The following is a 57,671-nucleotide window of genomic DNA, read 5'->3' as shown; positions in this document are numbered from 1 at the left end:
ACTCGGACTCACCCCGGCGTGCGCGGGGAAGACAGGATTCCCTGGAGGGTGGTTCGCGTCCACAGCGACTCACCCCCGCGTGCGCGGGAAAGACACGTTGATCAGCGACGACTTGCCCGATCGGGACGACTCACCCCCACGTGCGCGGGGAAGACGGACAGGGGAGATCCGGAACGCCCTACCCCCCGACTCACCCCCGCATTCGCGGGGAAGACCCATCCAGACCTACCCGCACGGCGCCACCGGTGGACTCACCTCCGCGTGCGCGGGGAAGACCCATCCAGACCTACCCGCACGGCGCCACCGGTGGACTCACCCCCGCGTGTGCGGGGAAGACACGTGGGCGCGGTGGTCATACCCGTGCCACTCGGACTCACCCCGGCGTGTGTGGCGAAGACGGCGTGGCCTTGGTCTCGTTCTCGGACTCACCCCCGCGTGCGCGGGGAAGACGCTACGTCCTCGTCGAGAACGTCCCCGGTCTGCGACTCACCCCCCGCGTGCACGGGGAAGACCGGCCTCGTCTGTGGTGATCAGGGCTTTCCCTCGACTCACCCGCGTGTGCGGGGAAGACTGCCGCCGGGCGTGCCCCGAGATCGCGCTCGGGGACTCACCCCCGCGTGCACGGGGAAGACGCGCTCAGCGGGGGCGTGTTCGACGAGTACGACGACTCACCCCGCGTGCGCAGGGAAGACATGCTGGCGCTAGGCATACGGTTGTTCCGCCTCGACTCACCCCGCTGTGTGCGGGGAAGACAGGCCCCCGCCGGCCCGGGGTGCCCGCACACGAGGGACTCATCCCCGCGTGTGCGGAGAAGTGACCAGCCCATGCGGCACAACCCTTGCCCACGGCGACTCACCCCGGCGTGCGCGGGGGGAGACGACGCCCGGGTTCGACCCGTACGGGATCGCGACGACTCACCCCCGCGTGCGCGGGGAAGACGGACAGGGGAGAGCCGGAACGCCCTACCCCCCGACTCACCCCCGCATCCGCGGGGAAGACCCACGCTGACGCACCCACGTGGTCCACTCACCCCGCGTGCGCGGGGAAGACACGTGGGCGCGGTGGTCATACCCGTGCCACTCGGACTCACCCCGGCGTGCGCGGGGAAGACTCCCGGAGCGCGTCGTCACCATAGAAGATCGACGACTCACCCCCGCGTGCGCGGGGAAGACCTCGACCCCGCCAAGGGCGAACAGTCCGTGGGGGACTCACCCCCGCGTGCACGGGGAAGGCCGATGGGGGCGTTCAGCGGCGGGGTCACGGGCGGACTCACCCCCGCGTGCGCGGGGAAGGCCCTTCGTGAGCTGGGGTAACAGGGCGGCGTTATCAACTCTTGATCTGCGAGAAGGAGGCGCGGGGTGACCTCCTCAGGCTCACGGGGTGGTGGGCCAATGGCTCCTGAGTAGATCACGAGCGCCAGGACCGCAGGGCAAGGCCGAGCGGAGGTTGGGGTGCGGCGGCCGGGAGGTGCGCGGGGCGGCGTGATGCGAGAGGGGCGGTGGGCGCAAGGGCCGCCAGGCCCTCTGCGCCGTGAAGCACCGGAGCGAACAGGAGCAGAGGGGCCGCCAGGCCCCGAATGCGACCCCGAGAAAACCGTGCTGGTGAAGTGCCAGAGGGACCAGCTCCGCCAGGGCGAGGAGCTCGCACCGTGGGGGGGTGTGGGGGGCTCGGCCCCCCACAGCGATCGAGGAGAGAGGGAAGGCGTGCCCGCCGACATGGAGCGCCGCGGCGGGGCCTGGGGGTCACCCCGCCGCGGCGCGGTCCGCCGGACCGAGGGGGGAGGTGTCCAGCGGTCCTTCGGGTGCCCGTCACCCGAGGTCGGCGTCGGTGGGCGCGGGGCGCGCGCTCCGGGTGGGGCGGTCGCGCTCAGCACCACCGATGGCAACAGAGCGTAGCCCCGTGGCGGGGGTCACGCCAGCGCGCCGGCGGGCGATCAGACCATTGAGGACAGTGAGGCCGCCGCAGGGCGACGGGCGGCGGCCGCCGGTCGACCCTGGGTCGCCAGAGTCCACCCTGCCGCCGGTCTCAAGGCCTCCACCTGGGGGTGAGCACGCCGAGGGCACCCAACGCGACCGCGGCCGCCGTGGACGCGCGGAGGACGGTGGGGCCGAGCCGGACGGGTTGGGCTCCGGCCTCGGCGAGGGTCGCCAGTTCGTCGTCGGTGATGCCGCCCTCCGGCCCGACGACGATGACGAGGTCACCCTCCGTGGCCAGGGTGGCCTCGGCGATGGGGACGGTGGCGGACTCGTGGAGCACGAGCGCGGCGGCGGCGGAGCGCACCACGTCGGCGAGCTGCCGGGTGGAGACCGGCTCGGTGACCTCGGGCAGGCGGGCGCGGCGGGCCTGCTTGCCGGCCTCCCTGGCGGTGCTGCGCCAGCGGGCGAGGGCCTTGGCCCCGCGCGGCCCCTCGTCCCACCGGGCGACGCAGCGGGCGGCGCGCCACGGCCGTACGACGTCGACGCCGGCCTCGGTGGCCAGTTCGACGGCCAGTTCGCCGCGGTCGCCCTTCACCAGGGCCTGCGCCAGGACCACCCGGGGGCTGGGCGCGGGCTCGGTCCAGCTCTCCCGCACGTCCAGCCGCAGGGAGTCGCGTTCGGCCGCGCTCACCACGCAGCGGGTGAGCCCGCCGCGACCGTCGGAGAGCAGCAGCTCCTCCCCCGGCCGCAGGCGGCGCACGGTGGCGGCGTGCCGGCCCTCCGGGCCGTCCAGCACGGCGTGCTCACCGGCCGGCAACGCGTCGACCAGGAAGACCGGCAGCGTCGACATCGCGTCCCGCTCCGCCTACCGGCCCCGCAGCCGGGAGAACAGCCCGCCGCCCCTGGCCTTGCCGTTGGCGGCGACCTCGGGCTGCTCCTCGCCGCGCAGCGCGGCCAGCTCGCGCAGCAGCTCGGTCTGCCGGGCGTCCAGCTTGGTGGGCACCACGACCTCCACGTGCACGTGCAGGTCGCCCCGGCCGTCGACGCGGCCGGAGGAGCGCAGCCTCGGCATGCCCTTGCCGGTCAGGAGCAGCTCGGTGCCGGGCTGCGTGCCCGGGTCGAGCTGGAGCTCCTCGGTGCCGTCGAGGGTCTCCAGCGGCAGCACCGCGCCGAGGGCGGCCGAGGTCATGGGCACCCTGAGCCGGCAGTGCAGGTCCGCGCCGTCGCGGGTGAAGGTCTCGTGCGGCAGCTCGTCGACCTCGACGTACAGGTCGCCGGCCGGTCCGCCGCCGGGGCCGACCTCGCCCTGGCTGGCCAGGCGCACCCGCATGCCGTCGCCGACACCGGCCGGGATCTTGACGGTGACGGTGCGCCGGGCCCGCACCCTGCCGTCGCCCTGGCACTGGCGGCAGGGGTCGGGGATGACCTCACCGTAGCCGCGGCAGACCGGGCAGGGGCGGGAGGTGACGACCTGGCCGAGGAAGGACCGCTGCACGGACTGCACCTCGCCGCGGCCGCCGCAGGTGTCGCAGGAGACCGGGCTGGTGCCGGCGGCGCAGCCGGAGCCGGAGCAGGTGTCGCACAGCACGGCCGTGTCGACGGTGATCTCCCTGCTGACCCCGAAGGCGCACTCCTCCAGCGTCAGCTCCAGCCGGATCAACGCGTCGGCGCCGGGCTGCACCCGGCTGCGCGGGCCGCGCCCGGTGGTGCCGCCGAAGAAGGCGTCCATGATGTCGCCGAGGCCGAAGCCGGCGAACGGGTCGCGCATGCCGGCGCCGCCGCCCATGCCGCCGCCCGGCTCCAGCGGGTCGCCACCGAGGTCGACGATCTGCCGCTTCTTCGGGTCCGACAGGACCTCGTAGGCCGCCGAGACCTCCTTGAACCGGTCCTGCGCGTCCGGGGACGGGTTCACGTCGGGGTGCAGCTCGCGCGCCAGCTTCCGGTAGGCGCGCTTGATCTCCTCGGGCGTGGCGTCGCGCCCCACCCCGAGCGTGCCGTAGTAGTCCCTCGCCACCGTTTCCAGTCCTCCTGCCGCACCCGACCGCGTGGCGCGGCGCGTCCGAACATCTCAGCTCGCCGGGCCTACCGCCCGGCGAGGATCTCCCCCACGTAGGCGGCGACCGCGTGCACGGCCGCCATGGTTCCCGGGTAGTCCATCCGGGTCGGTCCGACGACCCCCATGCCGCCGAGGACGTCGCCCGAGCGGCCGTAGCCGATGGAGACGACCGAGGTGCTGCGCAGGTCCTCGGCCTCGTTCTCGCCGCCGATGCGGACCACCACGTGGGCGGCGTCCCTGGCGGCGGCGAGCAGCTTGAGCACCACGACCTGCTCCTCCAGCGCCTCCAGCACCTGGCGCAGGGAGTTCGGGAAGTCCGCGGCGTTGCGGGTCAGGTTGGCCGTCCCGCCCAGCACCAGGCGTTCCTCGGGGTGCTCGACGAGCGACTCGATGAGCACGGTGCACACCCTGGTCATGGTGTCGCGCAGCTCGGGCGGCGCCTCGTCCGGCAGCTCGGAGACCCGCGCGGAGGCGTCGGGCAGCCGCTGGCCGACCATCGCCGCGTTGAGCGAGGTCCGCAGCCGCGCCACGTCGTCCTCGCTCACCACGTCGCCGAGGTCGACGATCTTCTGGTCCACCCGTCCGGTGTCGGTGATGAGCACCAGCATCAACCGGGCCGGGGTGATCGTCACCACCTCGAGGTGGCGGACCGTCGAGCGGGTCAGCGTCGGGTACTGCACGACCGCGACCTGGCGGGTGAGCTGGGCCAGCAGCCGGACGCTGCGGCGCAGCACGTCGTCGAGGTCGAGCGCGCCGTCGAGGAAGGTCTGGATGGCGCGGCGTTCCGCCGACGACAGCGGCTTGAGCTGGCTGAGCCGGTCGACGAAGACCCGGTAGCCCTTGTCGGTGGGGACCCGGCCGGCGCTGGTGTGCGGCTGGGTGATGTAGCCCTCCTCCTCCAGCGCCGCCATGTCGTTGCGGACAGTGGCGCTGGACACACCCAGGTTGTGCCGCTCCACGATGGCCTTCGACCCCACGGGCTCGTGTGAGGAGACGTAGTCGGCGACGATGGCTCGCAGCACCTCGAAGCGCCGCTCCTCGGCGTTCACCCGCGTCACCTCCCAACGCACCGTACTGTTCCGACCTACCGGCCAGTCTAGTGAGCCGTCGCGGGCGCGGACCGCGTTCGCGTGGCCGCCGCCACCTGAGCCGGCCGGGGGAACGTCGGCGGCGGTCGTGTCCGGTGGCGCGCGGAGGCCGACACGGCCCGGCGTCGTCTGCCTCTACGCTCACCCGCGACGGGGTCGCACGCGGCCCACCGGACGGGGAGGTGTCGCCAGCCAGTGATCTTCAAGGACGTGCGGGACGGCCGCCCCTACCCCGACCACGGGCTGTCCGCGCGGGACTGGACGAGGATCCCGCCCCGGCAGGTCCGGCTGGACCAGCTCGTCACCACCAAGAAGGTGCTGGAGCTGGACCGCCTGCTCAGCTCGGACTCCACGTTCTTCGGCGACCTGTTCCCGCACGCCGTGGGGTGGCGCGGTGAGCTGTTCCTGGAGGACGGGCTGCACCGGGCGGTGCGCGCCGCGCTGCAACAGCGCCTGGTGATCCACGTCCGCGTGCTGGAACTGGACGCCCTCCAACCGGGTGGGGCGCCGGACCGGATGGGCGTGTAGGCGTTCGGCTGTTCGGGTGGAGCGCCGTCGGCCGTCCTGTCGTCATCGGATGACTCCCCCCTGACCCACCGGGTCACGCTCGGGCGTTGCCGGATTCCGTTGCCCGCCAAGGGTTTCGCCGTCCTGGGGCCGCTCCGAGGAGCGGTCCCGGAGCCGTGCCGCCCGGCCGGGGCCGGCGGGGCGGCACGGCGCGGGGATCAGGCCTCCTCGTCGTCGCCGAAGAAGGCGTCGCCCACCTCGTCGATCACCTCGCCCGCGATCATGCCGCCGACGAAGCCGGCGGCGGCGCCGGCGACGACCGCGCCCGCGCCCATCCCCCGCCGGTGGTGGTGCTCCTGCGGGTGCCCGTAGTGCCCGTGGTGGTCGTAGTGCCCGCCGTGCGGGTACCCGTGGTGCTCCGGGACGCCGTAGCCGTGGTGGGCGGCGCTGTGCCGGGACGCGACCTGCTCCAGCCAGGAGTGGAGGTGGCCGGCCCAGTCGACCGTCAGCGCCTCCTCGTGCGAGACGTGGAACCGGCCGACGACGTCGCCGCCGGACCGGAACATCCCGCCGCGCTTGTCGGCCTCCAGCACGACGTCGACGCCGACGGGGCTGGTGACGAAGGTCAGCTCGACCTCGTTGATCCGCCCCGCGTACTGGCCCGGCGGGAAGAACTCGATCTCCTGGTAGAAGGGGAGCTGCTGGGCCACCCCGTGGATGTGCCCCAGCTCCAGGTCGGCGCGGCGGAACTGGAAGCCGAGCTGGCCGAAGGCGTCCAGCACCCGGTCCTGGGAGGGCAGCGGGTGCACGAACACGGGGTCCATGTCGCCCTTGTCGACCGCCTTGGCCACCGCCACCTCGGTGCGCAGGCCCAGCGCCATGCCGTACAGCGGCTGGCCCGAGACGGTGGTGAGCGGGGTCTCCCACGGCAGCGGGATCTGGAACGGGATCACCCTCGGCTCGCGCGCGCCCAGCCGGAGCGGGCCGGAGACGACCGCCCGGTGGAACTCGACCGCACCCTCGCGCTCGCTGTCGCCGTGCTCCCGCTCGACCCGGGTGACCAGGGCGAGCGCGATGTGCTCGATGTCGACCTCGTGGTCCCCTCCCTGGACGCGCACCTCCCCGACCAGCGTCTCGCCCGGCCGGACGTTCGGGTTGGGCAGCACGGTGTCGACCGTCGGCCCGCCAACGCCGAACGCGCGCAACATCCGTTTGAACACCACCGATGTACTCCTCACTCGACTCCGAGGGGTGCGCCGCACCTGGCGGAGGTCGCCTCTGGTCGCGCTCCGACGTGGCGGCGCCCGGGGGAGGCCACGACCGCCCGAGGCGTCCCGCCAGATCAACTGTCCCGCCAGATCAACTGGGGAGGGGCGTGAGGAGTTCCCGACATCCCGTCAACATCGCGACAATTCCGCCGCCCGGTCGCGCGACGACCGGACGCGGGCAGGCGTGGCCCACGGGCGACGTGCGCGTGTCAGGGGCGAGCGCGACGCGGAGCGCCCGCCGCCGGACGTCAGGGGACGCCGGGGGACGCCGCCGGACGTCAGGGGACGTCAGGGCAGGAGGCGGCGGACGAGGGCGTCGGCGAGCAGGCGGCCCGGCCGGGTCAGGACGCACCGGCCGGCGGCGAGGGCGCCGGGGTCGAGCAGGCCGTCCCCGGCCGCGCGCCGCGCCTCGGCGGCGCCGTCGGCGTCCAGCGCGGCGAGCGGCAGGCCCTCGGCCAACCGCAGCTCCAGCAGGACCCGCTCCTCGTGCCGCTCGGCCTCAGTGAGGACCTCGCGCCCGGCGGCGGGCGACAGCCCCTCGGCCAGCAGGCCGGCGTAGCGCGCGGGGTGCTTGACGTTCCACCACCGGACGCCGCCGACGTGGCTGTGGGCTCCCGGGCCGGCGCCCCACCAGTCGCCGCCGAGCCAGTAGCCGAGGTTGTGCCGGCACCGGGCGGCGGTGGAGGACGCCCAGTTGGACACCTCGTACCAGCCGAGCCCCGCGGCGGTCAGCGTGTCGTCGACCAGCTCGTACCGGTCGGCGAGCACGTCGTCGTCGGGGGCGGGCAGCTCGCCGCGGTGGACCCGTCGGGCCAGCGCGGTGCCCTCCTCCACGATCAGTGAGTACGCGGAGACGTGGTCGACGCCGGCGGCCAGCACCGCGTCGAGGGAGGCCCGCAGGTCGTCCTCGGTCTCCCCGGGGGTCCCGTAGATCAGGTCCAGGTTGACGTGCGCGAAGCCGGCGGCCGCCGCCTCACGCGCCGCGGTGACGGCCCGCCCCGGCGTGTGCCGGCGGTCGAGCACGGCCAGCACGTGCGGCGCGGCGGACTGCATGCCGAGCGAGACGCGGGTGTAGCCGGCCTCACGGATGGCGGAGAAGAAGGCGGGCGAGGTCGACTCGGGGTTGGCCTCGGTGGTCACCTCGGCGTCCGACGCGAGGCCGAACGCCGAGCGCACCGCGTCCAGCACGTCGCCGAGGCCGTCCGCGCCGAGCAGCGAGGGGGTGCCGCCGCCCACGAACACGGTGTCGGCGGGCGGCGCGGAGCCGAGGACGCGCGCGGCGAGGTCCAGCTCGCGGCGCAGGCCCTCCAGCCAGGACTGGGGCGAGGCCGACGAGCCCAGCTCACCCGGCGTGTAGGTGTTGAAGTCGCAGTAGCCGCATCGGGTGGCGCAGAAGGGCACATGCACGTACACCCCGAACGGTCGGTTGCCGAGACCGTCGAGGGCGGCGGCCGGCAGTACGCCGTCCGGCGGAGCCGGGTCGCCCGGCGGGAGTGTAGAGGGCACACGACCAGTGTCCCAGCATCCGAACGGTGCTAGACGACCCCCGGACCTGGTGGCACTCTGACCGCCGTGACCGCGCTCGACATCCGCCTCGTGGCCCGCCGCCACATCGACTACCGGCGGGTCTCCAGCGCACTGTGCCGACGGCTGGGTTAGTCCCGCCGCCGCGCGTTCAGATCATCACCAGCCGGCGCCGGGAGCGTCGGCTGTCACCACCCCAGGCACCCGTGTGACCAGGGGAACCATGCCGCCGCCCCGGTGCGAGGACACCCCGGAGGTCGCCAGATGGTTCCCCCTACGACGGCAGCGCCGGCCCGCGTGAGGCGCCGTCGCGGCGAGGGCCAGTGGGCGCTCGGCTACCGCGAACCGCTCAACCCCAACGAGCGCACGAAGAGGGACGACGACGGGCTCAACGTCCGCGCCAGGATCGAGACGATCTACGCGAGGCACGGGTTCGACTCGATCGACCCGGCCGACCTGCGGGGCCGTTTCCGCTGGTGGGGGCTGTACACCCAGCGGCGGCCCGGGATCGACGGCGGGCGCACCGCGGTGCTGGCCCCCGAGGAGCTGGACGACCGGTACTTCATGCTGCGGGTGCGGGTGGACGGCGGTCAGCTCACCACCGAGCAGTTGCGCGTCGTCGGGGAGCTGTCGCAGACCTACGCGCGGGACACCGCCGACATCACCGACCGGCAGAACGTGCAGTACCACTGGATCCGGATCGAGGACGTGCCGGCGGTCTGGGAGCGGCTGGAGGCGGTGGGCCTGTCCACCACCGAGGCCTGCGGCGACACCCCGCGCGTGGTGCTGGGCTCGCCGGTGGCCGGGATCGCCGAGGACGAGGTCGTCGACGGCACCCCCGCCATCCGGGAGATCACCCGGCGGTACGTCGGCGACCCGGCGTTCTCCAACCTGCCACGCAAGTTCAAGACCGCGATCTCGGGCCTCCAGGACGTCGCGCACGAGGTGAACGACGTCTCGTTCGTCGGGGTGCGGCACCCCGAGCACGGGCCGGGCTTCGACGTGTGGGTGGGCGGCGGCCTGTCGACCAACCCGATGATCGCCCAGCGGCTGGGCGCGTGGGTGCCGGTGGACGAGGTGCCCGAGGTGTGGGCGGGGATCGTCGGGATCTTCCGGGACTACGGCTACCGCCGGCTGCGGCACCGGGCGCGGATCAAGTTCCTGGTCGCCGACTGGGGTGTGGAGCGGTTCCGCGAGGTGCTGGAGAAGGAGTACCTGGGGCGGCCGCTGGTGGACGGGCCCGCCCCCGAGGCGCCGGCGACGCCGCAGGACCACGTGGGGGTGCACCGGCAGAAGGACGGCCGGTTCTTCGTGGGCGTGGCCCCGGTGGCCGGGCGGGTGTCGGGTTCGACGCTGGTCGCGGTGGCCAAGGCGGCGGAGCGGGTGGGCTCGCGCCGGGTTCGCCTGACGGCGCAACAGAAACTGGTCGTGCTCGACGTGAACGAGTCCGATGTGGACAGTCTGACCGGCGAGCTGGCCGCGCTGGGCCTGACCGCCGAGCCCTCGCCGTGGCGGCGGGCCACGATGGCCTGCACCGGCATCGAGTTCTGCAAGCTGGCGATCGTCGAGACCAAGGCGCGGGCGGCGACGCTGGTCGAGGCGCTGGAGCGCCGGCTGGCCGACGTCAACGCCACGCTCGACCCGCCGGTCTCGGTGCACCTCAACGGCTGCCCGAACTCCTGCGCCCGCATCCAGGTCGCCGACATCGGCCTGAAGGGACAGATCGTCACCGACGCCGACGGGAACCAGGTGGAGGGCTTCCAGGTGCACCTGGGCGGCGGGCTCGGCCTCGACGCCGGGTTCGGCCGCAAGCTGCGCGGTCTGAAGGTCACCGCCGAGGAGCTGCCGGACTACGTGGAGCGGGTCGTGCGCCGGTTCGCCGACCAGCGGGCCGAGGGCGAGCGGTTCGCCCAGTGGGTCGCCAGGGCCGAGGAGGACGACCTGCGATGAGCGAACGCGCCACCCCCTTCTACTGCCCCTACTGCGGCGACGAGGACCTGCGGCCGGAACCGGAACCGCACGGCGCGTGGCGGTGCGCCGCCTGCCGCCGCGTGTTCGCCGTGAAGCTGGTCGGCCTGGTCACGACGGAGGTCTCCCGATGATCACTCCCCCGGACAGCGACCTGCGCCGGCTGGCGGAACGGGCCGGGCGCGAGCTGGCCGACGCCCCCGCCGAGGAGGTGCTGGCCTGGACGGCGGCGACCTTCGGCGACCGCTGGATCGTGGCCTCGAACTTCCAGGACGCGGTGCTGGTCGACCTCGCGGTCAGGGCCCGGCCCGGCGTCCCGGTGCTGTTCCTGGAGACCGGCTACCACTTCGCCGAGACCATCGGCACCCGCGACGCGGTGGCCAGCGTGTACGACGTGCCGATCGTCAACGCCCTCCCCGACCGCACGGTGGCCGAGCAGGACGAGGCCGAGGGCCCCCGGCTGTACGAGCGCGACCCGGACCGGTGTTGCTTCCTGCGCAAGGTGATCCCGCTGCGCCGCACGTTGGCCAACTACGACGCCTGGGTCACCGGCGTCCGCAGGGTCGACGCGCCGACCAGGGCGAACACCCCCGTCGTCGGCTGGGACGAGCGCAACGGGCTGGTCAAGGTGAACCCGTTGGCCGCGTGGACCGACGAGGACATGGACGCCTACGTCGACCGGCACGGCGTGCTGGTCAACCCACTGGTGCCGGCCGGCTACCCGTCGATCGGCTGCGCGCCGTGCACCGCCAGGCCCGCGCCCGGCTCCGACCCGCGCAGCGGCCGCTGGGCGGGCCGGGCCAAGACCGAGTGCGGCCTGCACGGCTGAGAAGGGGACCATCATGAGCACGGACACGGTGGACACGCCGCCGGACCTGGCCGGGGCCGCCCTGGACGCGTTGGAGTCCGAGGCGATCCACATCTTCCGCGAGGTGGCCGGCGAGTTCGACCGGCCGGTGATCCTCTTCTCCGGCGGTAAGGACTCGACGGTGCTGGTGCACCTGGCCCGCAAGGCGTTCTGGCCGGCGCCCATCCCGTTCCCGTTGCTGCACGTCGACACCGGGCACAACTTCCCTGAGGTGCTGGAGTTCCGCGACGCCCTCGTCGAGGAGCTGGGCGCCCGGCTGGTGGTCGCGCGCGTGCAGGACTGGATCGACGACGGCCGGCTGACCGAGCGGCCCGACGGCACCCGCAACCCGTTGCAGACCACGCCGTTGCTGGACACCATCGCCGAGCAGCGGTTCGACGCGGTGTTCGGCGGCGGCCGCAGGGACGAGGAGCGGGCGCGGGCCAAGGAGCGGGTCTTCAGCCTGCGCAACGCCTTCGGCCAGTGGGATCCGCGCCGGCAGCGGCCGGAGCTGTGGAACCTCTACAACGGCCGGCACCGGCCGGGCGAGCACGTGCGGGTCTTCCCGCTGTCGAACTGGACCGAGCTGGACGTGTGGCGCTACATCGCCCGCGAGGGCATCCAGCTCCCGTCGATCTACTACGCCCACCGCCGCCACGTGTACCGGCGCGACGGGATGTTGTTGACCTCCGGACCGTGGGGCGGGCCCCGCGAGGGCGAGGTCGTCGAGGAACGGACCGTCCGCTACCGCACCGTGGGCGACGGCTCCTGCACCGGAGCCGTGGAGTCCGAGGCGAGGACCGTCGCCGACGTCATCGCCGAGGTGCAGGCCAGCCGGCTCACCGAGCGCGGGGCCACCCGCGCCGACGACCGGCTGTCCGAGGCCGCCATGGAGGACCGGAAGCGGGAGGGCTACTTCTGATGGACCGTCAACGATCACACGGCTCGGCCGACCTGCTGCGCCTGGCCACGGCGGGCAGCGTGGACGACGGCAAGTCCACCCTGGTCGGCCGGCTGCTGTACGACACCAAGTCGGTGCTGGCCGACCAGCTCGACGCGGTGCGCAGGGCCAGTGTGGACCGTGGTCTGTCCACTCCGGACCTGTCGCTGCTCGTGGACGGCCTGCGCTCGGAGCGCGAGCAGGGCATCACCATCGACGTGGCCTACCGCTACTTCGCCACGCCCCGCCGCTCCTTCGTGCTCGCCGACACCCCGGGACACGTCCAGTACACCCGCAACACGGTCACCGGCGCGTCGACCGCGCAGCTCGCGATCCTGCTCGTGGACGCGCGCAAGGGCGTGGTGGAGCAGACCCGCCGGCACGCCGCCGTGCTCGCGCTGCTGGGCGTGCCCCGGCTGGTGCTCGCGGTCAACAAGATCGACCTGGTCGACCACGACGAGACCACGTTCGCGTTGATCGCCAAGGACTTCACCGCCCACGTCACCGCGCTCGGCTACGAGGAGAGCGCGGTGCAGGCGGTGCCGGTGTCCGCGCTGCTCGGCGACAACGTCGTCGACCGCTCGGAACACACCCCGTGGTACGTCGGGCCGACCCTGCTGGAGCACCTGGAGACCGTGCCGGTGCGGGAGGACCCGCACGACGCGCCGTTCCGGTTCCCGGTGCAGTACGTGATCCGGCCGCGCACCGCCGAGTACCCGGACTACCGGGGCTACGCGGGCCAGGTCGCCTCCGGCGTCGTGCGGACCGGCGACGAGGTCACGGTGTTCCCGTCCGGCCTGCGCAGCCGGGTGGAGCACATCGACACCCCGGACGGCCCGCTCGCCGAGGCCAGCGCGGGCCAGTCGGTGACCCTGCTGCTCGCCGACGACCTGGACATCGGGCGCGGCGACCTGATCGCCGGCGGCGCGCCCCCCGAGGTGACCGACGAACTCGACGCGACCCTGTGTTGGCTCAGTGAGAAGCCGCTGCGCGCCGGCGCGCGGGTGCTCGTCAAGCACGGCACCCGCACCGTGCCGGCGATCGTCACCGAGCTGACCGCGTTGTTCGACGAGCAGACCCTGTCCGTCTCGGACGCGCCGCGGTCCCTGGCGCTCAACGAGATCGGGCGGGTGGCGCTGCGCACCGCCGAGCCGCTGCCCGTCGACCCCTACACCGACCTGCCCCGCACCGGCGCGTTCCTGGTGATCGACCAGACCGACGGCGGCACGGTCGCCGCGGGCCTGGTCGGCGCGCCGCTCCCCGTCATGGACACCCGTCGCGACCTCGTCTCCCCCGGCCCGTAAAGGAGATCCCGTGCGTCTGGCCGCCGCCCCGCGTCCCCCTCGCCGCACCCGCGCCGTCCTGGCCGTGTTGGCCCTCGTCCCCCTGCTCACGACGCTCGGCGCGTGCTCCCGTGCGGACCGCGGCCCCAGCGCGGACGCCGCGTCGGACCGGGGGCCCGCCGCCGAACTGCGGCTGGGCTACTTCCCGAACGTCACCCACGCGTCCGCGCTCATCGGGGTGGACAAGGAGTTCTTCGCCAGGGAGCTGGGGTCGACCAAGCTAACGACGCAGACCTTCAACGCCGGCCCCGAGGAGGTCAGCGCGCTGCTGGGCGGATCGCTGGACGCCGGGTTCATCGGCTCGGGCCCGGCGATCAACGCCTTCGCCAAGTCCGAGGGGGAGGCCGTGCGGTTGGTGGCCGGGGCGACCTCCGGCGGCGCGCAGCTCGTGGTGAAGCCGGGCATCACCGCGCCCGAGCAGCTCCGGGGCCGGGTGGTGGCCACGCCGCAGCTCGGCAACACCCAGGACGTCGCGTTGAAGAAGTGGTTGGCGGACAAGGGGTTGGCCATCGGCGACGGGCCGGACAAGGTGCGCGTCACCAACGCCGACAACCCCCGCACGCTGGAGGCGTTCCGCGGCGGCGAGGTCGACGCCGCGTGGCTGCCCGAGCCGTGGTCCTCGCGGCTGGTGCTGGAGGCCGGCGCCCAGGTACTGGTCGACGAGCGCGACCTGTGGGAGGGCGGGCAGTTCCCCACCACGGTGCTGATCGTGCGGACCCAGTTCCTGCGCGAGCACCCGAAGACGGTGGAGGCGCTGCTGCGGGGCCAGCTCGCCGCCACCGAGTGGGCGGCGGGCAACCAGGCCGAGGCGCGGGCCGTGGTGAACAAGCAGTTGGAGAAGCTGACCGGCAAGGCGTTGAGCCAGCCCGTGCTCGACCGCGCGTTCACCAACATCCAGCTCACCACGGACCCGCTGGCCCGCACCTTCCCCAGGCTGGCCAAGGACGGGGTGACCGCCGGCGTCACCAGGACCGCGCCGGAGCTGGCCGGGTTCGCCGACCTCCGCCCCCTCAACACGGTGTTGGCCGCCGCCGGGAAGCCGGGGGCCGACGCCGCAGGACTTCAGAAGTAGCCGCAGGGACCAGCATCCACTCTCAGGAAGGCAGGCCGGGATGACCGCCACACTGGAGATCGCACCACCGCAGTCCCCCGCGAGCGTGGCCGTGCGGCTGACCGACGTCCACAAGTCCTACGGGCACGGCCCGCGGGCCGTCACCGCGTTGGAGGGGGTCGACCTGCGGGTCGGCCTCGGGGAGTTCGTGTGCCTGCTCGGGGCCTCGGGCTGCGGCAAGACCACCCTGCTGAACCTGGTCGCCGGGCTCGACAGCCCCAGCTCCGGCCAGGTCGTGACGCACACCGCCCGCCCGGCGGTGATGTTCCAGGAGGCCGCGCTGCTGCCGTGGCTGACGGCGGCCCGCAACGTGGAGCTGCCGCTGCGACTGGCCCGGGTCCCCAGGGACCGGCGCAGGGCCAAGGCGAGCGAGCTGCTGGAGCTGGTGCGGCTGGCCGAGGTCGGCGACAAGCGCCCGCACGAGCTGTCCGGCGGCATGCGCCAGCGGGTGGCGCTGGCCCGCGCGCTGGCCTCCACCCTCGGCGCGACCGACGACGGGGAGCCCGGCCTGCTGCTGATGGACGAGCCGTTCGCCGCGCTGGACGCGATCACCAGGGACGTGCTCCAGGCGGAGCTGCTGCGGATCTGGCGCGCCACCGGCACGGCCGTGCTGTTCGTGACGCACGACGTGCGCGAGGCCGTGCGGCTGGGGCAGCGGGTGGTCCTGCTGTCCTCGCGGCCGGGCCGGGTGGTGCGCGAGTGGTCCGTCGACGGGCTGCGCGGCGCCGACGAGCTGGCCGCGGTGGAGGAGATCAACGCCCGCCTGCGGGAGGTGATCAGCACTCATGCCTCGGCCTGACGTGGTGGACGAGCCGGCCCTGCCCGGTCAGCGGGACCCGGGGCTGGCCACGGTCGAGGCCGGGCTGGACGCGCTCGACGCGCCGGCACCGGCCGTCCAGGGGCGGCGGGGGTGGCGCCGGGTGCTCGCGGCGGCGCTGCCCCCGCTGCTCGCCCTCGTCGCGTTCGTCGCGGTGTGGCAGGCGCTGTGGGCCTCGGCCCTGTGGCCGGAGTACAAGCTGCCGGCGCCGGTCGCGGTGTGGGACGTCGTGTGGGAGGCGGTCCGCGACGGCCAGGCGGTGGGCATCCTGTGGACCTCGGTGCACAGGGCGGTGATCGGCTTCCTCGTCGCCGTGGTCGTGGCGACGCCGTTCGGGATGCTGCTGGCCAGGGTGCGTCCGGTGCGGGCGGCGATCGGGCCGCTGGTCACCGGGTTGCAGAGCCTGCCGTCGGTGGCCTGGGTGCCGGCGGCCGTGCTGTGGTTCGGCATCAACGACGCCGCGATCTACTTCGTGGTGCTGCTGGGCGCGGTGCCCTCGATCACCAACGGCCTGGTCGCCGGGATCGAGCAGATCCCGCCGATCCTGCCGAGGGTGGGGGCCGCGCTGGGCGCCGGCCGCTGGGACTCCGCCCGGCACATCCTGCTGCCGGCGGCGTTGCCCGGCTACCTGGCCGGGCTCAAGCAGGGGTGGGCGTTCTCGTGGCGGTCGCTGATGGCCGCCGAGCTGATCGCCGTGTCCCCCCAGCTCGGCCTGGGCCTCGGCGCGTTCCTCCAGAACGGGCAGGCGCTCAGCGACATGCCGCAGGTGATCGCGGCGATCCTGCTGATCCTGCTGGTGGGCGTGGGCGTGGAGCTGCTGGCCTTCCGGCCGGTGGAGCGCAGGGTCCTGCGGGCCCGCGGCCTCGGGGGGCTGGTGTGAGGACGGCAGTTCCCCTGGTGGCGGTCGCGCACGGCAGCCGCGACTCGCGCTCGGCGGCCAACGTGGCCGCGCTGGTCGAGGTGGTCAGGGCGCTGCGGCCGGGTCTGGACGTCCGGCTGGCGTTCCTCGACCTGTCCGCTCCCCGGCTCGGCGACGTGCTCGCCGCCGTCGCCGGGGAGGGGTGTCGGCGGGCGGTCGTCGTGCCGCTGCTGCTGGGCAGTGCCTACCACGCGCGGGTCGACGTGCCCGCCGTGGTGGCCGAGGCGCGCTCCCGCCACCCCCGGCTGGAGGTGCTGGTCTCCGACGTGCTCGGGCCGGACCCCCGGCTGGAGTCGGCGGCGCTGCGGCGGCTGGCGGCGGCGGGCGCGCGCCCCGGCGACCCCGACCTCGGTGTCGTGCTCGCCGCGGCGGGCTCGTCGCACCCGCCGGCCAACGCCGTCGTGGCCGAGGTGGCCCGGCGGTGGGCCGACGGCGCGGGATGGGCGGGCGCGGAGCCGGCCTTCGCCGCGGCGGCCGCGCCGGACGTCGCCACCGCGGTCGAGCGGCTGCGGGCGCGCGGCGCGCGGCGGATCGCGCTCGGCTCGTGGTTCCTGGCGCCGGGGCTGCTCCCGGACCGGGTGCGCGAGCAGGTGCTGGCGGCGGACCCGCGCGCGGTGGTGGCGGACCCGCTCGGACCCGACCCGGAGGTGGCGGAACTGGTGGTGCAGCGCTACGCGACGGCGGAGCCGTCCATGACGGCCCGCTACGCCTGATCCGAGTCCCGCCGCGCGCGGGCGCGGGGCCTCACCCCAGCCCGAGCCCCGCGTCCGCGCGCGGCATCCCCGGCGCGCGGTCCGCCCCGCCACCGCCGGTCGCCCCCGTGACCACCCCGAGGCCCCTCGGATGATCACCGGGTGTCGCGGCCGGCGGCCAGGTTGGGCCGACCGCGCGCCGCCGCGTGCCCGCTTTGCTCACAACGGGTGATTGGCGCGGGGTTACCTGCGAGTAACACTCGGGTCTGCCGCCGCCGTACCTCGGGGAGCACTACGGAGCGGGACATCATGAGACGAACCACCACGGCCGCCGTGCGCGGCCTCCTCACCACCGCACTCGCCCTCGTCCCGGTCGCCGCGCTGGCCGTCCCGGCCGCCGCCACCACGACCGTGACCTACCAGTGCCGGGGCAGCGCCGCCGGCAGGACCGCCGAGTTCACCCTCACCCAGCCGCTCGACGCCAGCGCGCCGGCCACCGTCGCCCCCGGCGGCGCCCTGACCGTCGTGCTGGACCCGGCGCCCAACAAGATCCCGGGGACCGTCGGGAGCTACACGGTCAAGGAGGTCAGGAACGTCCAGCTCAGGGTGGCCGTGCCGGCCAACGCGAGCTACGCCTCGGCCAGCCTCTCCGGCGGGGCCGGGCTGAACAGCACCCCGTCGGTGGCCCACCAGGGCTCCGACATCGTGGTCACCATCCCCGGGCCGATCAAGGGTGGCGCGGACATCGAGCTGCCCACCCTGCACCTCGGCCTCACCGCCGGCGCCCAGGGGACCATCGAGTCCCGGCTCGCCGGCTCCGGCTACGACGCCCCCGGCCTGACCTTCACCGCCACCATCCAGGTCGCGGTCTTCCCGGTCAACGCGCCCGTGTCCTGTTTCCCCAACCCCAACCCCGCGCTCACGTCGACGACCATCGGCTGAGCCGCGCCGGCGCGGGCCGCCTCCCCTGCGCGGCCCGCGCCCACCGGCGCCCGCGTCCGCACGGGCTCGTCCGTCCGGCGGCTATGTCCGTCCTCACAGCACCGTTTCACCCGAACACCCCGCGTCACTGATCACCATGTGCGAGAGTGCCGCACCGAACGGAGAACGACCAGCGGCACGCGCGCGACGCGACGTGGTATCCACTGTGGACTGTCCTTGAGGGACTGTCCGTCCGGTGGGCGCGCCGCTGGTCGTCGCCCGGTCCGGACGCCGTGGGGGCGACGTGGACCGGGCGGACGCGACGGAACGTCCGGTGCGGACGCGGGGGAGACAGGTGGCTGAGGGGTTCGACGTCCTCGGTGGGGAACTGGCCACGCACACCGAACGACATGGCGCACAGGCCTGAAGACCTCCTCACGCGAAAGATCCCCGTCAGGCTGGACGATCTCGACGACTTCATGAAGAAGTTCGAGAAGGGCAGCACCTACACGGACCACGGATTCATGAGCACCAGCCTCGGAGACATCGAACGCCGGGGAAACGTCACGCTGACGATCGAGTCGAGGTCGGCGGTGGACATCTCGGTCTTCAGCGGCTTCGAATGGGAGATGGAGCGCCTGATCGGCCCCGGGGCGCGTTTCCGTGTCGCGGACGTCGTGTGGCACGGCCCGTTCCAGCCGGAGATCACACTGAGGGAGATCGAGCCCCCAGGGCTCAGGCACCTGGCCGAAGCCATTCGTTCCGGCGCGGGCCACCGTGCCGGCGGTGGCGGTCTCCTCGACGTCCTCGGCGGATGACCGAGGGTGGCCGACCCACGCCTGACACGGACGCGACGATAGGATGAGCGCGGCGATGAACAGCGAAAACCCGTCACGGCCCCACCCCGGCCAGCTTCCCGACGACGGGGCCGAGGCGCGCTTCCTCGCCCTGTGGCGGCGTTTCTGGAACGACCGGGAACCCGTCCAGCCCCAGGCCAGGTCGTTCCTGCTGGGAGTGGCCCGTGCCGCCCTGGGCGAGCAGGCGTACCGGGCCCGGTACGACGAGATCTCGGCGGCGGAGGCGACCGAGGCCGAGCCACGGGAGGAGGCCCCGCCACCGACCCCCGAGGAGGAAGAGGAATTCCGTCGTTCCCGGTTTCTCGACCGGATTCACGGGTGTCTTCTGGGCGGAGCGGTCGGCGACGCCTTCGGCGCCCGGATCGCCTTCATGGACATCGCGGCCATCCGGGAAAAGCACGGACCTCAGGGATTCGTCGACCCCGGCCCCTTCCCCAAGCGGGTGGACCACGCGACGAGCAACACCCAGATGACCCTGTTCACGCTCAGTGGCCTGATCGGCGCATACGATCTCGCTCGCCGGCGCGAGCCTGACGCCGCGCGCAGGACCGCGGCTTTGTACGCGTATCTGAGCTGGCTGCACACACAGGGGACACCGTGGCGGGACCTGTGGCCGGAGGACAAACGCGAGCTGCTTCCACGGGAACCGGACGGCTGGCTCGTGAACGAGCCCGCCCTCCACGCCGAACGCAATCCGAACCCGACCTGCGTCGCCGCCCTGCGTCTTTTCGGGCAGACAGGGAGGAGGGGCACGCTCGACGCGCCGCTGAACGACGCCAAGGACGCGGGCGCGCTGGTGCGCTCCGCCCCGATCGCGCTCTGGTCCGACTCTCCCACGGAGGTCTTCCGCGCGGCGGTGGAACTCGCGGTCCTGACCCACGGGCACCCGACGGCGTACCTGTCGGCGGGCGCGTTCACCGTGATCTGCCATGCGTTGCTCCGCCGGGAGTCCCTGCCGGACGCGGTTCGCGAGGCCGTCGACCAAGCTCGTCACTGGCCGGGGCACGAGGAGACCCTCACGGCGCTGACCAGGGCCACGGAGTCCGCCGAGCGGGGAGCGCTCACGCCGGAGGAGATCGAGACCGAACTGGGCTCCGGGGAGTCCGCCGACTCGGCCCTCGCGATCGCCCTCCACGCCGCGCTGGCCCGTCCGGACAGTTTCACGGACGCTGTCGTCCTGGCCGCCAACCACTCCGGTCGGAGCGACCACAGCGCGGCCCTGTGCGGAAGCCTGATGGGCATCCAGCACGACGTCGCCGGAATCCCCTGGCAGTGGTGGGAACCGCTCGATCTCCGGTTCCTGGTCGAGGAGATCGCCAAGGACGCCCGGAGCGCGTTCACCGTGTTCTCCCGTCGACACGGGCACGACAGAAGAATGATCGAACGGTACCCGCGGTGAGGGTGGAGAGCACAGATGAGCGGCAGTGCGGAGACAGGTGGACTGGACGCGACGGAGCGCGCCGTCCTGGCTGAGTGGCGACGGCGCACCAGCCCGACAGGCCTCTCCGTGGAGTACGCGGACTTCCTCCACTACCTCGAACGGTATGACCCGGTGGGCGGTGAGAGGGAACTCCCCCCGCACCGCCAACAGAACCACGTCGCTCCCTACCCGTTGCCGCTGCACACGGGCGGGGAACGGCTGCACGAGAACAACGCCCGCATCCTCGGGATGCTTCTCGGTGGAGCCATGGGTGACGCCATCGGCCGCGCAGTCGCGGCCACGTCCTTCGAGGAGACCCTGGAACGCCTGGCCGCCGCCGACAGCGATGCCTCCACGCTCCAGATCTCCGAGAACACCCAGCTCGCGCTATTCACCGCCGAAGGACTGATCCGCGCCCACACCCGGCTGCGACGTCACGGCGAGGACGACGCACTCGGCGCGATCCGCCACGCGTTCCAACGGTGGCTACACACCCAAGGTGTTCCCTGGGACGACGCCCGCACCACGGACACCCCGAACACGCCCGACGGCTGGCTGGTCACCGAACGCCGCCTGTTCGCCCGACGCTCCAGCACCGCCACCGCGATGTCCGCGTGTCACCGCTCCAGCGCCCTGGAGCGCACGGGCTCGCCGGAAGAGCCGATCAACGACGCGCGCGACGCCGGCGCGCTCACCCGTGCCGCCCTGCTCTCCCTGTACTGGGAGGAGAAGAGCGGTGAACGCCTGTCCTGGCAGGAGGCGGGAGCCCGACACGCCGACTTCGCCGCCCGCGCGGCGTCCCTCACCCACGGCCATCCCGACGGATACCTCCCCGCCGCCGCCATGGCCCTCACCGCCAGGGACCTGTTCTCCGGGCACTGGCTCCTCCGCTCCACGGCGGTCGCGGCGGATCATCTCGCCACGCTGGAGGGGCACGAACCCACCGTGGGCGTTGTCGCCGCCGCGCGGGACCTGTTGCGTGCGACCTCCCACCGCCTGCCCGTCCGGCAGGAGCTGGAGGACCTGGCCGATCCGACCTCGGCGCTCGGCGTCCTGGCGATCTCGATCTGCGTGGGCAACCTCCACCACGACTTCGAGAGCGCGATGCGGATGGCGACGGACCACTCCGGCGACATCGTCGCCACCGCCACGGTCACCGGACAACTCATGGGACTGGAACACGGACCAGCCATCGTCCCCGCCTCCTGGTGGCAGGCGCTGGAACTACGCGACGTCGTGGAACGGATGGCACTGGACCTCTGCGCCGAGTTCGGACCACAGGCACCCGACACGCCGGACTGGATCGACCGGTATCCGATCCCCTGAGCGGGAGAGCGATTCGAAGGTTGCCGACGTGGACCGCGAGAAATTGATCAGGGAGCACGAAAGGCCCTACCCGTCGCCGCCCGACGAGCGGCCCCTCCGAAGGGAGATGGAGGGCCGGAACGCTCCCACCAGAAATGACGGGCAGGACCCATACCCCTTTGCGCAGAGTGGAGGGGAGTCACCTCAGAGCACGGGAAAGAGCGGCGAGGATGCGAGGTTCCTCGCCCTGTGGCGGCGTTTCTGGCGCGACGGGGAACGGGTGCACCCCGACGCCGAGCCGTTCCTGCTGGACGTCGCCCGTTCCGCGCTCGGCGAGGAGGTGCGCCGGCGAGGGATTGACGAGGTCCCCGCGTCCGACGCCGCGAGCGCCGGTGGACAGGGCGAGGGCGAGGCGCCCACTCCCGAGCAGGACGCGTCCTTTCAGCGGTCCAGGTTCGCCTATCGCTTTCATGGGTGCCTGCTCGGCGGCGCGGTGGGTGATGCCTTGGGCGCCCGGATCGCGTTCACGGACCTCGCGACCATTCGGGAGAAGTACGGGCCGGACGGATTCGTCGACCCAGGCGGCTTTCGCGAGCACGTGAACCACGCGACGAGCAACACGCAGATGGCCCTGTTCACCGTGAGTGGTCTGATCACCGCCTACGACGCGGCGCGGGAGAGCGACCCCGTCATCGCCCGTCAGACCATGCCCCTGTATGCCTACCTGGGCTGGCTCCACACGCAGGGGACACCCTGGCGGGACCTGTGGCCCGAACCCACGCGCCGTCTCGTGCCCGAGGAACCCTCGGGTTGGCTCGTGCGTGAGCCGGCTCTGCACGCGCGACGCAACCCGAACCCGACCTGCCTGGCGGCGCTGCGCGAGTTCGGGCAGAACAACAGGAGAGGCAGCCTCGACCACCCGCTGAACAACGCCAGGGACGCGGGCGCGGCGGTGCGGTCGGCCCCGGTGGCGCTGTGGTCCGACTCGCCGTCGGAGGTGTTCCGCGTCGCCGCCGAACTCGCGGTGTTGACCCACGGCCACCCGACCGCCTACCTGTCGGCGGCCGCGTTCGCCGTGATCTGCCATGTCCTGCTCCGCCAGGAGTCCCTCCCTGCCGCGATCCAGGAGGCGAGGGAACACCTCCGGGTCTGGCGAGGGCACGAGGAGACCCTCGCGGCGCTGGACGAGGCGGTGCGCCTCGCCGCGGGAGATCGGCCGACGCCGGAGCGGATCGAGGAACGCCTCGGGTCCGGCGAGTCCGCCGAGCAGGCCCTCGGGATCGCCGTCTGCGCCGCGCTGTCCTGCCCGGACAGTTACGCCGACGCGGTCGTGATGGCGGCCAACCACTCGGGTCGGAGCGACTACAGCGCGGCCCTGTGCGGAAGCCTCATGGGCGCGCAGCACGACGTCGTCGGAATCCCCTGGCAGTGGTGGGAACCGCTCGATCTCCGGTTCCTGGTGGACAAGGTCGCCCACGACGTGACAGCCGTGTTCGGGTACACCTTCTCGACCCCGGACCGCTCCCGCCGCCCGGTCGAGCACTACCTGTGGCGATGAGGGAGCGAACCGGATGAGCGGCGAATTCGCGGGGGAACTCGACGCGACGGAGCGGGCGGCCCTCGCCGAGTGGCGACGCCGGTCGAGCCCCACGGGGCTCTCCGTGGAGTACGCGAGGTTCCTCCACTACCTCGAACGGTATGACGCTGTGAGCGGTGAAAGGGAGCTTCCCCCGCACCGCCAGGACGAGTACGTCGCCCCCTATCCCCTGCCGGTGCCCACCGGAGGAGCCCGGCTGCACGAGAACCGGGCGCGCATCCTGGGCATGATGCTCGGTGGGGCCATGGGCGACGCCATCGGCCGCTCAGTCGCGGCCACGTCCTTCGAGGAGACCCAAGAACGACTGGCCGCCGGCAGCGACACCTCCACGCTCCAGATCTCCGAGAACACCCAGCTCACGCTGTTCACCGCCGAGGGGTTGATCCGCGCCCACACCCGGCTGCGCCACTCCGGAGAGGACGACGCAGTCGGCGCGATCCACCACGCGTTCCAACGGTGGCTGCACACTCAAGGTGTTCCCTGGGACGACGCCCGCACCACAGACACCCCGAACACGCCCGACGGCTGGCTGGTCACCGAACGCCGCCTGTTCGCCCGACGCTCCGCGACCACCACCGTCATGGCAGCCTGTCACCAGGCCAGCGCACTCGAACACCTGGGCCAGCGGAAGGAACCCGTCAACGAGGCACGTGACGCCGGCGCTCTCACCCACGCCGCGCCACTCGCGCTCTTCTGGGAGAAGAGGGTCGGCGAGCAGCCGAGTTGGCGGGAGGCGGGAACCCGGCACGCCGACCTCGTCGCCCGCGTCGCGTCCCTCACCCACGGCCACCCCGACGGATACCTCCCCGCGGTCGTGATGGCGCTGACCGCCAGGAACCTGTTCGCTGGCGAGCCACGCCTCCGCGCGTTCGCCACGACGATCGGGCACATCCGCAAGCGGATGGGCAGCGAGAACACGGTGAGGACGTTGGGGGCGACCGCCGAACTGATGCGGGCGACCGAACACCGCGATCCGACGCGACAGGAACTGGAGGACGTCGCCGACCCACGCCTCGCGCCCGGTGTGCTGGCGGTCGCGCTCTGCTCCGCCAACGTCCGGTCGCGGAGTTTCGAGAGCGCGATGCGGATGGCGACGGACCACTCCGGCGACATCGTCGCCACCGCCACGGTCACCGGACAACTCATGGGACTGGAACACGGACCGGCCATCGTCCCCGCCTCCTGGTGGCAGGCACTGGAACTACGCGACGTCGTGGAACGAATGGCGCTGGACCTCTGCGCCGAGTTCGGGCCACAAGCCCCCGACACGCCGGACTGGATCGACCGGTATCCGATCCCCTGAGCGGGAGAGTGGGAGAAGCCGACGGCGCGCCCACCACCCGACACCGAACGGTCACGATGAACGAACACCAGCTCCCGCCTCCTCCGGTCACCGAGGGCATGCGCCAGCACGCCCTCGCCAACCCAGGACGCTGGATCTACGTCATCGACCCCGACATCCCCGACCCCCACGGCCACGTCCCACCCTGGGCCATCCGCGGCGGCTACCCCACCACCCCCGACGGCCACATCGACGAACACGGCTACGTCCCCAACCACGACTACCGACCCGGACCCCGCACCCTCGGCCTCCCCCAGCCCACCAACCACCTCGAACGCGCACTCGAACTCGCCGCCACCGGATACGGCTCCTCCCAGGACCTGCTCCATGCGCTCGCCAGCGCCACACTGCGCATGCGCGCACTCCCCGAGAAGCCGGACCACCTGCTCATTTCGGACGAGGACGGGCACCCGACGCTGTTCGGCCACACCTCGCCCGAGCGGGTCCCGGCCGGCGCCGCGGTCCTGCACATCCACGTGGCGGCCCTGTTCCGCGAGCGCACCGGCGCCCTCCTGCGGCTCAACCCGGACACGCGCCCCGGCCTGACCCTGCCGGCCGACGAGATCACGCAGTACCTGAAGCAGCAGTCGACGCGCACGGACCACGACGGCGGCGGCTCGTCGCCCGCCGAGGGCAGCCACGACGAAGTGATCAGCAAGTACCACGTCCCGCTGTCGGACACGGCGCCCGAGGAACAGGCCACGCGCCTGGACGTGACCGAGGTGCCCGAGGGCCTGTCCGCGACTCCGGAACGCCCCTCGCCGGAGGCGCGCGGCTGGCAGCATCCGCCGGGTGGACTGGACGACGACCTCAAGCCCTTCCTCCTGCGAGATCAGGAGACCGCTGCCGGCGCCGAAGGGAACGGAACGTCCCCGGAAATCCGGTTTCGCCCGGCCACGACGAACGGGTCAGGGAGCACCGCATTCCCTTCCCCACACTGACACCAGAAGAACAGGCCCTCCGTCTCGAAGTCATGGAACGCCGACGACGGAACATCGAGAAGCGCGGTGACACCTCACCGGAGAGCCTGGCTCGGCAGAACGTCCCCATTGGGCACGACGACACCTCGTCGACTGTCCACGTTGGACAGACCGGGTCGGGGGCGGCGGGGCCGCGTAGTGTTCCCTCGGCCTCGTCCCGGATCCGCGCCGTCCCACGTGGACGGCACGACCGAACGAGGAACAACCGTCCTGGCGGTCCGGCACCGGAACCGACACGGGACACCCGCACCGCGGACGCGCGGAGCGCGTGACGAGGGTGGACCGGGGAAGCGGCACCGTCCGTCGACCGCCGATCCGGGAATGCCTAGGGTTTGGAGGCCAGGACGTCAGCGCAGGGGAAGTGGAGATGCGGCAGCACCGACAACCGGAGATCACTCCGGAGATGCGACGGCGCGCCCGTGCCGTGCCCAACAACTGGCTGCTCGTCACCGATCCCGCCTACGACACCTCACGGGGCGTCCCCGCGGAGGCGGTCATCGGCCGTTACCGGGTCGACGCGCAGGGGAACATCACCGGCGAGTACGTCGCCAACCCCCGTTACCGCCCGCTGGCGGAACCGAAACCCGAGCGCCCGACGTCGACCCCTCCGCCGAGGATGTCGCCGACCAACGACCTGGAGCGCGTGATCCAGGCCGTCGCCAGCGGCGCCAGCCCGGAGTCGGCGTTGGTCGAGGCCCTGCTGGAGGACGAGATCCTCGTGCTCATCCGGGGGCAGAACGAGCGGGGCGGCCTGGTCGCGGCGGTGGAGACCGAGAACAGCGACAACCCCCCGGTCGTGCTCGCGTACACGTCCTACCTCCGCCCGCCGGCCGGAGCCGGGGTCTACCGGTGCAGGGTCGGGGAGTTCGTCGACCTCTTCCGCCGCGCCGACCTGCGGCTCAACCCCGGCTACGAGCCGTCGGTCGTGGTCAGGGGAGCCCAGATCGTCGCGGCGACGGAGGCGAGGTCCCCGTCCACCCCGCAGGGGCCGGTGCTCAGCGAGGCCGCGCGCGAGCAGGCCCGGCAGGCGCCGAACGGCTGGCTGTACGTCGCGGACCCGTTCTTCGAGGACTACGACGAGGAGATCCCGAGCTGGGGGTACGTCGGCGGCTACCGGGTGGACGAGCACGGCGAGGTCACCCACGAGTTCCACCCCAACCCCGACCACCGGCCCTCGCCGCGCAGCCGGGGGTGGCCGGAGCCGACGACGAAGCTGGAACAGGTGGTCCAGCTCGTCGCCGCCGAGTACCTGCACCCGTCTGCCCTGGTCAACGCCCTGCTGCGGCACCACTTCGTCGTGCCCGTTGACCGCGTCTCCGCGCCGGATCTCCGGATCGCCGCGCCGGCGGAGGAGGGGGCCGACCTGCCGGCCGTGCCCGTGTTCACCTCGGCGGACCTGGTCCCGCCGGAGGCGGGCGAGACCCGGCAGGTCTCGGCGGGGGAGGTCCTCTCCCTGCTCCGGTCCGCCGACCTGCGCGTCAACCCCGGTCAGCCGGCGTCGGTCCGCGTCTCCGGCGCGGAGGTCGCCGACGCCTACGAGCGGGCGCTGGCGGAGCGTCAACGGCAGGAGGCGGAGGCGCCGACCCAGCTTCTGCCGCCCGCAGACGCGGCGCCCCCCGCCACGTCGCCCGAGCTGGCCGGCGAGCCGAAGCCGCCGGCCAACGACGGCGCACCCGCCGGTCCCCCGCCCAACGCACCCGCACCCGCACCCGCAGCCGCTCCCGCGCCGACGCCGGCACCAGCACCGGCACCGGCACCGGCACCGGCAGCAATCGACCAGGCGCGGACGCAGGTCATGGAGAAGCCGCCGGCACCACCGGCACCACCGTCCCCCGCCACCACTCTCGACCTGGGAGAACGGTTCGTCGGCAGCATTCTGGGCGGCGCGGTCGGCGACGCGCTCGGTTTCGAGGTCGAGTTCCTCAGCATCGAGCAGATCCGCCAGCGCTACGGCGACGCCGGCATCACGGAGTTCGACCTCTCCCACGGCCGGGGCGGGGAGATCTCCGACGACACGCAGATGACCCTGTTCACGTTGGAGGGGCTGATCAGGGCGCACGTCCGCCGGCGTCGGCAGGACCAGGACGACGTCCGCGTCATCCAGCACGCCTACCAGCGGTGGCTGCACACGCAGGGCGCCGACTGGGCCAAGGCCGGCGGCTCCTTCGCGCGGGGGGCCGAGCGGCCGGACGGCTGGCTCGTCCAGCAGGAGGGGCTGTTCGCGGTGCGCGCGCCGGGCAGCACCTGCCTCGCCGCGCTCAACCTCTTCACCCGCACCGACGAGCCGGGCTCCCCCTCCCACAAGATCAACGACTCGAAGGGCTGCGGCGGGGTCATGCGCGCCGCCCCGGTGGCGCTGTGGTCGGAGGACCCCGACGAGGTGTTCGACCTGGCCGCGCGGACGGCGGCGCTGACCCACGGCCACCCCAGCGGGTACCTGTCCGCCGGCGTGCTCGCGGTGATCGTGCACCAGCTCGTCCGCGGGGTGGCGCTGCCCTCCTCCGTGCGGGTGGCCCGCTCCCTGCTCGTGACGCGCGAGGGCCACGAGGAACAGCTCAGGGCGCTGGACCACGCGGTGGAGCTGGCCGGACGGGGTCGGCCGACGCCGGAGCAGCTCGCCGAGCGGCTCGGCGGGGGCTGGGTCGGCGAGGAGGCACTGGCGATCGGCCTGTGCGCCGCCCTGGCGACCGACACCGTCGCCGACGCCCTGGTCGTCGCGGTCAACCACAGCGGCGACAGCGACTCCACCGGCGCGATCTGCGGCAACATCGTCGGCGCCGTGCACGGCCCAGGGGCGCTCCCCCCGGCCATGCTGGAGCACCTGGAGCTGCGGGACGTGATCGAGACACTCGCCAGGGACGCCGTCCGTGAGTTCGGCCCCGAGCCACCCACGTCCGCCGACTGGCTGCGACGCTACCCGGCGTGGTGATGACGACGAGCTGGGAAGACAGGGTTGTCGGCCTCCTGCTGGGCGGGGCGCTCGGCGACGCGCTCGGCGCGCCCGTGGAGTTCGCGCCGCTCGCCGAGATCCGCGCGCGGTTCGGCCCCGGAGGGCCGGACGCGCCGGCCGAGGCGTTCGGCCGGCGCGGCGCGATCACCGACGACACCCAGATGACACTGTTCACAGTGGACGGTCTCGTGCGGGCGAACGTCGCGCGGCGGCTGCGGGGCGAGCGGGACCACCTGACTCCCGTGCAGCACGCCTACCAGCGGTGGCTGCACACCCAGGACGTCCCGTGGGAGCACGCGGCTGGGCCGTTCCACGCCGACTGCCCTGAGCCCGACGGCTGGTTGGTGCGCGAGGCCGGGTTGTTCCGGCGCAGGGAGCCGGGCAAGACGTGCCTGCGCGCGCTGGACGCCTTCGCGCGCACCGGTGTCCCGGCCACCTTCTCCCGTCCGGCCAACGACTCGAAGGGCTGCGGCGGGGTCATGCGCGCCGCGCCCGCCGCGCTGTGGAGCACCGACCTGGCCGAGGTCTTCCACGTCGGGGCGGCCGTGGCCGCCCTGACCCACGGCCACCCGAGCGGGTTCCTCCCGGCCGGGGCGCTCGCCGTCGTCGTCCGGCAACTGCTCTGGGACCAGCCGCTGGAACGCGCCCTGTGGGCGGCGATGGCGGAGCTGCGGCGCTGGCCGAGGCACGAGGAGACGGCGACGGCCCTGAACCGGGCGTTCCAGCTCGCGCAGCGGGGCGTCCCCGCGCCGGAGGAGATCGAACAGCACCTCGGTGGTGGCTGGGTCGGCGAGGAGGCGCTGGCCATCGCCGTGTGCGCGGCCCTGGCCGCCGGCGACGACGTCGAACTGGCCCTGCGGATCGCGGTCAACCACAGCGGCGACAGCGACTCCACCGGCGCGATCTGCGGCACCATCGTCGGAGCGAGGGTGGGCGCGCGGCGCCTGCCCGAGCGCTGGTTGGCCGAGCTGGAACTCCGCGAGGTCATCGAGGAACTGGCGCGGGACGCGGCCGCCGAGTTCGGCAGCACCCCGCCGCGGGACGAGAGGTGGCTGCGCCGCTACCCCGCCTGGTACGACGGCTTCTCCCCCGCCCCCGCCCCGGTCGTCCCGGCCGCCGTCGCCACCGCGACGCCGGCGCCCACGGCGGCTCAAGCGTCCACACAGGACAAGCCTGACCGGGCGGAGCGGATGCTGGGCTGCGTTCTCGGCGGGGCCGTCGGGGACGCGCTCGGCTACGCGGTCGAGTTCGACCCGTTGCCCAGGATCAGGGAGAAGTACGGCGAGCGGGGCCTGACCGACTTCGTCGACGCCTACCGGCCGGCGGGCTCGATCAGCGACGACACCCAGATGACGCTCTTCACGCTGGAAGGGCTGATCCGCGCGAGCCTGCGCCGGCGGCTGACCGGCGAGGACCACACGCTGCGCGAGATCCAGCACGCCTACCAGCGGTGGCTGCACACCCAGGGCCAGGAGTGGGCGGAGGTGGCCGGCGAGTTCCTGGCCACCCACCCCGAGCCGGACGGCTGGCTCATCGCCAACGCGGGGCTGTTCCAGCGGCGCGCGCCGGGCCACACCTGCATCTCCGCGCTGCGACACTTCGCGGCCGGCAACCCGCCGGGGTCGGTCACGAACACGATCAACAACTCGAAGGGCTGCGGCGGGGTCATGCGGGCCGCCCCGGCGGCGTTCGCGACCGGCGACCGGGCCGAGGCGTTCCGGCTCGGCGTCGACCTCGCCGCGATCACCCACACCCACCCCAGCGGCTACCTCTCCGCCGGAGCCATGGCGGTGATCGTGTGGGAGCTGCTGCGGGACGTCCCGCTCGTGGACGCCGTCCACAGTGCACTGTCCGAACTGGAGGGATGGGACGGCCGCGAGGAGACCGTGCGCGCGCTGCGCGGAGCCCTGCGGGTGGCGGAGGACGGCGTTCCCACCCCCGAGGAGGTGGAGGCGCGCCTCGGGCTGGGCTGGGTCGGCGAGGAGACCCTGGCGATGGCCGTGTGCGCGGCGCTGGTCGCCGGCGACGACGTCGAACTGGCCCTGCGGATCGCGGTCAACCACAGCGGCGACAGCGACTCGGTCGGCGCGGTGTGCGGCAACATCCTGGGCGCCGCCCTCGGCGCGCGGCGCCTCCCGCAGCGCTGGCTCGACCGGCTGGAGCTGCGCCCGGTGATCGAACGGCTGTCCCTGGACGCGGTGGCCGAGTTCGGCCCGAACCCACCGGAGGACGAGGACCACCTCCGCCGCTACCCGGTCGGCGTCAGCCAGGCGCTGACGCGCGCGAAGGAGCCCCAGCCCGCGCCGGTCCCCGAGCCGCCGTCGACGCCGGAGACCCAGGACGGGCACCGGGCCGAGCACGACGACGCCCCGGCACCGGTCGAGCTGACACCGGAGGAACACCGCCTGCTCGGGCTGTGGCGCGAATTCCGACGGGACGCCGACGGTCTGCCGAAGACCGTCGCACTGGCGCTCCACGTCCTGTCCGACGTGATCACGTCCGGCGCGGACGGGGACGACGCGCTCGGGCATTGACACCCCGGTACCGCCCAGTAGGGTCCGGGCACATGGCTGAGGAGCTGGTGCACTACACCCTGGAGCGCGGCGTCGCGACCATCACGTTGGACTCGCCCCACAACCGCAACGCCCTGTCGAGCGCGGTGCGGGGACAACTGCGGGACCACCTGGCCCGCGCCGTCGAGGACCCCGCCGTCCGGGTGATCGTGCTCAGCCACACCGGCCCGGTCTTCTGCTCCGGCATGGACCTCAAGGAGTCACGCGGGGCCAACGCCCAACAGCAGGGCGTCAACGAGTTCCCGGCGATCCTGGAGCGGATCTGGACCAGCCCCAAGCCGGTCGTGGCCCGGCTGGCCGGCCCGGCGAGGGCCGGCGGCGTCGGCATCGTCGCCGCCTGCGACATCGCCGTGGCCTCGGTCGACGCCACGTTCGCCTTCACCGAGGTCCGCCTCGGCGTGGTCCCCGCGGTGATCTCGGTGACCGTGCTGCCCCGGCTGCTCCCCAGGGCCGCGCACGAGCTGTTCCTCACGGGCGAGAAGTTCGACGCGCGCCGCGCCGTGGAGATCGGGCTGCTGAACTCGGCGGTGGGCGCCGACGAGCTGGACGCCGAGGTGCGCCGGTACACCGACATGCTCGCGCTCGGCGGTCCGAACGCGCTGGCCGCCACCAAGGCGATGCTGCGCCGGGCGCCGGCCAGCAGCCTGGCGGAGGACTTCGCCGACATGCTGGAGCTGTCCGCCCGGCACTTCGCCAGCGAGGAGGGGCAGGAGGGCATCCGCGCGTTCGCGGAGAAGCGCTCCCCCTCCTGGGTGCCCCAGGACTGAGCGCCAGCCCGTGGGCGCGTCCGGCCGGGACGCGCCCACGGGCGGGTCGGGTCAGGAGTCGGTGAGGACGACCGAGAGCCGGGGATTGGCCTGCGCCGCCTCCGCCAGGACCGTGCGGACGGCCTCGTACGCGGGCCGGTCGACCCCGCCCAGGGCGCGGTGCCCCGGCCAGACCAGGACGTGCTCTCCGGCGGGCAGCCAGGACAGGTCGGTCAGGCAGTCGTAGAGCGCGTCCAGGTTCCTGCCGTACCAGGAGGGGAAGGACAACGCCCTGCCGAAGGCGTCGAGCGCGGCGTCCTTGCCCCGGGAGGCGGAGGCGTCCACCTCGTGCGGGACCGCGCCGCGACGTCGCGCCCGCGCGGCGACCTCGGCCGCCGTCGTCCCGTGCGGCGCCTCCTCGAAAGCACCCACCGCGCTCCCCTAGTGCTTGGTGTCGACCACGACGAACGAGCCGTAGTGGTCCCCCGTGTAGTAGACCTCGCCGCCGCCCCCGGTCACCAACCGGCGGGCGCCCCGGTCCCGCTCCCCCGGCGTCGGCACCGTGTACTCCTTGTAGTACCCGGAGCCCTTGCCCGGCAGCCGGCGCTCGAAGTTGCCGAACACGCTGCCGTCCTTCTCGGGGTAGGGGAACGGTCCGCCCCGCTCGACGAGCCGCCAGGTCTGGTCGGCCTCCTTCGGGAGCTGCGACAGCGGTTTGACCGGCAGCCCCGACTCGGCTCCGGGCACCGCGCCCTGGCCGCGCGAGGTCGACGCGCCGGCGGTCGCGCTCGCCGTCGCGGCGGCGCCGCTGGTGGGGGCCGGCGTCGGGTCGCCGCCCTGGCCCCGCGCCAGCCACACCACGAGGACCAGTGCGATCAGCCCGAACAGGCCGGTCAGGATCCGCTTGTGGGGTGTCACGAGCCGAGCCTACGGACGCGCGTCGGACGCGCTCGTCCCGCCCCGCGCGGTCACGCCGCCCTCCGGGTCGTCGTAGCGGCCGCCCAGCGGCGGCTCCACGTCCCGCACCCGGGTCAGCCGGGCCGACGCCCGGTCCACCACCCGGTCGATCAACCAGGCCACCGCCCAACAGGCCGGCAGCAACACCGCCAGGACCAGGGTGATCTGGAACGGGTACCAGAGCTGGGCGAGCCACAGCTCGACGTCGTCCCACCACTCGGTCAGCCAGGCCAGCACGACGGAGAGGGTACGCGTCACCGCGTGGAGTGACCGCCGTCACGCGCCGACGCGCGGGACGGCCGGTAGGTTGCCGACATGTTCGCCGTCTACGCCGCTGAGCCCAAGCCCCAGGACCCGCTGGCCGCGCTGGTGGTCGGCGAGCGGCCCGAGCCGGAGGTCCCCGAGGGCTGGGTGCCGGTGCGGGTGCGCGCCGCCAGCCTCAACATGCACGACCTGTGGACGCTGCGCGGGGTGGGCATCAAGCCCGACCGGTTCCCGATGATCCTCGGCTGCGACGGCGCGGGCACCCTGCCGGACGGCACCGAGGTGGTCATCCACTCCGTCGTCGGCGACCCGGACTGGACCGGCGAGGAGACGCTCGACCCGAAGCGCACGCTGCTCACCGAGCTGCACCAGGGCACCTTCGCCGACGTCGTCGTGGTGCCGCGCCGCAACGTGCTGCCCAAGCCCGCGTCGTTGTCCTTCGCCGAGGCCGCCTGCACCGGCACCGCCTGGCTGACCGCGTACCGGATGCTGTTCGTCAACTCCGGCCTGCGGCCGGGGCAGACCATGCTGGTGCAGGGCGCCTCCGGTGGCGTGGCCACCGCGCTGGTCCAGCTCGGCAGGGCCGCCGGGCTCCGCGTGTGGGCGACCGGCCGCAACGAGGCGAAGCGGGCGCTGGCCGAGGAGCTGGGCGCGCACGAGACCTTCGAGCCGGGCGCCCGGCTGCCCGAGCGGGTGGACGCGGTGTTCGAGACGGTCGGCCGGGCCACCTGGTCGCACTCGGTGAAGTGCGTGCGCCCCGGCGGAACGATCGTGATCTCCGGGGCCACCACGGGCGACGCCACCGCCGCCGAGCTCCAGCGGATCTTCTTCCTCCAGCTCCGCGTGGTCGGGTCGACCATGGGCAGCCGGCAGGAGCTGGCCGACCTGCTGTCCTTCCTGGACCTGACCGGGCTGCGCCCCCGGATCGGCAGCGAGCTGCCGATGGAGCGGGCGGCCGAGGGCGTCCGCGCGATGCTCGACGGCGACACCGCCGGCAAGATCGTCTTCACCAGGGACTGAGCCGGGACCCGGCCGCGCGGGAGACCCCCGCCCCACCAGCGGGGGTCTCCCTCCGCCCTGGCTTCGTGTTTCGCCTGCGAAAGGCGCACCTGCCCTTTGGCGAACATCGGCACGGAGATCGCGGCGGCTCGCGCGCGGCCCCAGGCCACGGCGCACAGGAACTCGCCGAACACCTCGGGCGACGGAACGCCCCTCCTCACCACGGCGAAGGCCGGTGTCGCCCGCACCCAGAAACGCCCGGCCTCGACCACCGCCCGGTCCACGCCGGGCAGCCCGACCTCGAGTTTCCAGGTGTCCAGCGCCGCGTGGCCGCCAGGATGCGGGCCGCCGCGAATCGCGCCCACATCAACCGCTTCCTCACCACGCCCGCGACTCGGATTCGCCCCGCTCATGCGGGATGTCCACTACAAGGGTGACGTCTCGAAGGTGTTCGCCCGCCCCGCATCCCACATCCCGACCCGGAGGCTCTCGATCACCGCGACGCTGGTGACCTGCCACTCACTCCTCCCGCTCCGCCGCCTCGGGACCGCTTAGCTGTCCGGCCAGGGCCTCGGCCGTGGGCATGCCGCCCACACGCGAACGTTCCGCAACACCTTGGTGACGACTTCCGTGATGCGGCTCACTCCGCTGGTCTACTACCGTCGCGCCGACACCCGAGGCGCGGTGGGGAGGGAGTGCCCATGCATCGGCCCCTGGGAGGCGGCTCCGGCATCTTCCGGCGCAAGCCCGTGGAACAGATCGCCAGCGAGCACGAGGGAGAGCTGAACCGGTCACTGGGGCTGTGGCAGCTCACCGCGATCGGCATCGGCGGCATCATCGGCGCCGGCATCTTCTCCCTCGCCGGAGCGGTCGCCAACAAGACCGCCGGCCCCGCCGTGCTCATCTCGTTCCTGGTCGCCGGCATCGCCAGCGCCGCCGCGGCCTTCGCCTACGCCGAGTTCGCCGGCCTCATCCCCAAGGCCGGCTCCGCCTACACCTACGGCTACGCCGTCCTCGGCGAGATCGTCGGCTGGTTCATCGGCTGGGACCTGCTGCTGGAATACATCGCCATCGTCGCCGTCGTCGCCATCGGTATCTCCGGGTACTTCGGGTTCTTGGTCGGCGCGATCGGCCTCGCGCTGCCGGCGTGGATGCTGGGCGCTCCGGGCACGGGGGAGGGCCACAAGGTCGACCTGTTCGCGGCGCTGCTGTGCCTGCTCATCGCGTGGCTGCTCAACCTCGGCATCAGCAACGCCGCGAAGTTCGAGACGGTCCTGGTGTGGCTGAAGGTCGGCCTGGTGCTGCTGGTGATCATCGTCGGCTTCTTCCACATCAACACCGACAACTACACGCCGTTCTTCCCGTTCGGCTTCGGCGGCGCGATCACCGGCGCGGCCACCGTGTTCTTCGCCGTCTTCGGCTACGACGCCATGAGCACCGCCGCCGAGGAATCCAAGGACGCCCAGAAGCACATGCCCAAGGCGATCGTGCTGTCCCTGGCCATCTCCATGGTCCTCTACGTCCTGGCCTGCCTCGTCCTCACGGGGATGCAGAGCTACCGGGACATCGACAGCGAGAGCGCGTTCGCGAACGCCTTCGCCGCCGTCGGCCTGCCCGGGCTGGCCACGGTGATCGCCGTCGGCGCGATCGTCGGCATCATCACCGTGCTGTTCACGTTCATGCTCGGCGTGACCCGCGTGTGGTTCTCGATGAGCCGCGACGGCCTGCTGCCCCAGTGGTTCGCCAAGACCCACCCCGTGCGCAAGGTCCCCAGCCGTGTCACCTGGATCGCCGGCGTCGCCTCGGCCCTCATCGCCGGCTTCCTGCCCATCCGGGAGGCGGCGGAGCTGACCAACATCGGCATCCTGCTCGCGTTCGTCGTGGTGTCCGTCGCCGTGATCGTGCTCCGCTACCGGCGCCCCGAGCTGCCGCGCACGTTCCGCTGCCCGGGGGTGCCGGTGGTCCCGCTCATCGGCATCGTGTTCTCTCTGTGGCTGATCACCGAGCTGACCGCGACGACCTGGCTCCGGTTCGGCGCCTGGTTCGCCCTCGGCCTCGTCATCTACTTCGCCTATTCACGCCGGAACTCGGAGCTGGCCCGACCCGAACGGCCGGGCGTGAGCTGAGACGGGTGGCCGGGGACACCAGGGCCGTCGGGCGGCGCCCCCGGCTCACCGCTCACGCCTGTGTCGGTCGCGCGGTCACCGCGCGCCGAGACGACGCCGGGCGACGTCCAGCGCCTCGACGGCCTCCCGGTGCAGTCGGGTCACCAGCTCACCGGCCGGCAACGCCTCGGCGAGCGCGTAGGTCTGGCCCGCCCACAACGACATCGCCTCGGGGTCGTCGGCCCTGCCCGCCGCCGCCCGCAGGGGTTTCGTCATGTGATGAAGCTGGGGGTAGGCCGCCGGTGCGTGCCGGCTGTGCTCCACCATCACCCTGTTCACCAGGCCACGCGCGGGCCGGCCGGTGAAAGCCCTGGTCAGGGCCGTGCCCCTGGCGGCGTCGGTGAGCGCGGCGCGCTGCGTGGGCTGGGTGCCCGCCTCCGGGCAGCGCAGGAACGCCGTGCCGAGCTGGGCCGCGGCCGCGCCGGCCGTGAGCACCGCGGCCACGTCCGCGCCGCGGACCAGGCCACCCGCCGCGATCACCGGGACGTCCACCGCGGCGAGCACCAGGCGCAACGCCCCCAGCGTGCCGAACAGCTCCCCGCCACCGGGCGACAGGCCGTCGTCCCGGAAGACGGCGCGGTGCCCACCCGCCTCGGAGCCCTGCACGCACACGGCGTCCGCGCCGGCGCGCACCGCCACGCGGGCCTCGGCCGGCGTGGTCACGGTGACCACGACCTGCCCGCCCGCCTCGTGCACCCGGCGCACCACGTCGGCGTCGGGGCAGCCGAAGGTGAACGACACCACGGGGACGCGCTCGGCGAGCACCAGCTCCAGCTTCGCGGGGTAGTCGTCGTCCTCCCACCGGGGCTCACCCAGTTCGACCCCGTACCGGCGGGCCTCGGCGCCCAACCGCTCCCGGTACGAGGCCAGGTCGGCTCCGCTGTCCGCGCCCGGCACGAACAGGTTCACCCCGAACGGCGCGGGCCGCCCGGAGCGGCCGGCCCCCAGCAGGGCGCGGGTGCGGGTGATCTGCTCCGCCAGCGCGTCCGCGCGGAGGTAGCCGGCGGCGAGGAAGCCGAACGCGCCCGCCTCGGTCACCGCGGCCACCAGCTCCGGGGTCGACACGCCACCGGCCATGGGGGCGGCCACGATCGGGATGCGAACGTCATTGATCACAACCGGACCCTAGTGAGGACGGGCGCGCCCCGCCGGGCAGTGCAGCCCAGGCCACACGGCGACGAACGTCTCGTCCCCGCTCCGGTGACGGACGAGGATCGCCCGAGAAGGCGAAGCCCCCAGCGCTGTGTTTCCCAGGCTCCCACCATTAGGCGGAACGGGTGACGACGCTTGGCCGCCCCGTGCGACGCCGCCAACACTGATCCGATGCGTTCCGTGTTGTTGGCCTCACTGGTGAGCCTCGTCCTCCCGCTCGCGGCCGCCGCCCCGGCCGCGGCGGACCCGGCGGCGGAGACCGCCCTGCCTCCCTACTTCGCGATCGCCCGGCCGGTCACGGCCGAGAAGCTGGGCGCCACCTGGCGGCCGGAGTGCCCGGTCCGACCCGACGAGCTGCGCCTGGTCACGCTCCGGCACGTCGGCATGGACGGCCGCGCGCACACCGGGGAGCTGGTGGTGAACCAGGACCGGGTCGCCGAGACGATCACGATCTTCGGCGAGCTGTACCGGATGCGGTTCCCCATCGAGAAGATGCGCACGCCCGACCACTACCCCAACGCCGACGACGAACTGTCCATGCGGGACAACAACACCTCGGCCTACAACTGCCGGGGCATCGGGAACAGCGGCCGCTGGTCCTACCACGCCTACGGGCGGGCGATCGACATCAACCCGAAGATCAACCCCTACCTGGACGACAACGGCGTGCAGCCGGCCAACGGCGGCCCGTGGCTGGACCGCACGCGCCAGGACCCCGGGATGCTGCACGACGGCGACCCGGCGGTGCTGGCCTTCACCCAGCGCGGCTGGGACTGGGGCGGCCACTGGACGACCCCGCTGGACTACCAGCACTTCGAGAAGCCCTGAGGTCTCGACGGCGTGGGGAGGAGCGGTGCGCCCGCTCCTCCCCACCACCCGTCACGCCGCCGCCCGCTCCCGTGGCGGACGGACGCCGAACCACCAGGCCAGTCCGCCGAGCAGGAAGAACCCGGCCGCCACGGCACAGGCCGCACCCCACCCCGTGGCCGAGTAGGCGGCCGACCCCACCGTCGCGCCCAGCGCGCCACCCAGGAACGCCGACACCATGTAGACCGCGTTGCGACGGCTGCGCGTCTCAGCCTGGCCGATCATCACGTGCGCCTGGTGCGCCACCTGGCACACCTGCATGCCCACGGCGAGGAGCAGCACGCCGGGCACCAGGGCCAGCAACCACCTCCCGCCGAGGAACAGCAGCGGGGCGGCGACGAGCAGCGCCAGCACACCCGCGCCGGCGACCCGCCGCGCGCCAACCCGGTCGACTCCCCGTCCCGCCAGGGGCGCGGCCACCGCCCCGGCCAGGCCAAGCAGTCCGACCAGGCCCGCCACGGACGCGCTCAGCCCGTGCGGCGGACGGGTGAGCACCAGCGCGAGCGTGGTCCACAGCGCGTTGAAGCCGGCGAAGACCGCCGCCTGGGCGAGACTCGGCCCGAGCACGACGGGTCGCCTCACCAGACCGGGCAACACGGCGAGCAGATCCCGGTACCGCTGCCGGGGGCGGGGCGCGTCGACGGGCAGGGTCCGCACGGTGAGGACGACCACGAGCGCGGTCAGCGCCGCCGCGACGAGGTAGACCGCGCGCCAGCCGAACGCGTCCCCGACCGCGCCGCTCACGACCCGCGAGGTCATCATCCCGGTGATCAACCCGGCCTGGACCCAGGCCACGGCGGAGCCGCGCCGCTCCGGCGCGCTCACCTCCGCCACGAGGGGCACGAGCACCTGGGGGACCACCGTGGCCGCGGCGGCCAGGCCGACCAACGCCGACAGGACCGGCACCGACGGCGCGACGGCCGCCCCCACCAGCAGCAGGGGCGTCGCCGACCCGAGCAGGACGACGAGCCGCCGGCGGTCGACCAGGTCGCCGAGCGGGACGAGCAGCAGGATGCCCACGGCGTAGCCGAGCAACGCGGCGGTGACCACGCCGCCGGCCGCGCCCGCGGGCACGCCGAGGCTCGCGGCCATGAGCCCGAGCACCGGCTGGGCGAGGTACACGTTGCCGACGGTGACGCCGGCGCACAGCGCGGACGCGACGACCAGGCCGCGCGGGCCTCGTGTGGCGCGTGCCGCCGGGGCTTCGGCGAGTGTCGTCACGCGTCCTCCCCGGCGAGCTGCCGACCGACGCGCTCCAGGTCGCCGTAGACGACCGCCTCCCGCACCAGCCCGCCGGGGCCGAGCGAGAAGGTGGTGACACCCGACCAGGACACGGCCGCGCCCGTCGGGCTCGCGCCGTTGCCCCGCCAGACCACCGCGACGTGATCCCCGGTCTGGTGCGCCTCGACCGGGGTCAGGCCGTCGAAGCGCCCGAACCCGGCGACCGCGTCGGCGATCAACTTCCGGACGGCCGCGCGGCCCCGGACCGGCGGCGCGCCGACGGGGTGGTGGAAGGCCGCGTCCGGCGCGAAGGCGTCGGCCCACGCGTCGACGTCCGTGAGCCGGGACGCGGTGAAGAAGCGCTCAACGGCGGGAGGGAGCAGCACGGCGTTCCTCTCTCTAACCAACTGGTTGGTTAGAAGCTAGGGCGCGACCGCGCGCGGTGTCAACCAGACGGTTGGTTACCCGTCGACTAGCATCACGCCGTGCCCAGGGACGCCGAAGCCACCAAGGCGCGGATCTTCGCGGCGGCCTCCGCCGAGTTCGCCGCGCACGGCATCGCCGGCGCGCGCGTCGAACGCATCGCCCGCGCCGCCAACGCGAACAAGCAGCTCATCTACGCGTACTTCGGCGACAAGGAAGGGCTGTTCAACGCGGTGCTGGAGCACGCGCTCCGCGAGCTGGCCCACTCGGTGCCCCCCGACGGCGACGACGTCGAGGACTACGTGGACCGGCTCTTCGACTACCACTCGCAGCACCCGGAGGTCAGCCGGCTGCTGCTGTGGGAGGCGCTGGAGTACGGCGACCGACCCGTGCCCTCCGAGCCCGAGCGCACCGCCCACTACCAGGACAAGGTCGACGCGATGGCCAGGGCCGGCAGGAGCGGCGACGCGCTCGGGCCCGACGTGCTCACCCTGTTCCTGCTGGGCCTGGTCGGCTGGCCGAACGCCGTCCCCCAGGTCCGGCGCATGCTGCTCGGCCCGGACGGCCCCGAGCAGCGCGAACGCCTCCGGGCGGCCGTGCGCGTCGCCGCCCGCCGCCTGACCCGCCCGGCGTGACCGCCCGGCCTGACCTGGTCTGGCCTGACCGCTCGACCTGACCCGCCCGGCCTGACCTGGTCTGGCCTGACCGCTCGACCTGACCCGCCCGGCCTGACCTGGTCTGGCCACTCGGCCTGAGGAGCCGGCCCACCAGCGACGACGGTGTGCGTACCCGGCGGCGATGCGTCGTCGGCGACGACGACCCGGAACGGACGACGCCCCGGAACGGACGGCGACCCGGAACGAGAACGGCGGGCCGCCCCCTGAAGGGAGCGACCCGCCGCTGACGGACCGAGGGCGGTCCCGAAGGACCGACCTACTTCTTGCCCTTGGCCTTGTCGCCGGCCTCGTCGGTGGACAGGGCGGCGACGAACGCCTCCTGCGGCACCTCGACACGGCCGATCGTCTTCATCCGCTTCTTGCCTTCCTTCTGCTTCTCCAGCAGCTTGCGCTTCCGCGAGATGTCACCGCCGTAGCACTTGGCGAGGACGTCCTTGCGCAGCGCGCGGATGGTCTCCCTGGCGATGACCCTGGAGCCGATGGCCGCCTGGATTGGCACCTCGAACTGCTGCCGGGGGATCAGCTCGCGCAGCTTGCTGGCCATCTTGGTGCCGTAGGCGTAGGCGCTGTCGCGGTGCACGATCGCACTGAACGCGTCCACCGCCTCGCCCTGGAGCAGGATGTCGACCTTGACCAGGTTCGCGGTCTGGGTGCCCGCCTCCTCGTAGTCCAGGGAGGCGTAGCCGCGGGTGCGCGACTTCAGCGCGTCGAAGAAGTCGAAGATGATCTCCGCGAGGGGCATGGTGTACCGCAGCTCCACGCGGTCCTCGGACAGGTAGTCCATGCCGCCGAGCTGGCCGCGCCGGCTCTGGCACAGCTCCATGATCGCGCCGACGAAGTCGGACGGCGCGATGATGGTGCACCTGACGATCGGCTCGTGCACCTCGCCGATCTTGCCCTCCGGCCAGTCCGACGGGTTGGTCACGACCAGGTCCGTGCCGTCGTCCATCACCACGCGGTAGACCACGTTCGGCGCGGTGGAGATCAGGTCGAGCCCGAACTCCCGCTCCAGGCGGTCCCTGGTGATCTCCAGGTGGAGCAGGCCGAGGAAACCGCAGCGGAAGCCGAAGCCCAACGCGGCCGAGGTCTCCGGCTCGTAGGTCAGCGCGGCGTCGTTGAGCCGCAGCTTGTCCAGCGCCTCGCGCAGCTCCGGGTAGTCGGAGCCGTCCACGGGGTACAGGCCCGCGTAGACCATCGGCTTGGGGTCGCGGTAGCCGCCCAGCGGCTCGGTCGCGCCCTTGCGCTCGGCGGTCACGGTGTCGCCGACCCTGGACTGGCGCACGTCCTTCACGCCGGTGATCAGGTAGCCCACCTCGCCGACGCCCAGGCCGTCGCACGGCTTGGGCTCCGGCGAGATGATGCCGACCTCCAGCAGCTCGTGCGTGGCGCCGGTGGACATCATCTTGATCCGCTCGCGCGGGGTGATCCGGCCGTCGACCACCCGGATGTAGGTGATGACGCCCCGGTAGGTGTCGTACACCGAGTCGAAGATCATCGCCCGGGCCGGGGCCTCGGCGTCGCCGGTGGGCGGCGGCACCTGGCGCACGACCTCGTCGAGCAGCTCGCGCACGCCCACGCCGGTCTTGGCGGACACCCGCAGCACGTCGTCCGGGTCGCAGCCGATGATGTGCGCCAGCTCGGCGGCGTACTTGTCCGGGTCGGCGGCGGGCAGGTCGATCTTGTTGAGCACCGGGACGATGGTCAGGTCGTTCTCCATCGCCAGGTACAGGTTGGCCAGCGTCTGCGCCTCGATGCCCTGCGCGGCGTCGACCAGCAGGATCGCGCCCTCGCACGCGGCCAGCGACCGGGACACCTCGTAGGTGAAGTCGACGTGGCCCGGCGTGTCGATCAGGTGCAGCACGTACTCCACATCACTGCCCGACTCGTCCCTGGCCACCCACGGCAGCCGGACGTTCTGGGCCTTGATCGTGATGCCGCGTTCCCGCTCGATGTCCATCCGGTCGAGGTACTGCGCGCGCATGGCGCGCTCATCGACCACGCCGGTGAGCTGCAACATCCGGTCGGCCAGCGTCGACTTGCCGTGGTCGATGTGCGCGATGATGCAGAAGTTCCGGATGCGCTCCGGCGGCGTGAACGTGGTGTCGGCGAACGTGCTCACTCAGGGTCCCTCGCAAGCGAATGGGTGACGACTCATCGTCCCACGAGTTCGGGGCGGCGACGCACACGTATCCGGGGCTTCCCCGATGTGCCCGTCCGCCGGGGGTGCTGCGATGGGTCCATGCGGGATGTGGTGCTGCGGGTCCTCGACCCCTTCTTCGGCCACCCGAGGGGCCTGCCGGGCCGGCTCGGCGGCGCGCTGATGGCGCGGTCCAACGCCAGGAGCGAGCGGCACCTGGTGGCCCTGGCCGCGCTCCGGCCCACCGACTCCGTGCTGGTGGTCGGGCCGGGCCCCGGGGTGGGGCTCGCCGAGGCCGCGCGGGTGGCCAACCGGGGGCACGTCGTCGGCGTGGACCCCTCCGAGGAGATGCTGGACCGCTGCCGCCAGCGGTGCGCCGACCTGATCAGGACGGGCCGGGTGGAGCTGCGGCGCGGCACGGCGGAGGACACCGGGGCGGCCGACGCCTCGGTCGACGTCGTGCTGAGCGTGAACAACGTGGTGTTCTGGTCGGACCGGGCGGCCGGGCTGGCCGAGCTGCGCCGGGTGCTGCGGCCGGGCGGGCTCCTGGTGTTGTCGATGCACCGGACGGCGCTGGACGCCCAGGGGCTGACCGCGGAGCGGCTGCGGGCCGACGTCGAGGCCGCGGGCCTGGCCGAGGTGGTGGTGCGGGAGCGGCCGGGCGCCACCGCATGGGGCCCGGCCGTCGACCTCACCGCGCGTCGCCGCTGACCCGCCCCCGCGCGCCCACCTCCCCTCGCCCGGCTACCCCTCGCCTCGCCCGGCTCCCGCTCACGCGGCGGCCAGCATGGCGACGCCGACCAGCACGACCAGGGCGCCGCCCAGGCGCCGGCCGGGCTGCGGCTCGCCCAGCAGCTTCCACGCGACCAGGGCGCTCATCACGATGCTCAGCTCCCGGGCCGGCGCGACCAGGCTGACCGGCGCGAGCCGCATCGCGAACAGCACGAGGCCGTAGGCGAGCGTCGACAGCACGGCGATCATGAGGATCGCGACGCGGTGCCGGCGCCAGACGTCGACGACGGCGGGCCGGTCGCGCAGCGCCCACGGCGTCAGCAGCAGCACGCGCACGAGGTTGTCGCCGCAGTAGTAGATCAACGGGGAGAGGGCGAGCGTGGTCACGGCGTGCGCGTCCCACAGCGTGTAGCCGGCGATCATCACTCCGGTCAGCAGGCCGTAGCCCGCGCCCAGCAGTCGACGCCGGCCGCCGACGGCGGCCCCCGTGCCCGACCCGATGACCAGGACGCCGAGGACGACCGCCACCGCGCCGAGCAGGCCGAGCGGGCCGGGCCGTTCGTCGAACAGGAGCACGCTCGCGGTCACCGCGAGCAGCGGCCCGGTGCCCCTCGCGAGCGGGTAGACGACCGACATGTCGCCGACCGCGTAGCCGTGTTGCAGCAGCAGCGAGTAGCCGATGTGCAGCACGCCGGTCGCGACGACCGCCGCCACCGCCTCCCAGCCCAGCCGCGCGCCGGCCAGCCCGTCGCCCACGACGACGGCGACGACCGCGAACGGCAGCAGCAACACCGCGCTCACCAGGCAGATGAGCCAGGTGAAGGGCAGTCCCTTCACCCCGGCCGCCCGCTTGGCGAACAGGTTCCACGCGGCGTGGGCGACGGCGGCGAGCACCACCAACGAGACGGCGACGGGACCCATCGCGAAACCCCTCTGGCCCCGCGTGGGCACGCGGCGGCCGGGTTCCTCCAGGCTTTTGGTCCCGTCAGATGGCCGGCCGCCGCCCGTGGCGGCCGGTGGCGCCGCTCGGTCCAGTCCTCCCGGCCCTGGTTGTGGGGGCTCGTGGCGGGCGGGAGCGGAACCCTAGGCGCTGTCGATCATCACCCTAACGCCGGAGACGGCGTGACGGCGGGATGGCCGCGTCACACCGTCTCCGACGCGGGCCGTCGGCCCGCCGGCGGTCAGCGGGACCGCACGGTCGCCAACAGCTCGGGTCCGCGCTCCTCCAGGCGCCGGATCGCGACCCGCCCGAAGCCCCACCCGGTCAGCAGGCCGACACCGACGCCGACCGGCACCGCCGCCCACCCGAGCACGGCGGAGTCGACGAGGGTGCCCGCCAGCACGAGCGCGATCTCCGGCAGCGCCACGACCAGCAACAACAGGCTGATCACGATCTGGAGCAGCCCCTTGGAGCAGCCCGGCATGCCCCCGGCGGCGAACGGGTTGGACCGCTGCGTGGGGACCGGGTAGGCGGCGAACACCGACAGCACCATGACCACACCGGAGGCGCCGCCGAGCAGGGCGGGAACCAGGGACAGCAGCCACGGGTAGGCGTCGGTCCTGCCGGTCAGCGCGGGCAGCGCGAGCGAGGCCACCACCGCCACCGGCGCGACGTAGGCCAGCCACCCGAGCTGGCGGCCCCGCACGTCGGCCCGCACACCGTCGGGCTGCACGAGCGTGTGCCACAGGGCCGTGCCGTCGAAGCCGTAGAGGTTCCCGGAGTTCATGCAGGACAGCAGGATGACCAACAGCGGACCGTAGGCGAGCATCCCGAACCCGCCGAGGCCCCGGTCGTCCCCGAGCACCGCCGGCAGGACCGGCAGGACCAGCCCGAGCACCAGCCCCGGGATCAGGACGGACCGGCGCCGGGTGTCCCGCCACCAGGTCCGCACCTCCTTGACGGCGACCGCGCCCACGGGCGTCGCCGGCACCAGCGCCGACAGGGACCGCCCGGCGCGGCCGGCCCGTCCCGCCCGCGTCGGCGTGCTCGCCGACGGCGGTGTGGTCATCCGTCGCACCAGCAGCACCGACCACGCCCACGCGAGCAGCGCGACGAGCAGCGCCAGACCGACGAGCGCGCCGACGGCGAGCAGCCAGTTCGACCGGGCGGCGGCCTCCACGGCCACCGGCGCCCAGCCGGACGGCAGCGCCCGCAACACGGTGACGAAACCCGGTGAGCGGCGCTCGACGAGGATCGGGGCGAGCGCGCTGAACGCGTACTGGGCCGGCGCGATCATCAGGGCCGCGCCCGTGGCCAACAGCACCCCGAGGTCGCGGCCGCGCCGCGAACGCAGGACCGCCCCCAGCGCGCCGACCACCACGCGGGACAACGCCACCACCAACGCGAGCTGCAACGGCACGCCCACCAGGGCGACCAGGAACGGTCCGACGCCGAGCGTCGCACCCCGCACCGCCAGGCCGGAGAAGGCGACCAGGCTCACCAGGGGCGGCACGCCGACGGCGGCGGAGACCAGCAGCCCGGAGGCCAGCCGACGCGGGCCGACCGGCAGCAGCCGGAAGTGCTCGGGTTGCAGGGTCTCGTCGCTGCCGGCGACGACCACCGGACCGGCGACCCAGCCCAGCGTCCAGACCCCGAGCAGCGCGGCGGCCACGTCGGTGCCGATCGTGAGCTGGTCCTCGGCCGGGACGCCCGGCAGGCCGACGGCCAGCGCGAACGCGGTGAACAGGCCGCCCCCGACCCCGAAGAGCGCGCCGACCACGAACGGCCCCGCCCTGGTCGCCCCCCGCAGCGAGTGCCGCAGCAGGCGCAGGCGCATGCGGATCAGGACGCCAACCACGACAACCCCTCCGCGCCCCCGGTCCGACCGCCGACGAGGTGGACGAACGCCTCCTCCAGGCTCCCGGTGCCCCGCACCAGCTCCAGCGGGCCGCTGGCCGCCACCCGGCCGGCGGCGATCACCGCCACGTGGTCGCACATCTGCTCGACCAGCGTCATGACGTGGCTGGAGAGCACGACCGCGCCGCCGGCGTCCACGAACCGCCGCAGGATCGTGCGGATGGTCGTGGCGGAGACCGGGTCGACCGCCTCGAAGGGCTCGTCGAGCACGAGCAGCCTCGGCGCGTGCAGCAACGCCGTGGCCAGCCCGATCTTCTTGCGCATGCCCGCCGAGTAGTCGACCACGAGCGTGCGCTCGGCGTCGGCCAGCTCCAGCACGGCGAGCAGCTCCTCGACCCTGCGGACGACGGTGTCGGCCGGCAGGCCGCGCAGCAGTCCCATGTAGGTGAGCAGCTCGCGCCCGGTCAGCCGCTCCGGCAGGGCCATGCCGTCCGGCAGGACCCCGACCAGCTCCTTGGCCCGCGCCGGGTCCTCCCACACGTCCACGCCCAGGATGTGGGCGCGCCCGGCGTCCGGGCGCAGCAGGCCGACCGCCATCGACAACGTCGTGGTCTTGCCCGCGCCGTTCGGCCCGACCAGCCCGAAGAACGACCCCCTCGGCACGGACAGCGTCACGCGGTCCACCGCCGTCCGGCCGTCGAACGCCTTGACCAGGCCGGACAGGTGCAGCGCCGGGGTGCTCCCGCCGCGTTCGCCGCGGCCCCGTCCCGCCTCCGGCGCCACGGCGCCCGCCGTGCCCGTGGTGCCCGTGGTGCCCGCCGCGAAGTCCGCCGGCACGGGTCCCTCCCGCGTCACGTCCACGCGTCCTCCCCTCGTCACCGGTCGACGCCCTCGCCGCCCGGCGAAAAAAGTGATATCACTTTGCTAGGTGGTCGGGCAACGACGGACCACCCGGAGCGAGGAGGACGAGGGCGATGACGGACACGAGGGCGGGCGTGGCCGCACCGGACCGCGACGCGGTGCGGGAGCGGCCGGCGTTCGCGCCGAACGGCCTGGTCGGCGGCGGGCTCGGGCTCGCGATGGTGCTCGGCGGGCCGGTCGCGGGCACGGTGATCCAACCGGAGGAGATCGCGGCGGTCCTCACCGTGCTGCTGGTCCTCGCCGGACTGATCACCCTGCGCGGCCTGGTCACGGTCTCCCCCGGCCAGGCCAAGGTCCTCCAGTTCCTCGGCCGCTACGTCGGCACCCTGCGCAGGGCCGGGCTGTACTGGGTGAACCCGCTGACCACCAGGAAGTCCGTCTCGACCAGGATCCGCAACCACGAGAGCGCGGTGCTGAAGGTCAACGACGCCGACGGCAACCCGATCGAGATCGCGGCGGTGGTCGTCTGGCAGGTGGAGGACACCGCCCAGGCCGTCTTCGACGTGGACGACTTCGTGACCTTCGTCCAGGTGCAGACCGAGACCGCGGTGCGGCACATCGCCAACAGCTACCCCTACGACGCCCACGGCGCCGACGACCTGTCGCTGCGGGAGAACGCCGTGGAGATCACCGAGCGGCTGTCCGCCGAGATCGCCGACCGGGTCGCGGCCGCGGGCGTGCGGGTGATCGAGTCGCGGATCACGCACCTGGCCTACGCTCCCGAGATCGCGCAGGTGATGTTGCAGCGCCAGCAGGCCAGCGCGGTGGTGGCGGCGAGGGCGCGCATCGTCGAGGGCGCGGTGGGCATGGTCGAGATGGCGCTCGACCGCCTGGCCGAGCGCGACGTCGTGGACCTGGACGAGGAGCGGAAGGCGGCGATGGTGAGCAACCTGCTCGTGGTCCTGTGCGGCGACCGGTCGACGCAGCCGGTGGTCAACACGGGGTCCCTCTACCACTGACGTCGGCGTGGTCGAGCGCAAGAGCTTCCTGCTCCGCCTGGACCCGGCGGTCCACGACGCGTTGGCCCGCTGGGCGGCGGACGAGCTGAGGAGCACCAACGCCCAGGTCGAGTTCCTGCTGCGCCGGGCACTGGCGGAGGCGGGCCGGCTCCCGGCCGACGCCGGTCGCCCGCCCCGCCGGGGCCGGCCCCGCAAGCGCCCCCAGGACCCGGATCCTCCCGAGCCCGATGCCCCGCCCTGAGGCGGGGCGAGCGAACGGGTGGGCGGCCCGCTCGCGTCGAGCGTGCCGCCCACCCGTTTCCCGTTCCCGGCGGTTCTCCGGTTCGGGATCAGGTCCCTGGCGGGGGTTCGGGATCAGGCCCCTGGCGGGCCGGCCTCCGTCGCGCTGCCGGCAGCACCGGACAGCGCGCCGGCGGCCCCGCGCACCACGCGGATGGTCCCGAGCGTCACCAGCGAGAACAGGACCAGGTCCAGCACGGCGACCAGCGGCCCGCCGTACCGCAACTCCGCGTCGCCCCACCGCAGGCTCAACTGGCGCAGGTCCTCCTGACCCAGCGCCGACGCGAGCCGCCCGGTGAGCGCGCTCAGGACCAGCGCCTCCAGCAGCCCCGCGACGAGGACACCCAGCGCCGCCCCCAGGAGCAGCTCCCCGAGCCCGGAGCCCGACGCGCGCCCCACCGCCCGCGCCGCCCTGTCCGCCTCAGTCGTCACCACGTCTCCCACACCACCACGAGAGGTCATCAAGTGATCACGAGGAGTATGTGATCATCGGGAGTCGCGGCGACAGCTCGCGCGGGGTCATTCCCGCCACCGTCCCTGGCAATCCGCCGTCCGAAGGATCTCGGAGACCACCCATCCGTGCCGCGTGCCCAGGGTGTGGTCCCGGCACCGGCCGGCGTCGTCCAGCCCCCGCCACCGCTGCGTGCTGGACCCGTCGGCGTAGGTGAGCGCGCCGTCGGTCCGGCCGAACCCGCCGGCCGTGGTCATCCGGTCGTCGCTGAACGCGACCGTGCGCGTGGGCCGCTCGCGTCCCACGGACGTGCGCATCACTCGACCGAGCTGGACGCGACCGTCGATCCGGTAGTTGTTCGCGTCGGTCTGGTGCGTGGTCGACTCGACGTCCAACGCGTGCTCGAAGCCGTCGCGCCGCACCGAGGGCGGTCCCTGGCGCCCGCGCTCCCGTTCCTCGGCGGCCCCGCTGACGCGGTGGCGCGTGGTCTGCTTCCGCGCGGCGTCGCGCAGTTCCGTCGTGTTGTCGAACGTCCACTCCCCCGACGCGCTCACGGTCACCTCGCCGGCGGACGTGCGCACCACCCCTTCGGTGCGCCACCGTCGCTCCGCGTGCGTGGTGACCCGGACGTCCAGCCCGTCGCCGGTGCTGCGCGTCACGGGCGCGGCGTCCGGCACGTCGACCACCCGGGGCTCCCCGGTCACGCGCCTCACGGCGGGGTCGGTGGTGGCGAACAGGGTGCCGCCCAGCGTCCACGCGTCCACGATCCCCACCGGCGGCACCAGCTCGACGGTGTGCGGACGACCGTCGGTCATGAGCCCGACGAAGGGAGTCAGGTCCACGCGGTACGGCAACGTCACGATCGCGTCGACGGCCGAGATCGGCCGCCACAACATGGGAGCGACCCCACCGGTGTAGATCACGGGGTAGGGCGCGACGACACCGGCGGGACGGCCGTCGACCCGGACCGTCACCTCACGGTAGGTCCCACCGCCGCACAGGCCCGCGTCCGGATGCGCCCTGGCCAACTCGGTGGGGACGTTGGACCACCAGAACTCCTCGCAGCCGCCGCCGCGCGCGTAGACGTCGGCGGTCAGCCGCGCGGTGTTCGCCGGCACCACGACCTGGGTGGCGTGCGTCTGGCCGGCGGTGACCGCCCGCCAGCCCGGCTGCCTGGGGTCGGCGCTCAGCGGGACCACGACGTCGGCCTGACTGGGCGCGGGATGCCGCTCGTCGACGCCGTAGTACGTGATGGTGACCTCGATGTCGTACGCGCCCGTGTAGGTGTCGTTGACGATGTTGCCGAGGTCGACCACCAGCGGTTGCGGCTCCCTCAACAAGGGCGCGAACGGCGTGATGTCCCGGTCGAAGTGCCAGGTGATGCCGGAGGGATCGGGCTCGGGAGTGGAGGTGCGGAGCACCTCGGCGCCCCCGATCCACAACCCGGCGAGCCGGTCGTACTGCCGGCCCCTGCTGCGGCCCGTCCAGTCGAGCACCACCTTCGACCAGGGGCCTGGGCAGTCGGGCGGCGGCGTGAGCGTCCCGACGTAGGGCCTGCCGTAGGAGTTGGCGAACGTGTGCCGCATCGCGGTGACGGCGCACGACCGGGTCGGCGGGCGGGACACGGGCGGCAACGCCTGCACCGGGTCCTGGTAGTCGGTCACGACGCGGTCGGCCGACGGCGGCACGGGCTCGTCGGCGGCCGCCGGTCCGGCCAGGAGGCCGAGCCCGGTGGCGGCGGCGAGGAGGGCGATCCACGAGCGGCGCACGTCGCCGGACGCTAGCCGGGGCGGGCGGTCCGCCACACCCGCCGAACGACCCTTGATCGAACGAGCGCCGCGGGCACGGCGTGCCCCGGACCGCGCCCCTCGCCCTCCCGGTCAGGCGCCGACCGCGAACTTCCAGCCGATGGTGACGACCAGCGCCGTCACGACGCCCAGGAACACCCGGCGCACGAACGCCGAGCCCCGGTTGACCGCCACCGAGGCGCCGATCACCGCGCCCGCGAGGTTGCACGCGGCCATGGTCAGCCCGAGCCCCCACAGCACCTTGCCCGCCGGCACGAAGTACACCAGGGCGCCCAGGTTCGTGGCGATGTTGACGATCTTCGCCGTGGCCGAGGCCCGCAGGAACGCGAAGCCGAGCAGGCCCACCAGCATGAACACCAGGAACGACCCGGTGCCGGGGCCGGTCATCCCGTCGTAGAAGCCCATGACCGCGCCGCCGAGCACCATCAGGGCCAGCTCCTGCGGCCGACCGAAGCGGGAGTGCTCGTGCGCGCCCAGTTCGCGCCGGCGCCAGGTGTAGTAGCCCACGCCCACCATGGCGACCAGCACGACCCCGTTGAGCACCCCCGGGGCGAGGCGGTCGGCCACCCTCGCCCCGCCGATGGCGCCGGCGAGCGCGGCGGCGGCCATCAGCAGGGCGGAACGCCACTCGATCCGGGTGCTCCGCGCGTACGTCCGCAGCGCCGCCGTGGTGCCGACCATGCTCGCGACCTTGTTCGTCGCGAGCGAGTAGATGGTGTGCCCGCCGGGGGAGAGCAGCATCAACGCCGGGAGCTGGATCAGGCCGCCACCGCCGACCACCGCGTCCACCGTGCCGGCGGCGAACGCCGCCACGCAGAGGAACAGCAACCCCACCAGCGACACGTCGGCGAATCCTGGCCACCCCAGCGAGGTCATCACGCGGGAAACCTTATGGGACGAACGTCACGCCCGAACCTTCCGATGACCCAGCTCACTCCCGCCGCCCCGGCCCGCCCCTGGTCCCGTCCGCCCGGCCGAGCGCGAGGCCACCCGATCGGCGCTGCTAGGATGGTCAGCCGTGCCGTGCGGCATTCCGCCGTGGAGGAAACCCCCCGGGGGACGTCGCCGATCCCGTCGACGTCGTCGCCCCGAGGGCGCCGAACCAGCGCGGCACGATCCGAACCGAACGAGACCAAGGGGCTTCGCGTGGCCAACATCAAGTCGCAGGTGAAGCGCAACCGCCAGAACGAGGAGCGGCGTCTGCGCAACAAGTCCGTCAAGTCGGCGGTGAAGACCGCGATCCGCAAGTTCCGCGAGGCCGCCGAGGCCGGGGACAAGGACAAGGCCCTCGAGCTGCTGCGCGAGGCCGGCAAGAAGCTGGACAAGGCCGCCAGCAAGGGTGTCATCCACCCGAACCAGGCCGCCAACAAGAAGTCGGCGCTGGCCCAGCGCGCGAACAAGCTCTGAGCGAGCAGCTCGCCGCGAACACGACGACGGCGCCGCCCTCTCCGGGGCGGCGCCGTCGTCGTCTCACGCAGGGGAAGGTGTCGAGGCGTCCGCGCGCCCGGCCCGTGGCGCGGACGGACGCCGCCAGTCGCTAGCTGACCCGCCGGACCCGGCGGCGGGCCCGGCACCGGGCCCGGCTCGCCGCCGACTCGCTGGCCCTGGTGGTGATCCCCAGCTCCCTGGCGATCTCCCGGTGCCCTTGCCCGCTGGCCAGGGAGAGCAGGATCCGCCGCTCCCTGTTGCTCATCGGACCGCAGCGGCGCAGCAGCCACCGGGCCTCGGCCCGGTCGCTGACCAACTCCGCCGGGTCCTCGACGTCGCACGGCAGCAGCCGGGGGTGCTCGCCCAACTGGCGGGCGACGCTGCGCCGTCGGAAGCGGTCCACGCACAACCTGCGGACCACCGCGACGAGGAACGGCCGCATCCGGTTCCGGTCCAACCTCGGGAATTCCGCCGCCCGCACCAACGCGTCATGGACGACGTCCTCCGCCTCGTACCCGCTGCCGCAGTAGTGGGTCGCCATTTGGACCAAGAGCGGACGCAGTTCCACGCAGGCCTGCCAAAAACTGGCTTCCGCACTCCGTGCCGAAGCACCCTCACGCATGTCCATCCCCTGTTTCAGTGAAGTTAAACGCGACGCGACCCGCTGGCCCGGGTCCCGCCGGCGCCCATGACCACGCCGGCCACGAACAGCCAGCATTGCCCCCTCATTGCACAGAGTGCAACTCGGCGACGGCAAGTGGTAGTTGCGACCGAAAGCAATCTCCACAAACAGGTGATTGAGATCCGAACTGGTTGACCCGCGCCGGAACACCTCCGTAGACCTCGCTATGAGAATGCTCACCGCGAGTGGGACGCCAGCCGGCCCGTATTACGGGTGGAGGCGCTCACGAGGCGCCCCGTCTCCCGGTAGGTCAAACCGTTTCCGGAAAGGAACCATGATGGTGAGAAACCGGCTTGTCGGATTCGCGCTCGCCGCCGGTGGCGCCCTGGTGTGCGCCGGCCTGGCGGCGCCCGCCCACGCCGCGGCGCCGGACCCCGCCACCCAACCCATGGTGCCGGCCTCCACCCTGGTGCTGAGCGCGAACCCCGGCGAGCAACCCTCGCCCTTCGCCAAGCACGTGGTGCTCACCTGCGAGCCGGCCGGCGGCACCCACCCGGACCCCGGCCAGGCCTGCGGCCAACTCGCCGAGGCCAACGGCGACTTCACCGCGCTGAAGACCCGCACCGACCAGGCGTGCACCTTCATCTACGCCCCGGTCACGGTGACCGCGACCGGCTACTGGCGCGGGCAGAAGGTCTCCTACCAGGAGACCTTCCCGAACGACTGCGTGCTCAGCGCGACGACCGGACCGGTCTTCCGCTTCTGACGGGTCCGCATCGACCACCATCCGGTGGCGCTGCCCCGACTCGCCGCCCGGGGCAGCGCCACCTCCCGTCGTCGCACCCTTTCCGCCCGCCTTCCCGGGACCGATCGCGGTCGCCGCCCTGCGATGCCCTCCGTGACCACCCAACGCAGGACACGCACCCGATTGGCGGAACAGCGCCCTCCTTTTCAGCGCAATGATCCGCCCATTCGGCTCCAGAGTGAAGCAGGGGTCACACAGAAAGCGGAAAGGGCACCGCCTCACACCGACGAGAAAGCACGGCCCACCGAAAGACCTGACGCGACTCCGCGCCCCACCCGAAATCCCCACCCAGATCCATCAGGTCAGGGGACTTGCTCCCCCACCCTCCCCACCCCCACCATGAAATTTGGGGGTTCCCCCCGACATAACAGCGTTTTGGGCGTACGCGTCACCAAGGCCGCCGCTTCGGCGGGCACATCTCGCCATTTCGACGTCTTCCGGTGCGCTTCCCGCGTGGATCCCCCGAATGGCGGCACACGCCGGGGGCGTGCATGACCGGAATCACCCTCGGCCCGCCCCGCCGCGTGACCGGTTCCGGCCGACCACCGCGAGCTGAGCGCGGGCCGGACCCCGGGTCAGGACCGCTGACGGGCGTCGATGATCCGCATCACGGCGCGCTCCAGCGCGTAGTCGGGATCGGCCGCCGCGCCCTTCACGTCGGCGTTGAGGTCGGCGACCAGGCCCATGGCCGTCGCCAGGCCCTCCGGCGTCCACCCCCGGGACTGCGCCTGCGCCTTCTTCACCTTCCACGGCGGCATGCCCAGCTCACTGGCCAGGCGGAACGGGTCGGCCCGCCCCACGGCCGCGACCCGCGCGACAGTCCGCACCGCGTCGGCCAACGCGTCGGCGACGAGGACGTGCGCGACGCCGAGGTGCATCGCCCACCGCAACGCCTCCAGCGCCCCGGCGCGGTCGCCGGTCACGGCCTTCTCCGCGACGGCGAACCCGGTGACCTCGGCCCGGCCCCGGTGGTACCGGCGCACCGCCGCCTCGTCGATCCGCCCGTCGGTGTCGGCCACCAACTGGCTGGCCGCCGCCGCCAGCTCCCGCAGGTCCGAGCCGACCGCCTCGATCAGGGCGGCCACCCCGCCGGCGTCGATCCGACCGCCGGCCCTGCGGACCTCGTCCTTGACGAACGCCTCGCGCTCCGCCGGCTTGGTGATCTTCGAGCACTGGGTCACCCTGGCCCCGGCCTTGCGCAGCGCCTCGACCAGGTCCTTGCCCGGCTTGCGCCCCCCGCCGTTGTGCAGCACCACCAGGCTCACGCCCTCGGCCGGCTGCCGCGCGTAGGACACGACCGCCTCGGCGATCTCCTTGCCCGCCTCCTGCGCCGCGTCCAGCACGATCACCCGGCCCTCGGCGAACAACGACGGGCTCAGCATCTCGGCCAGCTCGGGCGGGGACAGCTCGGTGACCCGCACCCGGCGCAGCTCCGCCGTCGGGTCGGCCAGCCGCGCCGCCTCCAGCGCGCCCCGCACCGCCCGTTCGGCCAGGAGCTCCTCCTCGCCGAGCACCAGGTGCAGCGGGTCGGGCGTCACGGCGGGCGAACTCACCCCCGCATCCTCCCACGCGACCCCGACCACGCTGGGCCCTCCCGCGATGTGGACGAGTCGGTGGCCGGTGATCGGGCGCTGTCGTAGCGTGAGCGCCACAACCGAACATGGCAGCTCATCCAGAGGGGCAGAGGGATTCGGCCCGAAGAAGCCCCGGCAACCAGCGCCGGTCGTCGCGACCACCGCGAGGCCCACCGGCGTCCACGGTGCCAATTCCGGCCCGCCACCGCGCGGGGAAGATGAGGAGAGAGACCTCGCGATGACGACCTCCGTCGGTACGCCCCCCACCCTCGACCTCGGCCCGGCCGTCGGCCTGTCCTGTCGCGAGTGCGGACACCAGGTCCCGCTCGCCGCCGAGTTCGCCTGCGCCGAGTGCTTCGGCCCGCTCGAGGTGGCCTACGAGTTCGGCGCGGTGCGCAGGGAGGACATCGAGTCCGGCCCCCGGTCGATCTGGCGCTACCGCCGGCTGCTGCCCGTCCCGTCCGACGTCGACCGGCACCCCAACACCGACCCCGGCTGCACCCGCCTGGTGCGTGCCGACCGCCTGGCCGCCGAACTGGGCGTGCGCAGCCTGTGGATCAAGGACGACACCGGCAACCCCACCCACTCCTTCAAGGACCGCGTGGTGGCCGTCGCCCTCGCCGCGGCCCGCACGCTCGGCTTCACCGTGCTGGCCTGCCCGTCGACCGGGAACCTGGCCAACGCGGTGGCCGCCGCCGCGGCCCGCGCCGGCTGGGAGTCGGTCGTGCTCATCCCGTCCAGCCTGGAACGCGCCAAGGTGCTCACCACCGCCGTCTACGAGGGCGCGCTGATCGCCGTGGACGGCACCTACGACGACGTCAACCGCCTGGCGACCGAGCTGGCCGCCGAGCACGAGGACTGGGCGTTCGTGAACGTCAACGTGCGCCCCTACTACGCGGAGGGGTCCAAGACCCTCGGCTTCGAGGTCGCCGAACAGCTCGGCTGGCGGCTGCCCGGGCAGGTCGTGGTCCCGGTCGCGTCCGGCTCCCAGCTCACCAAGGTCGACAAGGCGTTCCGCGAACTCGGCCAACTCGGCCTGGTCGAACCCACCCCGTACCGGGTGTTCGGCGCGCAGGCCACCGGGTGCGCGCCCGTCTCGGCCGCGTTCAAGGCGGGCCAGGACGTCGTGGCCCCGGTGCGGCCCAGCACCATCGCCCGCTCGCTCGCGATCGGCGCGCCGGCCGACGGCCCCTACGTGCTCGACACGGTGCGGCGCACCGGCGGCGCGGTCGAGGACGTCACGGACGAGGAGGTCGTCGACGGCATCCGGCTGCTGGCCCGCACCGAGGGCATCTTCGCCGAGACCGCCGGCGGCGTCACGGTGGCGACCGCCAAGAAGCTGATCGAGACCGGCCAGCTCGACCCGGACGCGGAGACCGTGCTGCTCATCACGGGCGACGGCCTGAAGACCCTGGACGCGGTCGCCGACCAGGTCGGCCCCCGCGCGACCGTGCCGCCCTCCGCGGCGGCGGTGCGTGCCGCGCTGACCTCCTGATCCCTCCCTGGCCCGCGCCGGCCGTCGACGTGGACGGCGGCCGGCGCGGGCGTTCTCCCGCCCCACCCGTCCGACGGGAACGCGTCCCTCCGGTGTCCTCCGCGCCGCGTGGTTCGGACCACTCCACCTAGGATTTCCGAGCGTTTCCCCTCACTCGGATCCGGGAGTACGTCATGGTCTGCGCCCTCTGCGGGACACCCCTGTCTCCGCACACCACGACGTGTGAAGGGTGCGGCACGACCAACGCCGGACCGGCGCCGGGCGTGGCGGTGCCGCCCGCGTCCGTGCCACCCGCCCCCGCAGCGGCCGCCGCGCCCGTGCCCGCGGCCGCGCCCATGCCGCCGGCCGTGTCCGTGCCGACGGCTGCGCCCGAGGCCGCCCCTCCGATCGGCGGCCTCCCCTCCGTCCCCCAGCTCGGCGCGCTCGGCGGCACCCCGCCGGCGCCGCTGCTCCCCATCCGCGGTCTCGCCATCGCGGTGATCTCCCTGCTGGGTGTCTGGGTGGTCGTGACGCTGGGCCTGATGGCCGTCAACATCCACCGCATCTGGTTGATCAGCCGGCTGTTCGACGCCGACGCCGCGGTGGACATCGACGGGCTCGACACCAACGACACGCTGCACGTCGCGGCCACGATCCTCCAGTTCATGGCGCTCGTCGCCACGGCGGTGGTCTTCATCGTCTGGATGTTCCGCGCCAGGGACAACGCCGAGGCCACCGTCCCCGCCCCGCACCGCCTCGGCCGCCCGTGGCTGGTCCTGGGCTGGGGCGTCCCCGTGGTCAACCTCTGGTTCCCCAAGCGGATCATGGACGACATCTGGCGCGCCAGCCACCCCAGCACCCCGGCCGGCTCCCGCGACCTCGACGTCACCGCCCGCCCCGCCCTGGGCTACGCCTGGTGGGCGGCCTGGCTCACCCAGCTCCTCCTCGACCGCGTGGTGAGCCACCTCCTCCGCTCGGACTCCCTCGACGACATCCGCCTGGCGGCGGTCGTCGACGCCAACTCCGCCCCGATCGGCATCGCGGCCGCCGTCCTCGTCTCCCTCCTCGTCTGGCGCACCAGCGACTTCCAGGAACGCCGCCGAGCCCGCATCCTCGGCCTGTCCTGACCCACCTCGCCCTCCAACACCCTCCGTCACCACCTCCCCGTCAACCACCCCTCCGAGCGACAACCCCAGCCTGGGCCCCCCCCCCCCCCCCCCCCCCCCCCCCCCCCCCCCCCCGTGAGTGTTGGTTTTGGGGCGCGTGGCCGCC

Annotated in this window: 51 protein-coding genes and 1 riboswitch; of the genes, 31 read left to right on the top strand and 20 right to left on the bottom strand. The window is 73.4% G+C overall.

Annotated features, from left to right (window positions below; genetic code table 11):
* Positions 1 to 2,025: 2,025 nt before the first annotated feature.
* The 3 genes from LX15_RS22910 to hrcA all read right to left on the bottom strand — a co-directional run bounded on the left by LX15_RS22910 (position 2,026) and on the right by hrcA (position 5,021).
* Positions 2,026 to 2,766, bottom strand: a complete 741-nt coding sequence (locus LX15_RS22910; RefSeq protein WP_253671698.1) for a 16S rRNA (uracil(1498)-N(3))-methyltransferase — start codon at positions 2,764 to 2,766, stop codon at positions 2,026 to 2,028.
* Between the two features lie 15 nt (positions 2,767 to 2,781).
* Complete coding sequence (gene dnaJ / locus LX15_RS22905; protein WP_253671697.1) at positions 2,782 to 3,930, bottom strand: molecular chaperone DnaJ; 1,149 nt, start codon at positions 3,928 to 3,930, stop codon at positions 2,782 to 2,784.
* Positions 3,931 to 3,998: 68 nt separating this feature from the next.
* Positions 3,999 to 5,021, bottom strand: a complete 1,023-nt coding sequence (hrcA, locus tag LX15_RS22900) for a heat-inducible transcriptional repressor HrcA (protein WP_253671721.1) — start codon at positions 5,019 to 5,021, stop codon at positions 3,999 to 4,001.
* 234 nt (positions 5,022 to 5,255) lie between these two features.
* Between hrcA and LX15_RS22895 the strand changes: the two genes are divergently transcribed.
* Positions 5,256 to 5,588: a type II toxin-antitoxin system VapB family antitoxin gene (locus tag LX15_RS22895; protein WP_253671696.1), complete on the top strand. Its 333-nt coding sequence runs from the start codon at positions 5,256 to 5,258 to the stop codon at positions 5,586 to 5,588.
* Positions 5,589 to 5,785: 197 nt separating this feature from the next.
* On the opposite strand, the gene LX15_RS22890 is transcribed toward LX15_RS22895, so the two are convergent.
* Together LX15_RS22890 and hemW are read right to left on the bottom strand one after the other, a co-directional pair.
* Positions 5,786 to 6,787, bottom strand: coding sequence for a sporulation protein (locus LX15_RS22890; RefSeq protein WP_253671720.1), 1,002 nt, complete (start codon positions 6,785 to 6,787; stop codon positions 5,786 to 5,788).
* Between the two features lie 336 nt (positions 6,788 to 7,123).
* On the bottom strand, positions 7,124 to 8,341 hold the full coding sequence (gene hemW / locus LX15_RS22885; protein ID WP_253671695.1) for a radical SAM family heme chaperone HemW: 1,218 nt from the start codon (positions 8,339 to 8,341) through the stop codon (positions 7,124 to 7,126).
* 282 nt (positions 8,342 to 8,623) lie between these two features.
* Between hemW and LX15_RS22880 the strand changes: the two genes are divergently transcribed.
* The 19 genes from LX15_RS22880 (at position 8,624) to LX15_RS22790 (ending at position 31,708) form a co-directional block, all read left to right on the top strand.
* Positions 8,624 to 10,309, top strand: coding sequence for a nitrite/sulfite reductase (locus LX15_RS22880; RefSeq protein ID WP_253671694.1), 1,686 nt, complete (start codon positions 8,624 to 8,626; stop codon positions 10,307 to 10,309).
* Positions 10,306 to 10,461, top strand: coding sequence for an Insertion element protein (locus LX15_RS22875; protein WP_253671693.1), 156 nt, complete (start codon positions 10,306 to 10,308; stop codon positions 10,459 to 10,461). The genes LX15_RS22880 and LX15_RS22875 overlap by 4 nt, the downstream gene beginning before the upstream one ends.
* A complete protein-coding gene (locus tag LX15_RS22870) occupies positions 10,458 to 11,156 on the top strand; it encodes a phosphoadenylyl-sulfate reductase (RefSeq protein WP_253671692.1) in 699 nt (232 codons plus the stop codon). Before LX15_RS22875 ends, LX15_RS22870 begins: the two co-directional genes overlap by 4 nt.
* Positions 11,157 to 11,169: 13 nt before the next feature.
* Positions 11,170 to 12,096, top strand: coding sequence for a sulfate adenylyltransferase subunit CysD (gene cysD / locus LX15_RS22865; protein ID WP_253671691.1), 927 nt, complete (start codon positions 11,170 to 11,172; stop codon positions 12,094 to 12,096).
* Positions 12,096 to 13,418: a sulfate adenylyltransferase subunit 1 gene (locus LX15_RS22860; RefSeq protein WP_253671690.1), complete on the top strand. Its 1,323-nt coding sequence runs from the start codon at positions 12,096 to 12,098 to the stop codon at positions 13,416 to 13,418. Before cysD ends, LX15_RS22860 begins: the two co-directional genes overlap by 1 nt.
* 16 nt (positions 13,419 to 13,434) lie before the next feature.
* The gene (locus tag LX15_RS22855; protein WP_301305106.1) at positions 13,435 to 14,529 is read left to right on the top strand and encodes an ABC transporter substrate-binding protein; all 1,095 of its coding nucleotides are present in this window, start codon (positions 13,435 to 13,437) and stop codon (positions 14,527 to 14,529) included.
* Positions 14,530 to 14,569: 40 nt separating this feature from the next.
* On the top strand, positions 14,570 to 15,367 hold the full coding sequence (locus LX15_RS22850) for an ABC transporter ATP-binding protein (protein ID WP_253671688.1): 798 nt from the start codon (positions 14,570 to 14,572) through the stop codon (positions 15,365 to 15,367).
* On the top strand, positions 15,354 to 16,265 hold the full coding sequence (locus LX15_RS22845; protein WP_253671687.1) for an ABC transporter permease: 912 nt from the start codon (positions 15,354 to 15,356) through the stop codon (positions 16,263 to 16,265). Before LX15_RS22850 ends, LX15_RS22845 begins: the two co-directional genes overlap by 14 nt.
* On the top strand, positions 16,262 to 17,017 hold the full coding sequence (locus LX15_RS22840; RefSeq protein WP_253671686.1) for a sirohydrochlorin chelatase: 756 nt from the start codon (positions 16,262 to 16,264) through the stop codon (positions 17,015 to 17,017). The genes LX15_RS22845 and LX15_RS22840 overlap by 4 nt, the downstream gene beginning before the upstream one ends.
* Before the next feature lie 288 nt (positions 17,018 to 17,305).
* Entirely contained in the window at positions 17,306 to 17,938 is a 633-nt protein-coding gene (locus LX15_RS22835; RefSeq protein ID WP_253671685.1) for a cyclase, read from the top strand.
* A gap of 272 nt (positions 17,939 to 18,210) precedes the next feature.
* A complete protein-coding gene (locus LX15_RS33225) occupies positions 18,211 to 18,735 on the top strand; it encodes an ADP-ribosyltransferase (protein WP_253671684.1) in 525 nt (174 codons plus the stop codon).
* Between the two features lie 55 nt (positions 18,736 to 18,790).
* Positions 18,791 to 20,173, top strand: coding sequence for an ADP-ribosylglycohydrolase family protein (locus LX15_RS22825; protein ID WP_253671683.1), 1,383 nt, complete (start codon positions 18,791 to 18,793; stop codon positions 20,171 to 20,173).
* Positions 20,174 to 20,188: 15 nt separating this feature from the next.
* Complete coding sequence (locus tag LX15_RS22820) at positions 20,189 to 21,520, top strand: ADP-ribosylglycohydrolase family protein (protein WP_253671682.1); 1,332 nt, start codon at positions 20,189 to 20,191, stop codon at positions 21,518 to 21,520.
* 259 nt (positions 21,521 to 21,779) lie between these two features.
* Complete coding sequence (locus LX15_RS22815) at positions 21,780 to 23,057, top strand: ADP-ribosylglycohydrolase family protein (protein WP_253671681.1); 1,278 nt, start codon at positions 21,780 to 21,782, stop codon at positions 23,055 to 23,057.
* Between the two features lie 13 nt (positions 23,058 to 23,070).
* On the top strand, positions 23,071 to 24,399 hold the full coding sequence (locus LX15_RS22810; RefSeq protein WP_253671680.1) for an ADP-ribosylglycohydrolase family protein: 1,329 nt from the start codon (positions 23,071 to 23,073) through the stop codon (positions 24,397 to 24,399).
* 56 nt (positions 24,400 to 24,455) lie between these two features.
* Positions 24,456 to 25,379, top strand: a complete 924-nt coding sequence (locus LX15_RS22805) for a type VII secretion system-associated protein (protein WP_253671679.1) — start codon at positions 24,456 to 24,458, stop codon at positions 25,377 to 25,379.
* 406 nt (positions 25,380 to 25,785) lie between these two features.
* Positions 25,786 to 28,347 carry a type VII secretion system-associated protein gene (locus LX15_RS22800; RefSeq protein WP_253671678.1) on the top strand — a complete coding sequence of 854 codons (2,562 nt, stop codon included), beginning with the start codon at positions 25,786 to 25,788 and terminating at the stop codon, positions 28,345 to 28,347.
* The gene (locus tag LX15_RS22795) at positions 28,347 to 30,902 is read left to right on the top strand and encodes an ADP-ribosylglycohydrolase family protein (protein ID WP_301305102.1); all 2,556 of its coding nucleotides are present in this window, start codon (positions 28,347 to 28,349) and stop codon (positions 30,900 to 30,902) included. Before LX15_RS22800 ends, LX15_RS22795 begins: the two co-directional genes overlap by 1 nt.
* A gap of 32 nt (positions 30,903 to 30,934) precedes the next feature.
* A complete protein-coding gene (locus LX15_RS22790; protein ID WP_253671719.1) occupies positions 30,935 to 31,708 on the top strand; it encodes an enoyl-CoA hydratase family protein in 774 nt (257 codons plus the stop codon).
* A 51-nt stretch (positions 31,709 to 31,759) separates the two neighbouring features.
* Here the strand turns inward: LX15_RS22790 and LX15_RS22785 are convergent, their stop codons facing one another.
* The 3 genes from LX15_RS22785 to LX15_RS22775 are packed head-to-tail and all read right to left on the bottom strand — an operon-like array spanning position 31,760 to position 32,902.
* Positions 31,760 to 32,119 (bottom strand): barstar family protein, encoded by a 360-nt coding sequence (locus LX15_RS22785; protein ID WP_253671677.1) that lies wholly within the window; start codon positions 32,117 to 32,119, stop codon positions 31,760 to 31,762.
* 9 nt (positions 32,120 to 32,128) lie between these two features.
* The gene (locus LX15_RS22780; protein WP_253671676.1) at positions 32,129 to 32,605 is read right to left on the bottom strand and encodes a guanyl-specific ribonuclease; all 477 of its coding nucleotides are present in this window, start codon (positions 32,603 to 32,605) and stop codon (positions 32,129 to 32,131) included.
* Between the two features lie 9 nt (positions 32,606 to 32,614).
* Positions 32,615 to 32,902: a hypothetical protein gene (locus tag LX15_RS22775; protein ID WP_308213505.1), complete on the bottom strand. Its 288-nt coding sequence runs from the start codon at positions 32,900 to 32,902 to the stop codon at positions 32,615 to 32,617.
* Positions 32,903 to 32,959: 57 nt separating this feature from the next.
* Here LX15_RS22775 and LX15_RS22770 point away from each other — a divergent pair, with 57 nt between their 5' ends.
* Together LX15_RS22770 and LX15_RS22765 are read left to right on the top strand one after the other, a co-directional pair.
* The gene (locus LX15_RS22770; protein WP_253671675.1) at positions 32,960 to 33,928 is read left to right on the top strand and encodes a zinc-binding dehydrogenase; all 969 of its coding nucleotides are present in this window, start codon (positions 32,960 to 32,962) and stop codon (positions 33,926 to 33,928) included.
* A 680-nt stretch (positions 33,929 to 34,608) separates the two neighbouring features.
* Complete coding sequence (locus tag LX15_RS22765) at positions 34,609 to 36,033, top strand: amino acid permease (protein ID WP_253671674.1); 1,425 nt, start codon at positions 34,609 to 34,611, stop codon at positions 36,031 to 36,033.
* Positions 36,034 to 36,108: 75 nt separating this feature from the next.
* On the opposite strand, the gene LX15_RS22760 is transcribed toward LX15_RS22765, so the two are convergent.
* Entirely contained in the window at positions 36,109 to 37,188 is a 1,080-nt protein-coding gene (locus LX15_RS22760; protein ID WP_253671673.1) for an NAD(P)H-dependent flavin oxidoreductase, read from the bottom strand.
* Positions 37,189 to 37,395: 207 nt separating this feature from the next.
* On the opposite strand from LX15_RS22760, the gene LX15_RS22755 reads away from it, so the two are divergent.
* A complete protein-coding gene (locus LX15_RS22755; RefSeq protein ID WP_253671672.1) occupies positions 37,396 to 38,052 on the top strand; it encodes a M15 family metallopeptidase in 657 nt (218 codons plus the stop codon).
* A gap of 51 nt (positions 38,053 to 38,103) precedes the next feature.
* Here the strand turns inward: LX15_RS22755 and LX15_RS22750 are convergent, their stop codons facing one another.
* Together LX15_RS22750 and LX15_RS22745 are read right to left on the bottom strand one after the other, a co-directional pair.
* The gene (locus LX15_RS22750; protein WP_253671671.1) at positions 38,104 to 39,312 is read right to left on the bottom strand and encodes an MFS transporter; all 1,209 of its coding nucleotides are present in this window, start codon (positions 39,310 to 39,312) and stop codon (positions 38,104 to 38,106) included.
* A complete protein-coding gene (locus tag LX15_RS22745) occupies positions 39,309 to 39,698 on the bottom strand; it encodes a nuclear transport factor 2 family protein (RefSeq protein WP_253671670.1) in 390 nt (129 codons plus the stop codon). The genes LX15_RS22750 and LX15_RS22745 overlap by 4 nt, the downstream gene beginning before the upstream one ends.
* A 99-nt stretch (positions 39,699 to 39,797) precedes the next feature.
* On the opposite strand from LX15_RS22745, the gene LX15_RS22740 reads away from it, so the two are divergent.
* Complete coding sequence (locus tag LX15_RS22740) at positions 39,798 to 40,370, top strand: TetR/AcrR family transcriptional regulator (protein WP_253671669.1); 573 nt, start codon at positions 39,798 to 39,800, stop codon at positions 40,368 to 40,370.
* Positions 40,371 to 40,668: 298 nt separating this feature from the next.
* Here the strand turns inward: LX15_RS22740 and lepA are convergent, their stop codons facing one another.
* Positions 40,669 to 42,531, bottom strand: coding sequence for a translation elongation factor 4 (lepA, locus tag LX15_RS22735; RefSeq protein ID WP_253671668.1), 1,863 nt, complete (start codon positions 42,529 to 42,531; stop codon positions 40,669 to 40,671).
* Between the two features lie 120 nt (positions 42,532 to 42,651).
* Between lepA and LX15_RS22730 the strand changes: the two genes are divergently transcribed.
* Entirely contained in the window at positions 42,652 to 43,260 is a 609-nt protein-coding gene (locus tag LX15_RS22730; RefSeq protein WP_253671667.1) for a class I SAM-dependent methyltransferase, read from the top strand.
* 60 nt (positions 43,261 to 43,320) lie between these two features.
* On the opposite strand, the gene LX15_RS22725 is transcribed toward LX15_RS22730, so the two are convergent.
* From LX15_RS22725 to LX15_RS22715, 3 genes are all read right to left on the bottom strand, one after another.
* The gene (locus LX15_RS22725) at positions 43,321 to 44,202 is read right to left on the bottom strand and encodes an EamA family transporter (protein ID WP_253671666.1); all 882 of its coding nucleotides are present in this window, start codon (positions 44,200 to 44,202) and stop codon (positions 43,321 to 43,323) included.
* 260 nt (positions 44,203 to 44,462) lie between these two features.
* On the bottom strand, positions 44,463 to 46,079 hold the full coding sequence (locus tag LX15_RS22720) for a hypothetical protein (RefSeq protein WP_253671665.1): 1,617 nt from the start codon (positions 46,077 to 46,079) through the stop codon (positions 44,463 to 44,465).
* Positions 46,064 to 46,939, bottom strand: a complete 876-nt coding sequence (locus LX15_RS22715; RefSeq protein WP_372502778.1) for an ABC transporter ATP-binding protein — start codon at positions 46,937 to 46,939, stop codon at positions 46,064 to 46,066. Before LX15_RS22715 ends, LX15_RS22720 begins: the two co-directional genes overlap by 16 nt.
* 113 nt (positions 46,940 to 47,052) lie before the next feature.
* Here LX15_RS22715 and LX15_RS22710 point away from each other — a divergent pair, with 113 nt between their 5' ends.
* Both LX15_RS22710 and LX15_RS22705 read left to right on the top strand, forming a co-directional pair.
* A complete protein-coding gene (locus tag LX15_RS22710) occupies positions 47,053 to 47,958 on the top strand; it encodes an SPFH domain-containing protein (RefSeq protein WP_253671664.1) in 906 nt (301 codons plus the stop codon).
* 7 nt (positions 47,959 to 47,965) lie between these two features.
* On the top strand, positions 47,966 to 48,199 hold the full coding sequence (locus LX15_RS22705; protein WP_253671663.1) for a type II toxin-antitoxin system antitoxin: 234 nt from the start codon (positions 47,966 to 47,968) through the stop codon (positions 48,197 to 48,199).
* 113 nt (positions 48,200 to 48,312) lie between these two features.
* Here the strand turns inward: LX15_RS22705 and LX15_RS22700 are convergent, their stop codons facing one another.
* The 3 genes from LX15_RS22700 to LX15_RS22690 all read right to left on the bottom strand — a co-directional run bounded on the left by LX15_RS22700 (position 48,313) and on the right by LX15_RS22690 (position 51,372).
* A complete protein-coding gene (locus tag LX15_RS22700; protein WP_253671662.1) occupies positions 48,313 to 48,669 on the bottom strand; it encodes a hypothetical protein in 357 nt (118 codons plus the stop codon).
* 87 nt (positions 48,670 to 48,756) lie between these two features.
* Complete coding sequence (locus tag LX15_RS22695) at positions 48,757 to 50,457, bottom strand: peptide-N4-asparagine amidase (protein ID WP_253671661.1); 1,701 nt, start codon at positions 50,455 to 50,457, stop codon at positions 48,757 to 48,759.
* A 111-nt stretch (positions 50,458 to 50,568) separates the two neighbouring features.
* Positions 50,569 to 51,372, bottom strand: a complete 804-nt coding sequence (locus tag LX15_RS22690) for a sulfite exporter TauE/SafE family protein (RefSeq protein WP_253671660.1) — start codon at positions 51,370 to 51,372, stop codon at positions 50,569 to 50,571.
* A 270-nt stretch (positions 51,373 to 51,642) separates the two neighbouring features.
* On the opposite strand from LX15_RS22690, the gene rpsT reads away from it, so the two are divergent.
* Positions 51,643 to 51,903: a 30S ribosomal protein S20 gene (gene rpsT / locus LX15_RS22685; protein ID WP_253671659.1), complete on the top strand. Its 261-nt coding sequence runs from the start codon at positions 51,643 to 51,645 to the stop codon at positions 51,901 to 51,903.
* Between the two features lie 130 nt (positions 51,904 to 52,033).
* Here the strand turns inward: rpsT and LX15_RS22680 are convergent, their stop codons facing one another.
* On the bottom strand, positions 52,034 to 52,546 hold the full coding sequence (locus LX15_RS22680; RefSeq protein ID WP_301305091.1) for an RNA polymerase sigma factor: 513 nt from the start codon (positions 52,544 to 52,546) through the stop codon (positions 52,034 to 52,036).
* Between the two features lie 334 nt (positions 52,547 to 52,880).
* Between LX15_RS22680 and LX15_RS22675 the strand changes: the two genes are divergently transcribed.
* Entirely contained in the window at positions 52,881 to 53,312 is a 432-nt protein-coding gene (locus tag LX15_RS22675; protein ID WP_253671657.1) for a subtilase-type protease inhibitor, read from the top strand.
* Between the two features lie 614 nt (positions 53,313 to 53,926).
* Here the strand turns inward: LX15_RS22675 and holA are convergent.
* Positions 53,927 to 54,904, bottom strand: a complete 978-nt coding sequence (gene holA / locus LX15_RS22670) for a DNA polymerase III subunit delta (protein ID WP_253671656.1) — start codon at positions 54,902 to 54,904, stop codon at positions 53,927 to 53,929.
* Positions 54,905 to 55,016: 112 nt separating this feature from the next.
* A riboswitch (SAM riboswitch) is annotated at positions 55,017 to 55,150 on the top strand.
* A 13-nt stretch (positions 55,151 to 55,163) separates the two neighbouring features.
* On the opposite strand from holA, the gene thrC reads away from it, so the two are divergent.
* On the top strand, positions 55,164 to 56,420 hold the full coding sequence (thrC, locus tag LX15_RS22665; RefSeq protein ID WP_253671655.1) for a threonine synthase: 1,257 nt from the start codon (positions 55,164 to 55,166) through the stop codon (positions 56,418 to 56,420).
* A gap of 347 nt (positions 56,421 to 56,767) precedes the next feature.
* A complete protein-coding gene (locus tag LX15_RS22660; protein ID WP_253671654.1) occupies positions 56,768 to 57,526 on the top strand; it encodes a DUF4328 domain-containing protein in 759 nt (252 codons plus the stop codon).
* Positions 57,527 to 57,671: the final 145 nt, after the last annotated feature.

The sequence above is a fragment of the Streptoalloteichus tenebrarius genome, assembly GCF_024171885.1.
GTDB classification, from domain to species: Bacteria; Actinomycetota; Actinomycetes; order Mycobacteriales; family Pseudonocardiaceae; genus Streptoalloteichus; species Streptoalloteichus tenebrarius.
Note: the sequence above shows the minus strand (reverse complement) of the source record. Positions and strands in the feature narration are given on the sequence as shown.

Coding starts and splice junctions, on each gene's coding strand:
- LX15_RS22910 (WP_253671698.1), bottom strand. CDS start 2,766: ATGTCGACGCTGCCGGTCTTCCTGGTCGACGCGTTGCCGGCCGGTGAG.
- LX15_RS22880 (WP_253671694.1), top strand. CDS start 8,624: ATGGTTCCCCCTACGACGGCAGCGCCGGCCCGCGTGAGGCGCCGTCGC.
- LX15_RS22875 (WP_253671693.1), top strand. CDS start 10,306: ATGAGCGAACGCGCCACCCCCTTCTACTGCCCCTACTGCGGCGACGAG.
- LX15_RS22870 (WP_253671692.1), top strand. CDS start 10,458: ATGATCACTCCCCCGGACAGCGACCTGCGCCGGCTGGCGGAACGGGCC.
- cysD (WP_253671691.1), top strand. CDS start 11,170: ATGAGCACGGACACGGTGGACACGCCGCCGGACCTGGCCGGGGCCGCC.
- LX15_RS22860 (WP_253671690.1), top strand. CDS start 12,096: ATGGACCGTCAACGATCACACGGCTCGGCCGACCTGCTGCGCCTGGCC.
- LX15_RS22850 (WP_253671688.1), top strand. CDS start 14,570: ATGACCGCCACACTGGAGATCGCACCACCGCAGTCCCCCGCGAGCGTG.
- LX15_RS22845 (WP_253671687.1), top strand. CDS start 15,354: ATGCCTCGGCCTGACGTGGTGGACGAGCCGGCCCTGCCCGGTCAGCGG.
- LX15_RS22835 (WP_253671685.1), top strand. CDS start 17,306: ATGAGACGAACCACCACGGCCGCCGTGCGCGGCCTCCTCACCACCGCA.
- LX15_RS22825 (WP_253671683.1), top strand. CDS start 18,791: ATGAACAGCGAAAACCCGTCACGGCCCCACCCCGGCCAGCTTCCCGAC.
- LX15_RS22820 (WP_253671682.1), top strand. CDS start 20,189: ATGAGCGGCAGTGCGGAGACAGGTGGACTGGACGCGACGGAGCGCGCC.
- LX15_RS22810 (WP_253671680.1), top strand. CDS start 23,071: ATGAGCGGCGAATTCGCGGGGGAACTCGACGCGACGGAGCGGGCGGCC.
- LX15_RS22805 (WP_253671679.1), top strand. CDS start 24,456: ATGAACGAACACCAGCTCCCGCCTCCTCCGGTCACCGAGGGCATGCGC.
- LX15_RS22800 (WP_253671678.1), top strand. CDS start 25,786: ATGCGGCAGCACCGACAACCGGAGATCACTCCGGAGATGCGACGGCGC.
- LX15_RS22795 (WP_301305102.1), top strand. CDS start 28,347: ATGACGACGAGCTGGGAAGACAGGGTTGTCGGCCTCCTGCTGGGCGGG.
- LX15_RS22790 (WP_253671719.1), top strand. CDS start 30,935: ATGGCTGAGGAGCTGGTGCACTACACCCTGGAGCGCGGCGTCGCGACC.
- LX15_RS22770 (WP_253671675.1), top strand. CDS start 32,960: ATGTTCGCCGTCTACGCCGCTGAGCCCAAGCCCCAGGACCCGCTGGCC.
- LX15_RS22765 (WP_253671674.1), top strand. CDS start 34,609: ATGCATCGGCCCCTGGGAGGCGGCTCCGGCATCTTCCGGCGCAAGCCC.
- LX15_RS22755 (WP_253671672.1), top strand. CDS start 37,396: ATGCGTTCCGTGTTGTTGGCCTCACTGGTGAGCCTCGTCCTCCCGCTC.
- LX15_RS22730 (WP_253671667.1), top strand. CDS start 42,652: ATGCGGGATGTGGTGCTGCGGGTCCTCGACCCCTTCTTCGGCCACCCG.
- LX15_RS22725 (WP_253671666.1), bottom strand. CDS start 44,202: ATGGGTCCCGTCGCCGTCTCGTTGGTGGTGCTCGCCGCCGTCGCCCAC.
- LX15_RS22710 (WP_253671664.1), top strand. CDS start 47,053: ATGACGGACACGAGGGCGGGCGTGGCCGCACCGGACCGCGACGCGGTG.
- LX15_RS22690 (WP_253671660.1), bottom strand. CDS start 51,372: ATGACCTCGCTGGGGTGGCCAGGATTCGCCGACGTGTCGCTGGTGGGG.
- LX15_RS22680 (WP_301305091.1), bottom strand. CDS start 52,546: ATGCGTGAGGGTGCTTCGGCACGGAGTGCGGAAGCCAGTTTTTGGCAG.
- LX15_RS22675 (WP_253671657.1), top strand. CDS start 52,881: ATGATGGTGAGAAACCGGCTTGTCGGATTCGCGCTCGCCGCCGGTGGC.
- thrC (WP_253671655.1), top strand. CDS start 55,164: ATGACGACCTCCGTCGGTACGCCCCCCACCCTCGACCTCGGCCCGGCC.